Raw genomic sequence first — 55971 nt, forward strand, 5'->3', positions numbered from 1 at the left:
TGCCAACACCGGTCCGTCACCGGTCGACCGCAGGAAGACGGGCAGCAAACACCACCTGATCTGCGACGGACACGGCACCCCGCTCAAGGTCATCACCACCGCCGCCAACGTCAACGACGTCACCCAGACACTCGCCCTGATCGACGGCATCCCGCCCGTCGCCGGCTGCCCCGGACGTCCCCGCCGCCGCCCCCAAGCCCTGCTCGGCGACAAGGGCTACGACTCCAATCCCAACCGCGCAGAGCTACGCAAGCGGCGGATCCTGCCGGTCCTCTCCCGCAAGGGCGCCCCGGACATCAAGGACCTGGGCAAGCTCCGGTACGTCGTGGAACAGACCTTCGCCCTCCTCCACCAGTTCAAGCGCCTCGCGGTCCGCTGGGAACGCCGAACCGAACTCCACGACGCCTTCCTCTCTCTGACCCGCAGCCTCATCTGCTGGAGACGCCTCAAGAAGGCCCAACCATGATCGTGTTACAAGCTCATAGGCTGCTCGTACCGCCGCACCTCACCACCCCCGTCGGTACCGGACCGCCGGTCACCTTCCTGGTGTGGCCGCCCATTGCCGCGATCCGTGCAACGGGTTGGAAGCGCAGGCGTCGAGCACGCCCGGCTACGCCCAAGCAACCCACGAAAACCGCAGGTCAGATCCCCGTTGCATTAAGCTCCAGAATCGCCACGCACTCCTCATGAGGCGCCCTCGCCTCGTCGAACGTCAGGAAACGGGGAACCAGGTCGCGAGGCGCTTGGCGATCGCCGGTACATCGACGCTGTCCTGCGCGACTGCCTCGACGAACGGGCCGGCCACGGAAACGGGCGGCGGGACGGTACTCGCGCTGACGCCGTTGAACCGCAGGAAGACACGCATGGCGAGCCAGGCGGTGCGCTCGTTGCCGTCGATCAGCGCGTGGTTGCGGGCGACAGAGTGCAGCAGCGCCGCAGCCTTCTCGTGCAGCGTGGGATACAGCTCGGCTCCGAACACGTTCGTCCGGGGTCGCTCGATCGCCGACACCAGAAGGCCCATTTCACGCACGCTGTGCTCCGTACCGTTGACCGTTCGGGCGATGGCCAGGATTTCGTCGAGCTGGATGTGGCGCACGTCGGTCACTTCAGGTAGTCCAGGATCTCCGCATCGCTCTCCATGAGCTCGGCCAGGACGTCATCGACCTTCAGCTCGGCCCGGTCCTGGGCGTCACGGATGGCCTCAATGGCAAGTTCCTGCTTGCTGCGCCCCTCCCGACGAGCCCGCTCAGTGAGCTTCGCGTCAAGGTCGTCGGGAAGTCGAAGTGTCATCGCCATACAGAGATGATACCTGGCAGGTATCAAGGGGCGGTCGGGCCGCGCTCGGCTCCGGAGAGCGTGGGACCAGGCGGCCAGGACTTCCTTTTTGAGCGTCATCCGAGCGTCAAGAATCCCGCAGGAGCCACTGGAGGCCGTCGCCGTTGCAAGCTCCTCGTTCACGAATTCGCAGGTCAGAGAGCTGTCAAAGAGCCATCCGTCCGCTCGAACCGCTACACGGAGGGAAACAGGTCGAAACTCTCCAGAGGAGCAAAAACGCAGGTCAGGCACCCTTCGGGACCGGCTCAAGGATCGCCACGCACTCCACGTGATGCGTCATCGGAAAGAGGTCGAAGGCCTGCATCCAGCGCGGCCGGTAGCCGCCCTCGCGGAAGTAGGCGAGGTCGCGGGCGAGTGCGGCCGGGTCGCAGGCCACGTAGGCGATCCGGCGGGCGCCTAGCGCGGCGAGGTGGCCGACGGTGCGCCGGCCCGCACCCGACCGGGGCGGGTCCAGCACGATCAGGTTCGCCTCGTCGATGCCGGTGCGGGGCAGCACCTGCTCGACCTTGCCGTGCTCGATCCGTACCCGGTCCAGGTCCTGGAGGTTGTGCCGGGCGTCCTCGGCGGCCCGCTTCGATGACTCGACGCCGAGCACCGCACCGCGCTCCCCCACCCGCTCGGCGAGCGCCCCCGCGAAGAGTCCGGCGCCGCAGTAGAGGTCGAGGGCCATCTCTCCCTTGCGCGGTGTCAGCCCCCGCATCACCGTCTCGACCAGCAGGTCGGCGGCCCGGTGGTGCACCTGCCAGAAGCCGCCGGCGCTGATCCGCCAGGTGCGGTCGGCCGCCCGTTCCCGGACGAAGGGCCGCCCGTGGACCCGGTGCACGCCACCGGTCTTCTCGTCCACCCGGGCCACCGAGACCGGCTTGTCCAGCTCGACGATCGGCAGCCGCCCGCCGGGCTTCGGGGTGAGGATCACCTGGCGGTCGTGGGAGCCGGTGGCGGCGATCGCCTCGACGGCCGCGATCTGCGGCCACTCGCGCTTCTCCACGCCGAGTTCGCTGACGCCGGGCGCGGCGATGAGACAGAAGTCGATCGGTTCCACTTCGTGCGAACGGTGCCGGCGCAGCCCCGCGCGCCCCTCGGCGTCCACGGCGTACTGCACCCGTGTGCGCCAGGCCGGGACCTCGCCCTTGGCCACCTTGTCGCCCGGGGCCGGTATCACCGTCCCGTCCCAGCCGGCCTCCTCGGGGGTGAGCCCGGCCAGGTGGGCGAGTTGTTCGGTGATGACGGAGACCTTCAGCCGCCGCTGCCGACCGGGGGTGGCGTGCTGCCAGTCGCAGCCGCCGCACCTGCCGGGCCCGGCGTAGGGACAGGGGGCCGGGATGCGGTCCGGGGACGCCTCTAGCACGCGCACCGCGTCCGCTCGCAGGAACCGGGAGTCCTCGGTTCCCTCGGTGACCTTGGCGATCACCCGCTCCCCCGGAAGGGTGTGCCGTACGAAGAGGACCTGGCCGGCCGCGGTGCGGGCGATGCAGTGCCCACCGTGTGCCACCGGCCCGACTTCGACCTCGTGTTCCTCGCCGACGACGGACGGGCTGGGTTCCTGGGACGTCATGGCGGGGGTGCTCCTGGGCTGGTGGAGGGGTTCTGCTGCGATTTCGGACCGAGGTGTTTCCGGTGCCGGGTGCGCCGCACCGGCCGGGGCGGACGGTGTACGCACGGCCGCCGAGTCTACGTCCTGTCGCTCCGCACTACCGCCGCCCGCCCGGCCGCTGCTTCTCGGCCGGCGGCGGACCCACCGGTCCGCGGCGCACGCTGCCCGGCGCATGCCATTCGGCGCGCCGCCGCGCCCGCAGCCGGGCGGCCTCGGAGGACTCCAGCTGGTAGGGCACGGAGGTCACCATCACCCCGGGGGTGAAGAGCAACCGTCCCTTGAGGCGCAGGGCGCTCTGGTTGTGCAGCAGCTGCTCGTACCAGTGTCCGACCACGTACTCGGGGATGTAGACGCTGACCACGTCCCGCGGGCTGTCCCGTCGCAGGCCCTTGACGTACTCGATGACCGGCCGGGTGATCTCCCTGTAAGGGGAGTCCAGGATCTTCAGCGGTACGTCGATCCCGCGCTCGGCCCACTCCTCCTGGAGCGCCCGGGTCTCCTCCGGGTCGACGTTGACGCTGAGCGCCTCTAGGGCGCCCGAACGCATGAGTTTGGCGTAGGCGAGGGCGCGCAGTGCGGGGCGGTGGATCTTCGAGACCAGGACGATTGAGTGCACCCGGGAGGGGCGTCCGGTGTCGTCGCCGGGTTCCTCGGGGGCGGCGATCTCCTCGGACACGCGGTCGTAGTGGCGGCGGATCGCACTCATGGTGACGAAGAAGATCACCATGCCGAGCAGGGCGACCCAGGCACCGTGGACGAACTTGGTGATCAGGACGACGACGAGGACCAGTCCGGTGAGGAAGGCCCCGAAGGTGTTGATGATCCGGGAGCGGATCATGTGGCGGCGGCGGGAGGGGACGTCCTCGGTCCGCAGGTGGCGGTTCCAGTGCCGGACCATGCCGATCTGGCTGAGGGTGAAGGCGACGAAGACGCCGACGATGTAGAGCTGGATGAGGCGGGTGGAGTCGGCCCCGTAGGCGTAGACGAGCACCGCGGCGGCGCCGGCCAGCAGCACGATGCCGTTGGAGTAGGCGAGTCGGTCGCCCCGGGTGTGGAGTTGCCGGGGCAGGTAGCGGTCCTGGGCCAGGATGGCGCCGAGCAGCGGGAAGCCGTTGTAGGCGGTGTTGGCGGCGAGGAAGAGCACCAGGGCGGTGGCGGCGGCCAGCAGGACGAACAGGACGGTGTCGGGGCCGAAGACGGCGGCGGCGGTCTGGGTGATCACCGGGTGCTGGAAGTAGTCCGGCCCGACCGGGGTGCCGTCGCGGAGCAGGTTGACGGCCGGGTTCTCGGCCATCTTGACGTCGGTGGCCATCGCGAGCGCGATGATGCCGCCGAACATGGCGATGGCCAGCCCGCCCATCATGGCGAGCGTGGTGGCGGCGTTCCTGCTCTTGGGCTTCCGGAACCCGGGAACGCCGTTGCTGATGGCCTCCACGCCGGTGAGCGCCGCGCAGCCCGAGGAGAAGGCCCGCAGCAGCAGGAAGACCAGGGCGAAGCCGGCCAGTCCCTGCTGTTCGACCCGGACCTCGAAGCCGGCGGTGGGTGCGCTCATGTGCTCGCCGAGGACGAGTCCGCGGACGGCGCCCCAGAAGATCATCACGAAGACGCCGGTGACGAAGATGTAGGTGGGGATGGCGAAGAGCTTGCCGGACTCCTTGACGCCGCGCAGGTTCATCAGGGTCAGCAGGACGATGACGGCGATGGCGGAGCCGGTCTTGTGGTCGGCGATGAAGGGCACGGCCGAGCCGAGGTTCTCGATGCCGGAGGAGATCGACACGGCGACGGTCAGCACGTAGTCGACGAGGAGCGCGCTGGCCACGGTGAGGCCGGCCCGGCGTCCGATGTTGGTGTTGGCCACCTCGTAGTCGCCGCCCCCACTGGGGTAGGCGTGCACGTTCTGCCGGTAGGAGGCGACCACGGTGAACATCAGGACACCGACCGCCGCGGCGATCCAGGGGCTGAAGCGGAAGGCTGACACCCCTGCCACGGAGAGCACCAGCAGCACTTCGCCCGGTGCGTAGGCGACGGACGACAGGGGGTCGGAGGCGAAGACGGGAAGCGCGATGCGCTTCGGCAGAAGCGTCTCCCCCAGTCGGTCGCTGCGCAGGGCCCGTCCGATGAGAATCCGTTTGGACAGGTCGGTCAGTTTGGACACGCAGTGGATGGTAGGCGCTCCGGGGGCACGAGGGCCGCCCGCAGGTGGTCCGGCAGGAGTCCTTGACGGAACCCGAACGCGGTGCGCCGCCCGCTCCACCGGGGCGGCTTCCCGCCGCGGAGGCGGTGGTGGGGCCACACCGCGGCACCGGGATGACCTTCGCGGGGCCCATGCCGGGTAGCGTTACCGGCGAGCACGCGCGTGGACAGTCGCCCCGATCCGGGGCCGGAAGGATGATGGCCGGTGTTTGTGCAGGTCACAACGGTTGCGGAAGGTTCGAGGTAAGAGAGACCTCATGCACATCGTGATCATGGGCTGCGGCCGGGTGGGCTCCGCTCTCGCCCAGACCCTCGAACAACAGGGGCACACGGTCGCCGTCATCGACCGGGACCCCACGGCCTTCCGCCGGCTCGGCTCCGGCTTCGGCGGCCGCCGGGTGACCGGTGTCGGTTTCGACCAGGACACCCTGCGGGAAGCCGGCATCGAGGAGGCCGGCGCGTTCGCCGCAGTGAGCAGCGGCGACAACTCCAACATCATCGCTGCGCGGGTGGCCCGGGAGATGTTCGACGTGGAGAACGTCGCCGCCCGTATCTACGACCCGCGCCGCGCCGAGGTCTACCAGCGGTTGGGCATTCCGACGGTCGCCACCGTCCGCTGGACTGCGGACCAGATGCTGCGCCGTCTACTGCCGTCGGGCGCGGAGGCGCTGTGGCGGGACCCGAGCGGCGCGGTGCAGCTCGCCGAGGTGTACACCTCGGAGGCCTGGGTCGGTCACAGGGTGAGCGTGCTCCAGGAGGAGACGGGCGTGCGGGTCGGGTTCATCACCCGGCTGGGGGAGGCCATACTGCCCACCGCGCAGACCGTCCTCCAGGAGGGCGACCTGGTCCATGTGATCATGCGCTGCGACGACATCGAGAAGGTCGAGGCGGCGTTCGCCGAGGGGCCTGAGGAGGGGCAGCGATGAGGGTCGCGATCGCCGGTGCCGGTGCCGTCGGCTGTTCCATCGCGGGCGAGTTGCTGGAGAACGGTCACGAGATCCTGCTGATCGACAAGGCGCCCACCGCGATCTCCGTGGAGCGGGTGCCGCAGGCGGAGTGGTTGCTGGCCGACGCCTGTGAGATCACCTCGTTGGACGAGGCGGCCCTGCAACGCTGCCATGTGGTCATCGCGGCGACCGGTGACGACAAGGTGAACCTCGTCGTCTCGCTGCTGGCCAAGACGGAGTACGGGGTGCCGCGGGTGGTGGCGCGGGTGAACAATCCGCGGAACGAGTGGCTGTTCAGCGAGGCGTGGGGGGTCGATGTGGCGGTGTCCACCCCGCGGCTGATGTCGGCCCTGGTGGAGGAGGCGGTGAGCGTCGGTGATCTGGTGCGGCTGCTCCGCTTCAGCCAGGGGGACGCGAACCTCGTCGAGTTGACGCTGCCGCCGGAGGCGGCGCTGGCCGGCACCCGGGTCGGGGACGTCGACTGGCCCGAGGACACCTCGCTGGTGACGATCATCCGCGGGGCCAGGGTGCTGGCGCCCAATCCGGACGACGCCCTGGAGGCCGGCGACGAGTTGCTGTTCGTGGCCTCGCAGGCCCGGGAGGAGCAGTTGGGCGAGCTGCTGTCGGTCCGCCGGGAGGACTCGCGGTGACGTCCTGAGACGGCGCGCCCCGTTCCTCTACGGCTGCGGTGCGGAGCGCTCGCCGGTCCGGAGGCCTGGCGTCAGCGTCTCTTCCCGGTGGATTCAGGAGGTCTTTCCGGTGCGCCGCTGAGGTTCCCTCCGGGCGAGGCCGCCGGAGACCGGCGCGGTGTCGAGGTCGGCTTCCCCGTCCCGGTGGCGCAGCACCCAGTCGTCGAGGTCGAGGGCCGTCTCCAGCGGTTCCCTGATCATGTGGCCCCGCAGACTGCTCGCCTCCCCTCCGGCTGCGCCCGAACCGCTCACCGCGGCGGAGGGCAGCTCTCGCCGGAAGGCGGCCTCGGACATCGTGAAGCGCACCCGGGCGGTGCGGGGAGGCACCCCCAGTACGTCGCCGATGAGCTGCCAGTCGGCGCCGCTCACCCGCTCGAACACGGCGGCGGCTTCGAAGAACCGCTGTGCGGCGGCGAGCACTCGGGCGGCGTCGGCCAGCACGGCGCCGGGCGTGCGGGTGGTGCCGTCGGGGTTGAGCTCCTGCTCGCCGATCGGGACGTTGGCGCGCGCGAGGTCGGCCAGTTCGCACGCTTCATAGGCCATCAGCAGCCTCGCCCGCGCCGCGTCCGTGTACGGCGCGGCGGCTCCCGTGCCACTTCCGGTCATGTGGGTCTGCCTCCGCTTCCGAGGATGAGGGTGATCACTGCGCCGCCCGGGTGCTCAGCCGCGCAGGAAGTACAGGACGGTCATGACCACGGCCGTGGTGAGGATGACGCGCCGGAGCAGCCGGGCGGGGAGGCGGCGGGCCAGGTGGGCGCCGGCGAAGCCCCCGGCAGCGGCGCCGACCAGCATGGCGGTGAGCAGGAGCGGGGCGCTCAGGGTGTCCGAGGCGATGAGGAACAGGGCGGTGGCGCTGAGGTACACGGCCGCGAGTTGGGCGATCCGCATGGGGTTGCTGACCGCGGTGTCGAGACCGAGACCGATGTTCCACAGGGCCAGCATCATGATGCCTACGGCGCCGCCGAAGTATCCGCCGTAGACGGCTAGGAGGAACTGCCCGATGAGAACTGCTCGTGAACTCATGCCGACCGAGCGGCCCAGGGCCGTGTTCAGGGCCGTGGAAAGGTGGCGGCCGAAGGCGAGGACGACTGTGGCGAAGGCGAGCAGCCACGGCGCCGCGCTGTCGAACGAGGACGCGGGCAGCACCAGCAGCAGACCGGCACCGGCCGCACCGCCCATCAGACTGGTCGCTGTCAGCGCCTTCGTGGACGTGGGCCCGACCGGGGCGAGGTCGTGCCGGTAGACCCAGGCGCTGGCCACCGCGCCGGGTACGAGGGCGACCCGCGACACCGCGTTCGCCGTCACCGGTGGCAGGCCCAGGGCGACGAGTGCGGGCAGCGCCACGAACGTTCCGCCACCGCCCATGGCGTTCAGGACTCCGGCGGCGACACCGGCCAGCAGGACAAGCGAGAACTCGAACACCTGTCGAGCATCGCCGTGTGAGGAGCTGATCCACAATGCGTTATCGGCATAGCCAGCCTAAGGCTGAGCCTTAGGCTGGATCGGTGCGCTATGACCTGGATGACCTACGGCTCTTCCTCCAGATCGTCACGGAGGGATCGATCACGGCGGGCGCCCACCAGATGCACCTGAGCCTGCCCTCGGCCAGCGCCAGGGTGCGCTCGCTGGAACACCACGCCGGCGTGGCACTGCTGGTCCGCGGCCGGCGGGGCGTGCGGCCCACCCCGGCGGGGACGACGCTGGCCCGCCACGCACGCGACGTACTCGCCCAGACCGCGCGACTCGACAGCGCGGTCGCGAGCTACACCAGGTCGCCGACCGCTCCGCTGACCCTGCTGGCTGGCGGCTCCGCGATGCACCGGCTGGTGCCGCAGGCGCTGATCTCGTTCCTCCGCGCCCACCCGGACATCGACGTGACGGTCTCCGAGAGCAGGACCCCGAGGACGGTGCGGATGCTCGCCGACGGCGAAGCGGACCTGGGCGTCATCGTCAACGACGAGGCCCGCGACCACGGCCTGCGCGTGGAGCACCTCGGGGACGACTCCCTCGTCGTGGTCGGCCAGACCGGGGGCGTCCTCGCCGGGCGGACCGCGCTGACCTACAGCGAGGTCGCCGAACACCCGCTGGTCGGCCTCGACGCCGACTCCTCGCTGCGCCGCTGGATCGAGAAGCACCTCGGGCCCCACGCACCGGCGGTGCGCCACCGCACCACCGTCGCCGACCTGGGCGTCCTCGTCTCCCTCGCCGCCTCGGGCGTCGGGCTCGCCGTCGTACCGCGTCGCGCCATCGACCCGCGACTGCCGCTCGACGTGTGTGAACTTCGGGAGCCCTGGGCCCGCCGCCACCACCTGCTGGCCCGGGGCGTCAAGGACCGGGGCCCGTCGACGGCGACCGCGGCGCTCGCCGAACACCTGTGCGGCGCGGCCGCGGCCCTGTCCGAGCCTTCCTCCCTCGGCGCCCGCGGAGACCGGGCGGCCGGCGCAGCCTCTACGAGGGCTGACTGAACACCGCACACGGGCGGCGGCCCGGCTAGGGCTTCTCCTCCGATGCCGGGGCGACGCCCCGCTCCCGCTCCGCGGCCTCCTCCGCCTCCAGCTCGGCGATCACATCGATCGGCGGCGGCGCCTTCGCCAGGAAGATCCAGGTCAGGTAGACGCAGAGCAGGAACGGCGGGATCCCGAGGGCGACCTTCACCCAGCCCAGCTGGGTGGCGTCGCCCCACCAGTAGAGCGGGAAGAGGATCGCCGACTTGCCCAGCAGGATGAGTCCCCAGGCCCAGGTGGCCTTGGTGTAGGCCTCGAACCGGCCGGGGTTCCTGGTCCGCCAGGAGAGGTTCTCCCGCAGGATCGGCCCCAGCAGCACTCCGATCAGCGGGAAGCGGAAGATCGCGGAGAGGATGTAGAGGAGGGCCAGGCCCAGCCCGTACAGCATCCCCGGTAGGTAGAAGTTCTTCGCGTCCCCGGTCATCATCGCGAAGACCGCGCCGATGGCCACCCCGAAGACCCCGCTGAAGGCGTGCTTGAGGGTCTCCCGCCGGATGAGCCGGGCCACGGCGAGCACCAGGCTCAGGCCGAGCGCGGCGATCGCCGCCAGATGCAGATCCCGCTTGATGGTGAAGATCAGCACGAACACCAGGCCCGGCACGGTTGTGTCCACCATGCCCCGTACACCGCCGAAGGCCTCCAGCAGCGCGGTGTCCGCGGCCGCTCTCCGCTCGGCACCGCCCTCGCCTGGGGTTGGGGTCGGGGTCGGCTTGTCGACAGACGCCACCGGCTACTCCTGTCCGAGCGGTCGCAGTTCGTATTTCGGGTTGAAGAGCACCAGACGGCCGTGGTTCCGGGAGACCCGGCCTGTTGCGATGAGGCGGCGCCCCGGCTCGATGCCGACGATCGCGCGTCGACCGAGCCAGACCATGTCCAGCGTCGCCGAGCCGTCGAACAGCTCGGCTTCCAGGGCCGGCACGCCGGCCCTGGGCCGGAGGGTCACGGTGCGCAGGGTGCCGGTCACGGTGACGATCTCCCGGTCCTCGCAGTCGGAGATCCGGGTACAGCCCGTCTGCTCGGCGTCCTGCCGCAGCTCGTCGGCGTCCAGCTCCTCCTGGGAGGAGGCGAGCCGGTCGAGCATCCTGCGGAAGCGTCCGGCCCGTTTCTCCGCCTCGGGGCGAGGTGCAGCGCTCATGGGGGCAGCCTACCGGGGTGGGGGGTGATGGGTGGATCACCGCTCGAAGCGGTAGCCCATCCCCGGTTCGGTGATGAAGTGCCGGGGGTGGGAGGGGTCCACCTCCAGCTTACGGCGGAGCTGGGCCATGTAGACCCGCAGGTAGTTGGTCTCGGTGCCGTAGGAGGGCCCCCACACCTCGCGGAGCAGCTGCTTCTGCCCGACCAGCCGGCCGGGGTTGCGCACCAGTACCTCCAGCAGGTGCCACTCGGTGGGGGTGAGGCGTATGTCCCGACCGTCGCGGTTGACCTTCTTGGCCGACAGGTCGACGGTGAAGCTGTCGGTGGCCACGACCCGCTCCTCCGCGGCGGGCGGGATGGGCTCGGCCCGGCGGACCGCGGCGCGCAGCCGGGCGAGTAGTTCGTCCATGCCGAAGGGCTTGGTGACGTAGTCGTCGGCGCCGGCGTCCAGCGCCGTGACCTTCTCGTCGGAGGTCTGCCGGGCGGAGAGCACCAGGACCGGGGTGCGCGTCCAGCCGCGCAGCTTCCGGATCACGTCCACGCCGTCCATGTCGGGGAGTCCGAGGTCGAGGACGATGACGTCGGGCTGGAAGACGGCAGCCTTCCGGAGCGCGGTGGCCCCGTCGGCGGCCGAGTCGACCTCGTAGTGGCGCGCCTTGAGGTTGATGACCAGGGCCCGGACGATCTGCGGCTCGTCCTCCACCACGAGCACCCGCCGGGGCGCGGGATCGGTCTCAGCCGCTGACTGGGACATGGCGGAAGCCTCTCTGTCGGGCGGATCCTGCTGGGGAGTCGACGTGCCGCGGCCGGCGCCGGTCGGCCTGCGGTGGTCAGCCGCGGCGGTGCGGGAGGGCGTCATGGTCCGGCTCCGGCGGATAGGTCGACGGCGGACGGGTCGACGCGGGCCGGTGCCGTGGTGGGCCGCTCCACCGCCCGCAGCGTGAGCACCATGGTCAGCCCGCCGCCCGGGGTGTCCTCGGCGGCGAGCGTGCCGCCCATCGCCTCGGCGAAGCCGCGGGCCACCGCGAGCCCCAAGCCGACACCGGCGCCGCGCGGGGCGTCCCCGTGGCGCTGGAAGGGCTCGAAGATGCGGTCCCGGTCGGCCTCCGGTACGCCGGGGCCGCGGTCGACCACCCGGAGCTCCACCCGCCGCCCCAGGGCGCTCGCGGCGACCAGTACCGCGGTCCCCTCCGGACCGTGCTTGACGGCGTTCTCGACGATGTTGGCGACGCTGCGCTCCAGCAGCCCCGGGTCGACCGCCACCATCGGCAGCGCCTCGGGGATGTCCAGCACCACACTGCGTTCCGGGACCCCGCCGAGCGCCATCGGCACCACCTCGTCCAGGTCGACCTCCCGGATCAGCGGGGTGACGGTGCCGGTGTGCAGCCGGGACATGTCCAGGAGGTTGCCGACCAACTGGTGGAGCCGGTCCGCGCCCTGCTCGATGCCGGCGAGCAGCTCGGCCTCGTCCTCCTCGGACCAGGCCACGTCCTCGGCGCGGAGCGAGGTGACCGAGGCCTTGATCCCGGCGATCGGGGTGCGCAGGTCGTGGGAGACGGCCGCCAGCAGGGCGGTGCGTATCCGGTTTCCCTCGTCGAGTTCCCGGGCCCGGGCCGCCTCGTCGACCAGTCGTTGCCGGTCCAGCACCACCACCGCCTGGGCGGCGAAGGCGGCGAGCACCCGGCGGTCCTCGGCCGGGAGGACCCGGCCGCTGAGGGCCAGCGCGGCGTGGTCGCCGACCGGCACGTCCACGTCGGCGTCCTCCGGTCGCAGCAGCGGCAACGGGCCGACGCTGCCGGCGCAGGTCCACGGATCCACGTCGCTCTCCCGCTCCAGCAGGGCGACGGAGTCCATGCCGAAGGTCTCCCGAACACGCTCCAGCAGCGCCTCCAGACTGGTCTCGCCGCGCAGCACGCTGCCGGCGAGGAAGGAGAGGATGCCGGATTCGGCGCGCAGCCGGGCGGCCTGCCCCGTACGGCGGGCGGCGAGGTCGACCACCGAGGCGACGGAGAGGGCGACGGCGAAGAAGACCACGATGGCGACGAGGTTGCTCGGGTCGGAGATGGTCCAGGTGCCGGTCGGCGGGGTGAAGAAGTAGTTGAGCAGCAGCGAGCCGACGGAGGCGGAGGCCAGCGCCGGCAGCAGTCCACCGAGCAGCGCCGCCAGCACGGTGAGGCAGAGGAAGAGCAGCACGTCGTTGGTGAGGCCGGGTCCGGGGTCGAGCCGGGCCAGCACCACCGAGAGCAGCATCGGTCCCACCACCCCGGTCAGCCAGCCGGCGATGATGCGGGAGCGGCCGAGCCGCGCCCCGCGGGCGACGGGCAGCCCGCGGCCCTTGGCGACCTCGTCGTGGGTGACGATGTGCACGTCCAGGTCCGGCCCCGACTCGCGGGCCACGGTCATGCCCACGCCGGGTCCGAAGACGTACTGCCAGCTCTTGCGGCGGCTGGAGCCGAGCACGATCTGGGTGGCGTTGACCCCGCGGGCGAACTCCAGCAGGGCGGTCGGCACCTCGTCGCCGATGACGTGGTGGTAGGTGCCGCCCAGGTCCTCCACGAGCGTCCGTTGCACCGCCAGTTCCTTGGGCGAGGCGGAGGTCAGCCCGTCGCTGCGGGCCACGTAGACGGCGAGGATCTCGCTGCCGGAGCCCTTGGCGGCCATCCGGGCCGCGCGGCGGATGAGGGTGCGGCCCTCGGGTCCGCCGGTGAGACCGACGACGATCCGCTCCCGGGCCCGCCAGGGGGAGCGGATCCGGTGTTCGCTGCGGTAGCGCTGGAGGTACTCGTCGACCCGGTCGGCGGTCCACAGCAGTGCCAGTTCGCGCAGCGCGGTGAGGTTGCCCGGCCGGAAGTAGTTGGACAGCGCCGCGTCGACCTTGTCCGGCGCGTAGATGTTGCCGTGCGCCATGCGTCGGCGCAGCGCCTCGGGCGACATGTCGACGAGTTCGATCTGGTCCGCGCGGCGCACCACCTCGTCCGGCAGGGTCTCCCTCGGCCGAACTCCGGTTATGGACTCCACGACGTCGCCGAGCGACTCCAGGTGCTGGATGTTGACGGTGGAGACCACGTCGACGCCGGCCTGGAGGAGTTCCTCGACGTCCTGCCAGCGTTTGGCGTTCCGGGAGCCGGGGGCGTTGGTGTGCGCCAGTTCGTCGACGAGGGCGACGGCGGGGCGGCGCTCCAGTACTGCGTCCACGTCCATCTCGGTGAGGATTCGCCCCTGGTGGCTGAGCCGGCGGCGGGCGACCTGCTCCAGGCCTCTCACCAGCTCGGCGGTGCGGGGCCGGCCGTGGTCCTCGACGAAGGCGATCACGGCGTCGGTGCCGCGCTCGACGCGGCGGCACGCCTCGGAGAGCATCGCGTACGTCTTGCCGACGCCGGGTGCCGCCCCGACGTAGATCCGCAGTCTGCCACGACCTGACATGGCTCCATTCTGCCCCTCGCCGCCGGTGGGCCGGACGGCCCGGGGAGCGGGACCTCCGGAGGGGCAGTGGGCCGGACGCCATCGGGGCCGGGGTGCGCGTCGAGGCCCGGACGCCGCGGGTCCTCGGTACGCGTCGGGGCCCGGGGCGGTTGTTCACTCGCCCTCGGGCCCCTCGGTGTCGGTGGGCTCAGCGCACCTCGGTGATCTCCGGGCCGCGGGAGAGCCGGTCGACGCCGCCGGCGAAGCGGGAGCCGCCCTCGCTCTCCTCCTGCTGTACGTCCTCGGCCAGCATCTGCGCGTCGTCCGGCAGCTTCAGGACGATCGGGTCGCGCGGGGCCATCGGCGAGTCACCGCGCACCACGACGGTGTCGCGGAAGACCTGCTCCAGCAGACCGGCGGTCTGCGGCTGCACCGCCCCCTGGCCGGAGATCACGCCGCGCAGGAACCAGCGGGGGCCGTCCACCCCGATGAAGCGCACCAGCTGGACCCCGTGGGCGCCGTCGGGGAGCCGCACCGGGACCTGGGCGCGCAGCTCCCAGCCAAGCGGCCCCTCGACCTCGTCGACCACTCCGCCCTGCTGGGTGATCCCGGAGGCGATCTCGTCGCGTACCTCGCCCCAGATACCCTCCCGCTTGGGAGCGGCGAACGCCTGGAGTTGCACGGCGCTGTCCTGGAGGACCACGGTCGCGGCGACGATGGACTCGCCCGCCACCTCGACCCGCAGCTCCATGCCCTCCACGCCCGGAACGAGGATTCCGCCCAGGTCGACCCGGCCTTCGCCGGGCTCCCGGACCTCGGAGACGTCCCAGGGTCCGTCGGGGCGGGGGGCCGGCGGCAGGCTCACCCGCTGCTCCTCGGCGTCGGCCGCCCCGTCCGCCGCCGGCTGGTCCTCCGGGACGTCCTCGTCCGAGTCGGCGCCGTCGACCGGCGTCTCGACCGCGTCCGCGGCTTCTGCAGAGTCTGCGTGTCGCTTGCGACGACGTCCGAACACGTCACTGTCCTTCCCGGTCGGCTACGACCGAAGCGTAATGGTCTACGTCAGTGGAACCGCCGGCCGCGGCGTGACCGCCGGTGGACCCGAAGCCCCCCTCGGCCCGCGCCGAGCCGGGAAGCTCCGCCACCTCGTGGAAGCGCACCTTCTCGACCTGCTGGACGACCAGCTGGGCGATCCGGTCGAACCGCTCGAACCGCACGCTCCGGCGTGGATCCAGGTTGACCACGATCACCTTGATCTCCCCACGGTACCCGGCGTCGATCGTCCCCGGAGCGTTCACCAGGGCGACGCCGCAGCGGGCCGCCAGGCCGGACCTGGGGTGCACGAAGCCCGCGTACCCGTCGGGAAGCGCGATCGACACACCCGTCGGGAACACGCTCCGCTCCCCCGGCGCGAGCACGGCGGCCTCGGTGGTCACCAGGTCGACCCCCGCGTCCCCGGGGTGGCTGTAGGCCGGGATGGGCACCTCGGGGTCCACCCGCCGGATCAGGACGTCCACGGGCCCGCGCATCAGGGGTTCACCCCGAAGGCCCGGGTGATGCGCTTCTGGTCGGGGTCGTCGAGGACCGCCCGGATCTCCTCGGCGGATCCGTGCTCCACGAAGTGCTCGGCCTTCACCTCGACGAACAGGGCTCGGGCACGGACCGCGACCGGGCCGTCGGCGCCGCCTATCCGGCCGACCGCCTCGGCGTAGATCTTCCGGCCCGCGACCGCGGTGGCCTCGGCCTCCAGCCGGAGCACACTTCCCACCGGCACGGGTCGCACGTAGTCGGTCTCCAGCCGGGCGGTGACCGAGGCCGCGCGGAGGAGCCAGTTGAGCGCGCCGAGCGTCTCGTCCAGGGCCGCGGCGAGCACACCGCCGTGGGCCAGTCCGGGAGCACCCTGGTGGGCGGCGTGGACGGTGAACTCCGCCGTGACGGCCACCCCCTCCGCCGCGCGGGCGGCCAGCCGCAGCCCGTTGGCCTGGCTGTCACCGCAGCCGAAACAGTGTTCGTAGTGGGCCCCGAGCAGCTCCCCGGGAGCGGGGGCCTCGGGGTGCCGGGTCGGTGGCAGAGCGTCAGCCGGTGGCGTCAGCGAAGAAGTCGGTGCACTCACGAGGGGAGACCCTACCCGCGCGCAGCCAAGCGGAACGCAGCCGTGCCAAGCTTGGCAGCATGCAGTCCTACGACGAACGCCTGACCGCGCCCCGCTCCTGGTGGGCGGTGGCGGTCCTGCCCGGTGCGAGCCTCGGTCTGATCCTGCTGCCGTTCGGTCCGCTGCCGCTGCTGGCCGGGCTCATCGGCGGGACGGCGCTGGCGATGGCCGCGGTCAGCGCCTACGGCTCGGCCCGGATCCGGGTGGTCGCCGACTCGCTGGTCGCCGGCGAGGCCAGGATCCCGGTGAGCCACCTGGGGGCCGCGGAGGTGCTGGAGGCGGAGGAGGCCGTCGCCTGGCGGACCTACAAGGCCGATCCGCGGGCGTTCCTGCTGCTGCGCAGCTACATCCCGACGGCGCTGCGGGTGGAGGTCGACGACCCCGCCGATCCCACGCCGTACGTCTACCTCTCCACTCGGAACCCGAAGGCTCTCGCCGAGGCGCTCGCGACGTCGCGAGGCTGAGCCGTTCTCGGCGGGCCTGCTCCGCCGGCGGTCACTGGAGGGACTTGGGGCTGCCCGGTTCCTGCGGGGCCCCTTCCAGGAGGTCCCAGCGGATCTGCCGGACGCGTAGATCGGACCGGACCTTCTCGGCGAGGGCGCTGGTCCGCCGTACGTTGAGCACCGCGCCGACCACCGCCCCCAGCAGGAAGGGCGTGAGATTGGGGAGGGTGCGCAACGAGCGCTTCATGACCTGGCGGCGGAGTTCTCGCCGCACCTGGCCCCCGAGCGCCGCGTCGAGGGAGCTGAGCTGGCTGACGTCGATACCGCGCTCCCGGGACCACGCGCCGAGGTACGCGGTGGAGCGCTGGCCGAGGTTTCCCGGGGGTCTGACCCCGTAGACCTCGTGTAGTTCGGCGATGAGTTTGAACTCGATCGAGGCGACGCCGATCACCTCGGCCGCCAGTTCCGCGGGCATCGCCGGCGGGACCGGCAGCATCGCGGCTGCGCCCACGCCCGCGCCGACCGCCGCCGAGCCCTTGGTGGCCCCGGCGACCAGCCTGTCGGCGAGTTGCTCGGGCCCCACTCCGGGGTGGTGGACGCGGAGGGCAGCCAGGTCCCGCACCGGGATCCTCGGGGCGACCTCGACGATGCGTTCGGCGATACCGGTCAGGCTCACTCGGGTGCCGCGCCAGCTCCGGCTGAGCCCACTGCCGACACCCCGTCCGGCCGTTGCTGCGAGCGAGGCCGTACGGCCTCGCTCGTCGCGGTTGTCGACGGTGGAGGCGGTCGGCCCCTGTTCGGTGCTGTCCGCCTGTTCCGTCGGGTGGGCGGTCTGGTCCACGGGCGCCGGAGCGCCCGGTACCGGGCCGACGCCGCCCTCGGGTACTTCCTGATGAGCCCCCCTCCGCCGGAAGGGGTTCTTCCGGGAGGCCCCGGAGCCTGCCACGGGCCGGCCGGTCAGGCCGCGCAGTCGCGGCAGATCGGCTGGCCGTTCTTCTCTGCGGCCAGTTGGCTCCGGTGGTGCACGAGGAAGCAGCTCATGCAGGTGAACTCGTCCGCCTGCCGGGGCAGCACCCGGACGGACAGCTCCTCGTTGGAGAGGTCCGCACCGGGCAGTTCGAGGCCCTCGGCCTGCTCGAACTCGTCCACGTCGACGCTCGAGGTCGACTTGTCGTTACGACGCGCCTTCAGCTCTTCGAGGCTGTCCTCGTTGAGTTCGTCGTCGGTCTTGCGTGGGGTGTCGTAGTCCGTGGCCATGTAGCTCTCCCCCTCTGGGTGTATCGGTGTCTCAGCGCACGTAACGCGTGAGGGGCCGGACTTGTGCCCGACCCAAGGCGGAGATTTTGCCTCACATCAAGCTCTGTTACTCAATCGACACCCAACCGCGCCCCCGTGGAGGCGATCGCGGTGGATGCGGTGGGGACCGTACACGGTCCGGTATCGCCCGTCACAAGCACCGTCCCCAGGTACTTCCCGTGGCACCGGCCCCCGGAAACCCGGATTTTCCGGGCTTTCCGGTGAGCGCTACGGAACTCGGAGCACCTGATCGGTGACTCGTCTCTGTGATCGATTACACACAGTCCTTACGGGAACGGCCCCCCGAATTCCGCTCAAAGCGAACCCGTCCCGGGCAAGCATCTCAGACCGGAAGGGTGACTCGCATCACGAGCCCGCCACCCTCCCGCGGATCGGCGGTGATCCGCCCGCCGTGCGCCCGCGCCACCGAGCGGGCGATCGACAAACCGAGGCCGACCCCCTTGTCGCTGCCGGTGCGCTCGGTGCGCAGCCGCCGGAACGGCTCGAAGATGTCGTCCAGCTCGTAGGCGGGGACGACCGGCCCGGTGTTCGCGACCACCAGCGTCGCCTGGCCGGCCTGGGCGGCCGTACTGACCTCCACCCAGCCGTCCGGCGTGTTGTAGCGGACGGCGTTCTGCACGAGGTTCAGCGCGATCCGCTCCAGCAGCACGCCGTTGCCCGACACCACGGCCCGGGAGCGTTCCCCGTGCAGCCGCACACCGCTCGCCTCGGCCTCGGCACGGACCTGCTCCACGGCCTGCGAGGCCACCTCGGCGAGGTCCACCGGCTTGCGGTCGACGATCTCGTTGTCGCTCCGGGCCAGCAGCAGGAGCCCCTCGACCAGCTGTTCGCTCCGCTCGTTCGTGGCCAGCAGCGTCCTGCCGAGCTGGACCAGCTCCGGGGGCGCCTGCGGGTCGGCGAGCTGCACCTCCAGCAGCGTCCGGTTGATCGCCAGGGGGGTGCGCAGCTCGTGGGAGGCGTTGGCCACGAAACGGCGCTGTGCGTCGAAGGCCCGGTCCAGCCGGTCGAGCATCTCGTCGAAGGTGTCCGCGAGCTCCTTGAGCTCGTCGTCCGGACCGTCGAGCTCGATCCTCCGGGACAGGTCGGAACCGGCCACCATCCGCGCGGTGCGGGTGATCCGGCCCAGCGGGGAGAGGACCCGGCCCGCCATGGCGTAGCCGAAGGCGAAGGCGAGCACGCTCAGGCCCAGCAGCGCCAGCAGGGAGCGGCGCAGCAGCCCGTCCAGGGCCAGCTGCCGCTGGCTGTCCATGCAGACGTCCAACGCGGCGTTGAACTGGTCGACGTTCTCGGTGGAGGTGAGCTGCGGGCAGGTGCTGCTGGTGTTCCGGACGCTGCCGCCGAGCAGTTTGAAGGGCAGGTCGTTGCCCTGCCGCAGCGCCTGGGCGGCCAGCAGGTAGATGATCGCCAGCAGCAGGATGCCGGCGATGAGGAACATCCCGCCGTAGAGCAGGGTGAGCCGTATCCGGATGGTGGGGCGCAGCCAGGGGAACTGGCGGCCCGGACCGGCGGGGTTCCAGGTCGGTTTCGGCGGGGCCGGTGGAGGTGCGGGAAGCGGGGTGTGGGCCATCTGGGATCAGATCCGGTAGCCGGAGCCGGGGACGGTGATGATCACCGGCGGCTCGCCGAGCTTGCGGCGGAGGGTCATCACGGTGACACGGACGACGTTGGTGAACGGGTCGGTGTTCTCGTCCCAGGCCTTCTCCAGCAGTTGCTCGGCCGAGACGACGGCGCCGGCGCTGCGCAGCAGCACTTCCAGCACCGCGAACTCCTTGGGCGCCAGCTGCACCAGCCGGCCGTCCCGGTGGACCTCGCGCCGATTGGGGTCCAGCCGGATGCCGGCCCGTTCCAGCACGGGCGGCAGCGCGGCGGTGGTGCGCCGCCCCAGGGCGCGTACCCGGGCGGTCAGCTCGCTGAAGGCGAAAGGCTTGGGCAGGTAGTCGTCGGCTCCGATCTCCAGCCCCTCGACCCGGTCGCTGACGTCGCCGGCGGCGGTGAGCATGAGCACCCGGGTGGGCGACCCCAGCTCGATGATCCGACGGCAGACGTCGTCCCCGTGGACGAGCGGCAGGTCCCGGTCGAGGACGACGACGTCGTAGTCGTTGACCTCGATGCGCTCGGTCGCGGCGGCGCCGTCGTACACCACGTCCACGGCCATGGCCTCCCGACGCAGGCCGGTGGCCACCGCGTCGGCCAGCAGCTGCTCGTCCTCGACGACGAGTACGCGCACGGCGCCTTCCCTCCCGGAAACGCCTGTGATCAGGCGTGATGGTTCTTCCTCTTACGCCTTCCATCCTGCCTCCACCGGTCGTAAACCGGGAGTAAGGGAGGAACGCCGAGGGGTGGGGGAATCCCAGTCCGCCCGGCTCCGGAGGTTTCCCGGCGGCAGCGTGTGGGGATGACCAGTTCCATCCGAGATCACGCCCTGTGTGCGGCATGCCATGAGTTGCCGCCCCCGCCCAGGTGGCGCGTGATCACCACCGTCGGCACACCCCCGTGCCAACCGATCCACCGACGAGGGGGCGCAACATGGACGCGTTCACCGCAGGACTTCTGCAGCGCATAAAGAGCACCGAGTCCGACCTCATCCGCGCTCGTGAGTCGGGCGACGAGTTCCTCGCCGAGGTCGAGCAGGCGGAGCTGGACGACCTGCACCGGCTCGCGGCCGAGCACGGCGTGGAGGTCGGCTCCCTGCGATCCTGACCCGCCACGGTCGACGGGGGACGCCCCGGTGCCAGGAAGGTACCGGGGCGTCCCCCGTCCGCTGCGGCCCCCTGGGCCGTCCGGTCAGTCGTGCCAGGCCCCCAGCTCCTCCAGCAGCCCCTGGAGCGGCTCGAAGACCCCCGGCGGCGCCGCCACGGCGAGATCGTCGGAGAGCGGCGCCCCGGGACGCCCGCCGGTGAGCGCACCCGCCTCCCGGGCGATGAGCGCGCCGGCCGCGTAGTCCCAGTGGTTGATACCTCGCTCGTAGTAGCCGTCGAGCCGGCCGGCCGCCACATCGCACAGGTCGACCGCGGCCGCGCCGCCGCGCCGGATGTCCCGCACCCGCGGCAGCAGGGAGCGGAGCACCTCGGCCTGGGCGGCGCGGCGGTCGGCGAGGTAGCCGAAACCGGTGCCGATCAGCGCCTGCTCCAGGGCGGGCGACGGCCGGCCCGCCAGGCGGCGCTCCCCCAGGTACGCCCCCCGGCCGCGGACCGCGCGGAAGGTCTCGGAGCGCATCGGTACGGCCACCACTCCGACCACGGCCTCGCCCTGGACCTCAGCCGCGATGCTGACCGCCCAGGAGGGCAGGTCGTAGAGGTAGTTGACCGTCCCGTCGATCGGGTCGATCACCCAGCGGACCCCGCTGCTCCCCTCGGAGCTGGCCCCCTCCTCGCCGAGGAAGCCGTCCTCCGGCCGCCGCTCCGAGAGGTAGCCGGTGATCAGCTTCTCGGAGGCCAGGTCCATCTCGGTGACCACGTCGATGGAGCTGCTCTTGGTGGCCGCCACGCCGAGGTCGGCCGGCCGGCCCTCGACCAGCAGGGCGCCGGCCCGCCGGGCCGCCTCCAGGGCGAGGGTGAGCAGCTCGTCCTCAAGCGCCTCATCCGTACCGGTCGTCGTCCGGTGCACGCCGTTCATCTCCGCCCTGCTCACCGGGTGCCCCCGCTCACGAACGGGTCGTCGGCGCCGGCGGCGGCCGGTCGGGCGACGCGGGCCGGGCAGCAGCCCACCGGGCAGACGTCGTGGTCCGGGCCGAGCGCCCCCAGGGCGCACCGCTGCTCGACGGCTCCACGCTCCGTCGTGGCCCGCTCCAGCAGCAGTTCCCGGACGGCGGCGGCGAACCTCGGATCCGCGCCGACCGTGCCCGCCCTGGTCACCGGCAGCCCCAGTTTCTCCGCCACCCCCATGGCCTCGGTGTCGAGGTCGTAGCGGACCTCCATGTGGTCGGAGACGAAACCGATCGGGACCATCACCGCGGCGGGCGCTCCCGAGCGGTGCAGCTCCTCCAGGTGGTCGCAGATGTCCGGCTCCAGCCAGGGGATGTGCGGGGCGCCGCTGCGCGACTGGTAGACCAGCCGCCAGGGGTGTTCCACCCCGCCCTCCTCGGCCACCGCCTCCGCGATCAGCCGCGCGACCTCGAGGTGCTGCGCGACGTACGCGCCGCCCCCGCCGTGCTCCTCAACCGGTCCCGAGGTGTCGGCCGCGGCGGTCGGGATGGAGTGGGTGGCGAAGGCCAGGTGGGCTCCGGCACGGACCTCCGCCGGCAGCCGGTCGAGCGCCGCCAGCGTGGCGTCCACCATGGGCCGCACGAATCCCGGGTGGTTGAAGTAGTGCCGGAGCTTGTCCACCCGCGGCACCGGCAGCCCCTCGGCCTCCAGCGCGGCGAGCGAGTCGGCGAGGTTCTCCCGGTACTGCCGGCAGCCGGAGTAGGAGGCGTAGGCGCTGGTGACGAAGGTGAGGATGCGGCGGTGCCCGGCCTGGACCATCTCGCGCAGGGTGTCCGTGAGGTACGGCGCCCAGTTGCGGTTGCCCCAGTAGACCGGCAGCCCGAGGCCGTGCTCCGCGAAGTCCCGACGGAGGGCGGCCAGCAGTTCGCGGTTCTGCTCGTTGATGGGGCTGACTCCGCCGAAGAGGAAGTAGTGCTCGCCCACTTCCTCTAGCCGCTCGCGCGGGATGCCGCGGCCTCGGGTGACGTTCTCCAGGAAGGGGATCACGTCGTCAGGGCCCTCTGGGCCGCCGAAGGACAGCAGCAGTAGGGCGTCGTAGGGAGCGGAGAGTGACTGATCGGACATGCCTCGATCCTGCCACCCGGCCCACGTGGGGGAAAACCGGTGACTCGTCCGCCGGGCCTCCCGCCGCGGCGGCCGGCCCGTCGTCCGCGGTGGTCCGGCGCGCGGCGTCTCCGCGAGGCCGGGAGACCCCCGGTACTGGGGTCCCGGATGTTCCGAACGCCGAGGTGCTGTGGCTGCAGAAGTTCGGCCGCCGGGGATGACGGCGCCCCCGTAGAGTGGGGCGGAGGCGGGCGGCCCTTGGCCGAGGGGGGTACCGGTTCGGCTCTTGCCGCCCAGCCGGATCGACCAGCAGGTCACAGCCTCGGAGCCGCTTTGCCCAGTCCCTACCGCGCCATCTTCGCCCGCCCGGGCACCCGGGGGTTCTCCACGTCCGGCCTGGTGGGCCGGATGCCGATCGCGATGCTCGGCATCGGCGTCATCACCATGGTCTCCGAGCTCACCGGACGGTACGCGCTCGCCGGTGCCCTGGCCGCGACGCTCGCACTGTCGACCGCCACCTTCGGACCGCAGATCGCCCGGCTCGTGGACCGCCACGGCCAGCGCCGGGTGCTGCGCCCCGCCGTACTGGTCGCGCTCGCCTCGCTGACGGTCCTGCTGGTCTGCGTGCGGCTGCGGCTGCCGGACTGGATGCTCTTCGCCGCGGCCATGGGCAGCGGCTGCATGCCGAGTCTGGGGGCGATGGTCAGATCCCGGTGGGCGGCGATCCTCGAGGACGCGCCCCGCGAGCTCCACACCGCGTACTCGTTCGAGTCGATCGTCGACGAGCTCTGCTTCATCCTCGGACCGATCATCTCGATCGGGCTGTGCACCGTCTGGTTCCCCGAGGCGGGCCCCCTGCTGGCCGGAGTCCTCCTCGCCATAGGGGTCTTCACGCTCACCGCGCAGCGCGCCACCGAACCGGCGCCGCACCCGCGCGAGCAGCACGGCGGCGGCTCGGCGCTGCGCTCCCCGGGGCTGCGGGTGCTGGTGGCGGCCTTCGTCGCGGTGGGCGTCATCTTCAGCTCCGTCGACGTGGTGACCGTCGCCTTCGCCGAGGAGGCTGGCCGCAAGAGTGCGGCGAGCCTGGTGCTGGCGGTGTTCGCGCTGGGCTCCTGCCTCGCCGCGCTGGTCTTCGGCCTGCTGCACCTCCGCGGGCCGGCGGCCCGCCGATGGCTGCTGGGGGTGAACGTGCTCGCCGTGAGCATGATCCCGCTCCGGCTGGTCGACGGTCTCCCGCTGCTGACCTGCGCGCTCTTCCTGGCGGGGATGTCCGTCGCCCCGACGCTGGTGACCAGCATGGGCCTGGTGGCCGAGCACGTGCCCCGGTCGAAGCTCACGGAGGGCATGGGCTGGACGAGCACCGGCATCGCGGTCGGCGTGTCGATCGGTGCGGCGGTCAGCGGCTGGGTCGTCGACAACGCCGGGGCGCGTGCCGCGTACTCGGTGCCTGTCGTGGCCGGAGTGCTCGCGGCCGGGGTGGCGTTCCTGGGTTACCGGAAGCTGCTGCGGCCGCCGCACCGCACCGAAGGGTTCGGCGTGCAACGCGACTCGGGTACCCCTGACGGGCCTTCGACGACCTCGCTGGGCAGGACCGGCGGAGGCTGAGGCGACCGGCCGTGTGGTCCGGGGCTGGCGCGACCGCCCTCGATTGCGGAGGTTCGGTGAAACTCCCTTGACCGCGCCCGAATTTCACCCGTTCGACGGGGATCGCCGGAGGAGCTTCGGCGGCGCGGCGGGTCCACCGATGTGGGCCGTATGGAGTACTGTGGCGAGCCCGGACTCCGGTAGCCGTTCAACCTGCCCGAACTGCCCGGAGAGGGGCCTGAGGTGACACTCCGACCGGCGGAGCCTCGGCGGATCGGGTACGGAACGGGACGACGGGGTATGGTCACTCAGAGTTGTTGCGAAGTACCGCACCAACACGGCGCATCGAGTCCCAGACCCGACACGCCGGACGACTCGGGAATGCTGTGGCAGGCTGCACCCGGGCAGGCCACACTCGTCTAGCGGAAGCAGCGACGCACGTGACGTCGGCAGGCACCACCCGGGAGGTCCCCATGCCCGAACTGCGTGTCGTGGCCGTCAGCAACGACGGCACACGGCTGGTGTTGAAGGCTGCGGACAGCACCGAGTACACCCTTCCGATCGATGAGCGGCTACGGGCCGCGGTCCGTAACGACCGGGCCAGACTCGGGCAGATCGAGATCGAGGTCGAGAGCCATCTCCGGCCCCGCGACATCCAGGCCCGGATACGAGCCGGCGCCTCCGCGGAGGAGGTCGCCCAGGCTGCCGGGATCGCGGTCGAGCGGGTGCGGCGCTTCGAGGGACCGGTGCTCGCCGAACGTGCCTTCATGGCGGAGCGGGCGCGCAAGACCCCGGTGCGGCGCCCCGGCGAGAGCACCGGACCGCAGCTCGGTGAGGCCGTGGCGGAGCGGCTGATCCTCCGTGGCGCGGAGCGGGAGAGCGTCCGGTGGGACTCCTGGCGCCGGGACGACGGCACCTGGGAGGTGCTGCTGGTCTACCGGGTCGCCGGGGAACCGCACGAGGCGAGCTGGACCTACGATCCGCCGCGGCGTCTGGTACAGGCGGTGGACGACGAGGCACGGGCTCTGATCGGCGAGGCCGACGACACCCCCGAGCCGAGCATGCCGTTCGTACCCCGGATCGCACGGCTGCCGCGCGACCGGCCGCTGGACCGGTCGGAGGCGCCGGAGCGCTCGCGGTCCCCCTCCCCCGAGGCGGGCCCGGAGGAGAACCCGGCCGGCGAGCGGGACTCGCTGACCAGCCTGCTCGAGGCGGTCCCGAGCTTCCGCGGCGACATGGTCGTGCCGGAGCAGACCTCCCCCTCGCGGGTGGACTCCGGCGAGGTGCCGGCTAAGGAGCCCGAGACCCAGGAGCCCGCTGCGGCGGCGGGCGCCGGGTCGGCCTACGCGGACGTGCTGATGCCGCGGTCGGTCTCGGGCCATGCCGACCGGTTGAAGGGCACGACCGACCGCCAGGCGGAGGCCGACGGCGTCCGCCCAGGGCGCCGGGCGGCGGTTCCCAGCTGGGACGAGATCGTCTTCGGCACCCGCCGCAAGAAGCAGGACTGACCGGTTCCGCGGGCCGGGCCCGCGGAACCGCTTCATGCTCGCCGTCAGCCGCCCCCTCAGGGCCGGGATTCCCGCGGTTCAGCGTGCGGCCGGACCGCCGGGTCTCATCCGGGCTCGGCGCCGGTCGCCACCGGCCGATCGGGGTCGGCCGACCACTCGCTCCACGAGCCCACGTACAGGTCGGCCGGGATCCCCGCCACTTCGAGTGCGAGCACCTGGTGCGCCGCCGAGACCCCGGACCCGCAGTAGACGCCCACGGCGGTGCCCGGGCGCGCCCCCAGTTCCCGGAAGCGGTCGGCGAGTTCGGGGGCGGGACGCAGCCGACCGTCCGCTGACACGTTCTCGGTGGTGGGGGCCGAGACCGCGCCGGGGATGTGCCCGGCGGCCCGGTCGAGCGGCTCGGTCTCACCGCGGTAGCGCTCTGCCGCCCTGGCGTCCAGGAGCAGTCCGCCGCGGGCTCGTTCGGCCGCCTCCTCGGCGGTGAGCAGGCCCCGGCCCGGTGCGGGGACGAAGTCCCCGGGTGGCGGTGCCGGCGGTTCGGTGGACAGCCGTCCTCCTGCCGCGGTCCAGGCCGGCAGGCCACCGTCGAGCACCCTGGCCGCGCGGTGGCCGCTCCACCGCAGCAGCCACCAGGCGCGCGCCGCACCCCAGCCCTGGCCGCCGTCGTAGACGACGACTTCGCGGTCCGCCGAGACCCCGGCCCGGCGCATGGCGGCTCCGAAGGTCTCCAGGTCCGGGAGCGGGTGTCGGCCGGACGGCCCGGGCGGCCCGGCGAGTTCCGTGTCGAGGTCGACGTAGACCGCGCCGGGGATGTGTCCCCGCAGATAGGCGGGGCGACCGGCGGTACCGGCCAACTGCCAGCGGACGTCGAGCAGGGCCCGGTCGGCGGGCTCGGCCAGGAGGTCGGCCGCGGTGATGATGGCGTTCATGACGCCATCCTCGCGCAGTGGCGTGTCCGGGAGGCGTGGACAGGACGGCGAGAACCGAAATCCGGACAGTCGAACGATGAGTATCGGACTGTCATACTGGTTGAGCGGATGAGGCGCAGCTTTCCGGGCATCCTCCGCGGAAGCCCGGGCAACTCGGGCGCGGTCCGTGTGTGTTGGACTACAGATGGTGACAACATCTGGTCGGGGCGGCCAAGGCCTGAGAGCGTCGATGGCCCCCGACACATGAGGAGAGTTGACGAATGACGGAGGTAGCGCCCCGGCGTACACCGGGAACACCCTGCTGGGTCAGCCTGATGACGCACCGCCTGGCGTCGAGCGAGGAGTTCTACAACGGCTTGTTCGGCTGGACCTTCAGCCCCGGTCCCTACGTCAGCGCGTTGCTCGACGGCTGCGAGGTCGCCGGTATGGGCGAGTTCCCCGACGAGAGGCGGCTTCCGGCCGCGTGGACCACGTATCTCGCCACAGACGACGCCGACGTGACCGCCGAACAGGTCCGCGCGTGCGGCGGCACGGTGGCGGTCGGCCCGCTGGACGTCGGAGAGGCCGGCCGCGTGGCCATCGCCGCGGACCCGCTCGGCGCCGTGTTCGGCGTCTGGCAGGAGGGACGGCGGGGAACGCGATCCGGCGGCGGGCCTGGCACCCCGGTGTGGAACTCGCTGACCACCCTGGAGACCACCGGGGTGGGCAAGTTCTACGCCGTGGTCTTCGGCCTGGAGGCGGTCGCCAGCGGGCCTGAGCAACTGACCCTGCGGGTGGACGGCCGCGCGGTGGCCGAGGTCAACGGTGTCGGCGGCGAACTGCCCCCGGACCGGGGGCCGCACTGGATGACCCACTTCGAGGTGGCGGATGTGGCGGCCACCCTGCGCCGGGCGACCGAACTCGGCGGCCGGGTGGTCGAGCAGCCCCGGGAGGCTCCGGCCGGAATCTCGGCCACCGTAGCCGATCGCGAGGGCGCGGTCTTCACGGTGCTCCAGCCCGCGGACTGACGGTCCCGGCGGGCGGGGTCGGGGACGCAGCGCTTCCGCTGTGACCGGAAGGGTGTGCCGGGAGGCCCTTCCGGTCACAGCGCCAGCGGCACGCGGCAGCACACGCCAGGGATCCGGGCTCGTCGACGCTGAACATGATGGCCCCTCAACGCCCCTGGCTGAATCAGGGTTGGCGGGTGGCGTAGACGGTGACCCGTGACAGGTTGACATGCTGGGGCTGGGCGACAGCGAACGCCACGACCTGGGCGACGTCCTCCGCCTGGAGTACCTTGACACTGCTGAACGGCTGCGTCATGTACTGGTCGTACATCGGGGCGTTGGCCTGCTTGAGCAGGTCCGTCTCGACCACGGCCGGCTCCACCGCCGTGACGCGCACCCCCTTGGGGCCCAGCTCGGCACGGAGGTTGGCCGACAGATGACTGGTCGCCGCCTTCGAAGCCCCGTAGGCGGCCATGAGCGGATTGACCACGTCGGCGGAGATCGAGGAGACCACGACCAGGTCGGAGGGCTTACCGGCGGAGCCTGCCAGCAGCAGGTCGGGCAGGAAGGCGTCAATGCTCCTGATGACCCCGTTGACGTTGACATCGATCAGTTCCTCCCACCGGGCGAAGTCGCCTCCTTCGGCCATCTCGACCACCAGCGTCCCCGCGCTGTTCACCAGCAGGTCCGTCGGCCCGAGGGTCTGACGGACCTGGTCGCTCGCAGCAGAGAGGGCATCCGGATCGGTGACGTCCGTGACCACCGGCAGGGCTTCCCCACCGGACGCCTTGATCTGCCGCGCCATGTCGTCGAGCCGGTCCGCACGGCGCGCGAGCAGCGCCACCTTCGCCCCTTGGTCCGCCAGTAGCCTGGCGACCGCTGCTCCGATCCCTCCGGAGGCACCGGTCACCGCGGCGACTCGGCCGGCTAAGGGTTGTCCCGTAATCCCTGGTGGGCGCACGACGACAGCTACGGCACCTCGCCGCGTTGTCGGAACATCCTGATACGCCCAGTATCGGGACGTCCCTCCGCCTTGCGATGTACCGCATCTGCCGTCGTGCGCTGATCCACCGGGGATTACGGGACAACCCTTAGGGGGCGAAGTGCATGAGCGTTCACTGTTCACTCCTGTGGATTGCCGAACTCTTTCCCCAGGAAGCCTTGAGGAGTGTCGGGCATTCAGCCAGGACCGGGTTGAACCTCTGACCTGCTTGCCTGGGTTCGGCAGAACCAGGATCGACTTCCACCGGCCGTGCGACACTGCGGGGCATGACCGGAACCGTCTCCGAGCTGACGGACTTCCTGCGCTCACGGGGGCGAGGATCCGCCCGGAGGACACAGCACTACCGATGACCGGCACCGGCCGGCGTCGGGTGCCGGGGCTCCGGCGCGAGGAACTGGCACAGCTCGCGGGGATCAGCGCCGACTACTACACACGCCTCGAACAGGGGCGTCTACGGAACGTGTCAGAGGGGGTACTGGTCGCTGTCGCCCGGGCTCTGCGACTGGACGAGACCGAACGAACCTACCTGTACCACCTGGCCAAGCCGTCCCGGAGACCACGGCGGGCCACCGCCGGACACCGGGTCCGCCCGAGCGTGAACTGGCTGCTGGGCTCTCTCACCGACACCCCGGCGTACGTACTGGGGCAGCGCACGGACATCGTTGCCTGGAACGATCTGGCCAGCGCCCTGCTCATGATCGACCTCGACGAACTCCCGCCCGAACGGCGGAACATGGCACGGTTGCTCTTCCTCGATGACACGGCACGCGATCTGTGGCATCCATGGGAGAAGAAGGCGCGGGATGTGGTGGGCGGGCTCCGCGCGCACGCCGGCATGTACGGGGACGATCCGGAACTCGCCCGCCTGGTCAGTGAGCTGTCCCAGCACTGCCGCGAGTTCGACGAGATATGGGCGGAGCACCAGGTCTGGGCCAGTCCACATGGAGGCATGACTCTCCAGCACCCCGTGGCGGGGCGGTTGGACCTGGTCTTCGAAGCGTTCGGTGTGCCCGACTCGAGCGACCAGTCGCTGGTGGTCTACACCGCCGAGCCCGGTTCCCCCGCGGACACCGGCTTGCGTCGGCTCGCCGAGTGGTGGAGGTCAGAGGACCGTGCCGGCCGGACCCGTCCGTTGGCACGCGGGCAGTCCGACGCGGCCGAGGTTCTCTCCCGGTTCCGTGGCTGACGGCCCTCCGTTGACGCGGTCGGCGCGTTCCCGTACCGACTCCCACTCACGGAGCGAAGGAACGGATCAGGACCGTCGGGGCGACGCCGCGGGCGGGCGACCCCGTGATGGCGAAGCGCGCCGGTCGACTCACATGCGTGCGGGTTCCCGGGCAGTCAGGCGAGACAGAACTCGTTGCCCTCGATGTCCTGCATCACGAGACACGACTCGTTCTCCTCATCGGCGGTCAGGAGTCGCACGCGTACCGCGCCGAGCGCGACCAGCCGGGTGCATTCGGCCTCGAGTGCGGTCAACCGTTCCTCACCGACGAGCCCGGTGCCGACCCGTACGTCGAGGTGCACCCGGTTCTTGACGACCTTCCCTTCGGGGACGCGCTGGAAGTACAGGCGCGGGCCCGCCCCCGAGGGGTCGACGCAGGCGAACGCTGCCCCCTGCCGCTCGGGTGGCAGCGCGCGATCGACGTCGTCCCAGGTGGCGAACCCCTCCGGTGGCGGGGGTACGACGTAGCCCAACGCCTCGCACCAGAAGCGAGCGACGCGCTCAGGTTCCGCGCAGTCGAAGGTGACCTGGACCTGTCTGATCGATTTCATCGGGCCATCGTAGAAGCACCTGGCCCTCAGTCTCCACGGTGGGGTCCCTCGTCGGGGCCTGAACACGTCCGGCCAACTCCCGGGTCGCGCCTTGCCGTTGAGCCGTGGGGTGACGAGTACGAGCCTCCTCGGCCGGTGCCGGGGCCTGGCTGCGCGGCGGGCCGCTGGGCCGGCTCGGGTACCGGGGAGCACGGCCGACGGGGGGCGGCGGCGCGTCGTGCGGGAAGGGGCCCGGTCCCGGCGCCCGGCGGTCGGGCACTATGGAGGAGTCCGCCAGGGGCCGGTCTCGCGGGAGCGGCCGAGCCGCGGCACCGCGTCCACCGGCACCTGGGCGACCCCCGACCGACCGCCGCCCGGCCTCGCCAGAAGGCCGCCACACGGAACGTAATAACCGCAGGTCATCGGGGGGTAATGGGGCCCCCTCGCTCCGGCCTACGTCACTTGTCCCGGGACGGCCGCGACGGTCGCCAAGGTCAGGTCCGGTCATCCGCGTGATCCCGGGTGAAGCGCGGCCTCCTAGCGTCTTAGCAGGTCCGGAGTCGATGTTGGGAGAGCCGTTCCAACCCGCACCCCGGATGCCCGACACAGCAGGACGCACGGAAGGGTTCGTACACGATCATGGCTTCGGAGTGCCCGGTGGCCACGGCCCGCACCAGGTGCCTGGTCGACGTGCCGGGCGGCGTCGCTGCGGCGCGGGCCCGAGCGCTCACCGCTTCTCCGGAGACCACCGGTCGGCTTCCCCGAGCCGGAACTCCGGCCTCGGCGCGTATGAGGACCGGCGCAGGGCCGATCACCCCGCCCCGGGTGCGCTGCGGGGCGCCCCCGGAGGACGGCTCTCAGGACATCCTGCCGACCGTCGCCCCCGCCCCTCATGTCAAGTTCGCCCGCACCCATCAACGGAGCAAGTGATGACGTCGGTGAGAAACGCCCAGGAATCCACCCCCCGTACCGGGAGCCGCTCGTCCGCCCGGCCGGCGAGGGCAGCGGTGGCGGACGCGCTGCGCAACGCCACGTACGAGATCCTGCCGTTCAAGAGCGCCGAGGAGAAGGTGCTGGCACACGTCCCCACGGACGTCGCGCTGACGGTGACCACGACCGAGGCCAAGGGACTGGAACCGACCCTCGAACTGGCGAGCCGGCTGGGTGAACAGGGATACCGTGCGGCCCCGCACGTCGCGGCGCGCCTGGTTCGCGACGAGGCACACCTCACCGACATCGTCTCGCGGCTGCGGGAGTCCGGCGTCGACCGGATCTTCGTGATCGGCGGAGACGCCGCCGAGCCGGCGGGGGCCTTCCCGGACGCCCTGAGCCTGCTCGAAAGCCTCCAGAAGGTGGGGCACCCCTTCGTCTCCGTGGGGATCGGCGGCTACCCCGAGGGCCACGGGAAGATCAGCGACGACCTGATCGAGAAGGCGCTGGAGGACAAGGCCCCGCATGCCGGCCACGTCATCACGCAGCTGTGTTTCGACGCCGACACCACGATCCGCTGGGCCCGGGCGGTGCGGGCACGCGGTGTCGATCTGCCGATACGCGTGGGCATCCCGGGCGCGATAAGCCGGCAGAAGCTGATCCGTGTCTCGGCCGGCCTCGGTTTGGGGCAGTCGGCCCGGTTCCTCAAGAAGCAGCAGAACATGCTCTGGCGGTTCTTCCTCCCTGGCGGCTACAGCCCCAACAAGCTGATCGAGCGGCTCACCCCCGCCTTCGGCGCGGCCGACAACAACCTGCACGGCTTTCACGTGTTCACGTTCAACGACCTGGACAGCACGGAGGCCTGGCGGCAGTCCTGGCTCGCCCGCCTGTCCTGACCGCCGTGCCACCCGCGCCGGGGTCCGGCGCACAGTGCTCCCACGGGCCGGCCGCGGCGTCTCTCCGGTCTGCCCGTGGGTATCCAGTGGAGGAGTTGCAGAACCGATGAGTGCCCAGGTGATCGACGGCCGCGCGTGCGCCCGCTCCCTCAAGGAGGGCCTGGCCCGCGACGTGGCACGCCTGGCGGCGGACGGGATCGGGGTCGGCCTGGCCACGGTGGTGGTGGGCGAGGAGTACGCCTCGGCCGCGTACGAGCGGCGCCTGCGGCGTCTCGCGGACGAATTGGGCGTCGTCTACCGGCCGCGGGCCCTGCCCGAGGGGGCCGGCGAGTGCGAACTGATCGATGTGATCACCGAGCTCAACGACGATCCGCGGGTGTCGGGGATCCTCGTACTGCGTCCGCTCCCCCGGCACATCGACGAGGCGTCCGCCTTCCGCGCCATCGACCCGCGCAAGGACATCGAGGCGGTGCATCCGGAGAACGCCGGACTCCTCGCCCTTGGGGTCCCCCGCTACGTCCCCTCCACCGCGGCTTCGGTGTTCCATCTGCTGGACGGCTGGCTGGACTCGGTGGGCGAGGACCGCGCCGACTTCTACCACCGGTCCCGGATCGTCGTCGTGGGCCGCTCCAACAACGTGGGCAAACCGGCCGTCTCCCTGGGCTACCAGCGCCAGGCCACCGTCGAGTCCGTCGACGAGTGGGCGGACCGGACCAACGGACTCGGCCGGCACACCCGCCAGGCCGACGTGCTGATCGTCGCCGCCGGCAAGGCGGGGCTGATCAGGGCTGAGCACGTCCGCAGGGAGGCCGTCGTCATCGATGTCGGGATCAACCCCGGCAGGGACGCGGAAGGCAACGTCCGCATGGTCGGTGACGTCGATCACGACTCGGTCGCCCCGCGGGTGCGGGCGATCACCCCGGTGCCCGGCGGGGTGGGTCCGGTGACCGACGTCTGGTTGTTCCACAACGCCGTGCTCGCCGCCCGACTCCTCGCCGGTCGGCCGCCGCTCTCCGGTGCGCTCTCCGGCCCCGGCTCCACCGAACCCCTCTTGGAGGCGTCATGACCTCGCCCGCTGCCGCCCAGCGCGGCGTCCTGCTGCTGTCCTGCCCCGACACACCCGGCATCGTGCACGCCGTCACCGAGGTGCTCGCCGGGGAGAAGTGCACCATCGTGCAGAGCCAGCAGTTCGGCAGCTCCACGAGTGACATCTTCTACATGCGGGTTGAGTTCGCGCACGCCGACGGCTCGCCCCTCGACCTCGACGCCCTGCGCCGCGAGCTGAAGCCCGTCGCCAAGACGTTCGGCATGACGTGGCAGCTGACCGACGCGGCGCGGCGCCCGCGCGCGGTCATCATGGTGAGCAGGTTCGCTCACTGCCTCAACGACCTGCTGTTCCGCAATTCGATCGGCGAGCTCAACCTCGACATCGTCGCCGTCGTGTCGAACCACCCGGACCTGGGACGGATCGCGGACAACTACGAGGTGCCGTTCCGGCACCTCCCGGTCACCCCGGAGACCAAGCCGCAGGCCGAGGCGGCGCTGCTGGAACTGGTCCGGGAGGAGCGGGTCGACCTCGTCGTGCTCGCCCGCTACATGCAGATCCTCTCCGACGGGCTCTGCCAGCGGTTGGAGGGCCGGGCGATCAACATCCACCACTCGATGCTGCCGAGCTTCAAGGGAGCCCGGCCGTACCACCAGGCCCACGCCCGCGGGGTCAAGTACATCGGCGCCACCGCGCACTACGTGACCGCGGACCTGGACGAGGGGCCGATCATCGAGCAGGAGCTCATCCGCGTCGACCACTCGCTGGACCCGGCTCAGCTGGCGGCCCGCGGCCGGGAGGCCGAGACCCGCGCGCTGGCCCGCGCGGTGCGCTGGCACAGTGAAAACCGGGTGGTCGTCAGCGGTAATCGGACCGTCGTCTTCCAGTGACCGGTGGTTCGGGGACCGCGCCTCGGGCGGGCGAACGCGGGGGTGCGGCGTGAACACGCGGCGCGGAGTGGTGGCTGGGGCGCCGCGGGGCGGCGGAGCGAGCGCGGAGCGCGCCCACGCCCGCAGGCGGGTGGTCGACGCCGTGCGCGAAGCCGCCTCCAGCGGTGAACTCGCCCCCCGCCAGTGGCTGGTCGAGGCCGAGCTCTCCGAGCGGTACGGCGTCAGCCGGGCCTGTGCCCGGGAGGCCCTGCTGGAGCTGGCCGCCGAGGGCCTCGTGGAACGGGTGCCGCACCGCGGCGCGCGCATCCGCGTGGTGGGTTCCCGAGAGGCGGTAGAGATCACCGAGGTCCGCAGGGCGTTGGAGGAGCTGAGTGTCGCCCGGGCGGTGCAGCGGCTGCGGGACGAGGAGTCCGACCGGCTCGGCACCATGGCCACCCGGATGTGCCAGGTGCTGGACGCCGGGAACCTGACCGGCTACGCCCGGCTCAGCACCGACCTCCACGCCCGAATCCGCGTCCTCGGTGGCCAGGAGACGGCCCGCGCCGTGGTGGACCGCCTGGAGGGCCGCACTGCCCGGCACCAGTTCCGGCTGCTGCTGCGCCCGGGCCGCCCGGCGGCCTCCCTCCGGGAACACCTGCGGATCATCGACGCCGTCCGGGAGCGCGACCCCGAGCGGGCCGTGCACGCCGTCCGTGCCCACCTGACGAGGGTCGCCACGCTCCTGGCTGTCGGTGGCGAGGCGGAGAGCCGCCGGTAGGGCGGCGCCCCGGCGGCCGTTTCCGCGGTTCCGGCGGAATGGGGGACAATCGACTTAGCTGCGTGTTCGGGACGAAGCCGGACGTTGTGCGGGGTGACGTGGGCGTCCCCGACGGGCATGCTGTGACGACACTGCTGACGCCGGCGGGGACCCGCCGCGTCGAGGGCTTGGGAGGAGGCGGTATGCCCAGCCGAGGCCGAGAGGTCGTGGAAACTCAGCGAGGGGCCGAGGACGGCGCGGGGGCAGACGCCGCCGGGGCCCCGATGGCGTGGGCCGAACTCGTGGACCACGCGCCGGACGGACTCGCCGTGATCGACGAGGACGGCCGTTTCGTACAGCTCAACGCCGCCGCCGTCGCCCTCTGCGCCCGCCCGGCCGAAGCCCTGATCGGCAGGCCGGCGCCGTTCGACGTCGCCCGGGGTTCCTCGTCCGACGCGCTCGGCCTGCTCGACGACGGTGGGGCCGAGCAGGTGTGCACCTGGGCCCCCGCGGCCGGGGTCGGCCGCAAGTTCGCCTACCGGACGCGGACCCTGCCGGGAGATCCCGCCCGCGCTGTCGTGGCGTTCCGCGACGTCAGCGGGGAGCACCACCGGCAGCGCCGGGTCGCGGCCATCGCCCGGACCGCGGCCAAACTGGCCTCGGACGGCTCGATCGCCACCCTCCTGGACGCGCTCGCCCAGGAGGTGCTCCGCACCGACATGCTCGCCGGGGTGCAGATCCTCATCCTCGACGAGTCCGGCGAAAGCCTGCAGATCATGGGGTCGGCCGGGTTCCCCCACCGGCCCGACTTCTTCGACCTGCTCATGGAGTGCCGGGCCCGCGGGGCGCACCTGCGGATGCTCGACGCCTTCGAGCAGCGGGAGCCGGTCGTCATCCCGGACCGGGGTGAGGTCATCCAGGCGGACCCCGACTGGGAGCCTCTCCGCGAGCACATGGGCGCGCTGCGCTGGGACTGGTTCGCGAGCGTCCCACTGCTGATCCGCGGCCGGGCGACGGGCATCATGAACGCCTACTTCGCCCCGGGGCAGGTGGTGGGCCAGCGCACCTTGGAGTTCCTCCAGGCCATGGCCCACCAGGCCGCCGTGGCGGTGGACTACGTGGCGCTGCTGCGCAACGAGCGGGAGCTGGCCCGGCGCGAGGAGCGTCAACGGCTCGCCCGCGACCTGCACGACTCGATCGTGCAGCAGGTGTTCTCCATCGCGATGCAGGCCAAGGTCATGGGGGTGCTCGGTGCCCGCACCGAGACCGTTCCCGCGGACAGCGTGCGGCGGATCGCCGAGGAGGTGGGGGCGCTGTCGAAGACCGTCCTCACCGACCTGCGGGCGATGGTGCACGAACTCCGGCCCTCGGTCTCCACCCAGCTCGGACTGGAGGAGGCCGTGCGGTCGCTGGCGGAGAGCACGACCAACCGCACCGGGCTCCGCTTCGACCTCGTCGTCGGCGCGGGGCTGGAGCGGGTCGGGCCGGAGACGGCGGAGGACGTCTACCGGATCGTCGCCGAGGCCATCCACAACGTCGTCAAACACGCCGAGGCCCGGTGTGTGACGCTCCGGATGGGAGTGCGGGAGCACAGCCTGGTGGTGATGGTGGCGGACGACGGCAGGGGCATGCCCCCGGCGGAGGAACCGGAACCCTCGACGACCGACGGCTACGGGCTGACCAGCATGCGGGAGCGGGCCGAGCGATGGGGCGGCACGGTGCGGGTCGGCCCCGGGGCGGAGACCGGCACATCGGTCCGCCTGGCCGTCCCGCTCCCGGTCTCGGTGCCCCGCACCACACCTCCCCGGCCGGAGGACCGGGCGGACGACCCATTGGACTCGAAGGAGGGCGCGACGCCGTGAACACCCCCACCCCGTCGGCCGCGGAGCCGACGAAGGAACCGACGGCCCAGATCCGCGTGATGATCGTGGACGACCACGCGGTGGTCCGCCGCGGCATCCGTGCCTACCTGGAGGTGCTGGACGATCTCCAGGTCGCCGCGGAGGCCGCCAACGGGCAGGAGGCCCTCGACCGGCTGCAGGAGATGTCCGTCCGCGGCGAGCTGCCGGACGTCGTCCTCATCGATCTGCTGATGCCCAAGATGGACGGGGTGGCGGCGACCGCCCACATCACCCGGAACCATCCGGGCGTCAAGGTCGTGGTGCTGACCAGCTTCGGGGAGATGGAGCGCGTGCACGCGGCCCTGGCCAACGGCGCGTCGGGCTACCTGCTCAAGGACGCCGAACCGCACGAGGTCGTCGCCGCGCTGCGGGCGGCGACGCGCGGGGACGTCTTCCTGCATCCCTCGGTGGCCCGCCGGCTGACCCAGGAGATCGTCTCCCCGCCCACCGGGCTGAGCACTCTGACCAACCGCGAGCGGGACGTCCTCACCCTGGTCGCCCAGGGCTGCTCCAACCAGGAGATCGCGGACGAGTTGGTGATCAGCGAGCGGACCGCCCGGACACATGTCAGCAACGTGCTGCGCAAGCTCCAGCTGACCTCCCGGACGCAGGCCGCCCTCGTAGCCGTCCACGAGGGTCTCGTGCCGCAGCAGCAGTAGCGGGGCGGATCGGCGGTCACGGGTGAGGGCGGCCGGCGTCGACACGCCGGCCGCCCTCACCTTGGACGGTCCCCGCCTCCGGCGGCAGGGGTTCGCGGGTACGCCGCGCGGGCCCCGCCGCCCGGAGTGTCAGGCGGTGCCGGCCGTGCGCCAGCCGGGCTGGTAGCTGTCGCGGGCCATGGCGGTGTAAGGCGTCGGGCTCACTATCGCCCGCACCTCGAACTGCTCGTGCGGCTGCACCGTCGTCTTCTTCGAGCCGCCGTCCGGCTCACCCCAGACGACCTTGACCTCGGCGCCCAGCGGCACCTCCGGGTTGACGGTGGCCAGCGACAGCGCCTTGCGCTCGTTGGCGCTGTAGCCGGTGAACAGCGAGAGGCCGACGGTGTTGCCGTCCGCGTCCTGCACCGCGTCGTAGTTCGACGAGCCGTAGTTGGCGTTCGGCAGGTCGAAGAACTGGTAGCCGGGGCCCTCCTGGACCGGGGAGGCCAGCAGCTTGGAGACGTCCTCGGTGTTCCACTCCAGGGTGACCTTGCGGCGCTGGGTCGCGGGGTCGATGGCCTCCAGGGCGCTGCGGCCCACGAAGTCGTGGTCGAACTTCACGAAGCTGCCGTAGCCGAGCTCCCAGGGGTTGAGGTAGTAGTCCTCGATGTTCTCGGAGACGAAGCTGCCGGCGAGGGCGTTGACCGCCTCGTAGCTGTCCGCACCCAGCCACTCGCGGTACGGACGCAGTTCCTCGCTGGAGTAGACGGCGGGCAGCGGCGAGGGGATCCAGCCCGACTCCAGGGTGTTGCAGGAGTAGGCGCGGCAGCCGGCCGGCTCCAGCCCGAACTCCCGACCGGCCTCCAGGATCGCGTCCCGGACCTTGTCGTAGCTCTCGTACGGGCCCCAGATCTCCAGGCCCGGAGCTCCGGCCATACCGTGGCGGAGGGTGCGGATCCGCTCACCGGCGATGTTCATGTAGCCCATCCGGAAGAACTTCACCTTGTCGACCGGACCGCCGTTGACCTTCTCGATGACGTCCCAGGCCAGCGGGCCCTGGATCTGGAAGCGCCAGACGTCCCGGGTCACCTGCTTGCCGTACGGGCGGGAGGGCGAGCGGTCGTCCTGGCGGATGTCGACGTTGTACCCGCGGCCGCCCTTGTACGTCAGCCAGTTGGCGACGGGTGCTCGGCCGACGAAGACGAACTCCTCCTCGGCGAGGCGGAAGAGGATGCCGTCACCGATCACCCCGCCCTCCGGGGAGACCGGGACGAACTGCTTGGCCGAGTCGACGGGGAAGTTGGCCGTGCTGTTGATGCCGGTGTCGGTGAACAGCTTCAGGGCGTCCGGGCCCGAGACCCACAGGTTGACCATGTGGTGGGACTGGTCGAACAGCACCGCGGTCTTCTGCCAGGCGGTGACCTCGCGGCGGAAGTTGGTGAACTCGGCCGGTACAACCGGATAGATGTACGCCCCGAGCTGGGAGTTGCGCAGGAGTTCCACCGTGTTGCCCGACCGGTCCAACACGTCCTGCAGGTTCTTGGCGCTCATGTGCTATCCGTCCTCACTCACGGTTCCAGGCCACCCGGCCCCAGGCAGGAGCGGCCGTTCCTCGGCTATGTACTGCGATGTCGTTCAGCGATCTCTCCGCTCGGCGGAGCAGCGCGCTGCTTGCGCGGGCCCGCCGACGGGGCCGGCAGCCATGTGGCTCACGCTAGGGATGTCGGCTGCCGAGCGGCACAGAGGAATGGCTGGTCCCGGGCGACCGGGCCCGGCCATAGGGGGCGAGTCATATGACGTAGCGGCGGCCGGGTACGTCATATGTCCCGCGGCGGCCTCGACAGGAAGCCCGTGCGGTCGCGACGTGTGCGCGATGGCCCGGTGCCGACCGCGCTCTACGGTCGGAAGCGATCGCTGCCGGCCGTGCCCTCGTGCCGAGCCTCGAGCCAGGGAGCCACCCATGACAAGCCAGAACCGGCTGGACCCACCGGGAACCTACGTCTTCGACGGCCCCACCAGCCGCCGCGGGCACCGCATGAACAAGCTGTTCATGTCGCTGCGGGAGGAGGCCGCGCGCCAGGACTTCCTGGGCGACGAGGCCGCCTACTGCCGTCGATTCGAATTGTCGCGGGAGCAGACGGACGCCGTCCTCCGGCGCGACTGGCAGGCGATGCTCGACCTCGGCGGCAGCATCTTCTACATCTACAAGCTCGCGATGATGGACGGGCTGTCCATGCAGTACCTCGGCGGTGTCTTCACCGGCATGTCCGAGGCGGATTTCAAGGCAGCGATGCTGGCGGGAGGACGGACCGATGTCTGAGGTGATCTGGGGGCTGGCCACATCGCACGTCCCCTCCATCGGGGCGGCCATGGACCGCGGCATGACGGCGGACCCGGTCTGGGCCCCGCTGTTCGAGGGTTACCGGCCCGCCCGCGAGTGGCTGGCGCGGAACAAGCCCGATGTCGCCATCCTGGTCTACAACGACCACGCCAACGGTGTCGACATGGACGTGGTGCCCACCTTCGCCATCGGCACGGCCGAGGAGTACCGGGTCGCCGACGAGGGCTTCGGCCGCCGTCCGGTGCCCGACATCAAGGGCGATCCCGAGTTCTCCTTCCATCTGCTCCAGCAGCTGATGGACGAGGGCTTCGACATGACCGTCTTCCAGGAGCTGGACGTCGACCACGGCTTCACCGTCCCGCTGTCGGTCTGGACTCCGGAACCGGGCGACGCCTGGCCCTGCCCGGTCATCCCCATCATGGTCAACGTCATCCAGTACCCGCAGCCGACGGCCGCGCGCTGCTACGCCCTCGGCAAGGCGCTGGGGCGGGCGATCTCCTCCTACGCGGGGGCCGGGACCGTGGGCGTCCTCGGTACCGGCGGAATGTCGCACCAGCTGGCGGGCGCACGCGCCGGGTTCATCAACCCCGAGTTCGACCACATGTTCCTCGAGGCCATCGAGAAGGACCCGGAGAAGCTCGCCGCGCTCAGCCGCGAGGACTACATCCGCGAGGCCGGCGCCGAGGGCATCGAACTGATCATGTGGCTCGTGATGCGGGGCGCGATGAACGAGCAGGTGCGCAAGGTCCACTCGGCCTACCACGTGCCGGCCTCGAACACGGCTGCCGGACTGGCCCTGTTCGACAACCGCACGGACTGACCGGCGCGGTACCGACCCGCACGCCAGCACGAGGAGTGGCAGCGATGTCCGTCCAGACGACCGCCCCGGCAGCCTCCGGTGCACGCACCGGGTGCGCCGGGCAGTGCGTGGTGATGGGTGTCCTCAACGTCACCCCCGACTCGTTCTCGGACGGGGGCCGGTACGCCACCACCGCGTCCGCGGTGGAGCACGGTCTGGCGCTGCGGGCGGCCGGCGCCGACTACGTGGACGTGGGCGGCGAGTCCACCCGGCCCGGCGCCGAACGGGTCGACGTGGCCACCGAGACCCGGCGGATACTCCCGGTCGTCGCCGAGCTGGCGGCGGCCGGGGTGGCGATCAGCGTCGACACCACCCGTGCCTCCGTGGCCGAGGCCGCGATCGACGCGGGTGCGGTGCTGGTCAACGATGTGAGCGGCGGCCTCGCCGACCCGCTGATGGCCCGGCTGGTCGCACGGACCGGGGTGGACTGGGTGCTCAACCACTCGCGCGGTACCAGCCGGGACATGTACGCCGCAGCCGTGTACGAGGACGTCGTCGGCGAGGTCTGCGCCGAACTCCTGGAGCGGGTGGACGCCGCGGTGGCGGCCGGCGTGGATCCCGGGCAGCTGATCCTCGACCCGGGGCTGGGTTTCGCCAAACGGGCCGAGCACAACTGGGAACTCCTGGCCCGCCTCGACGCCCTGCGGACGCTCGGCCTCCCCGTGCTGGTGGGGGCCTCCCGCAAGCGGTTCCTCGCCTCGGTGCTGACCGGGGACGAGGGAGCGCGGGCCGCCGACCGGCGGGACGCGGCGACCCTGGCGACCACCGTCATGGCGGCCCAGGCCGGTGCCTGGGGCGTCCGGGTGCACGATGTCGCCTCGTCGGCCGACGCCGTCCGCGTGGTGTCGACCGTGGGGCAGACCGCTCGCCGCCGTCATGCGGTTCGCCGGTTGACCGGCCCGGCTCGTTGAGGGACCGCTGCCCTGGACGAACCGGAACACGGTCGCCGATGTCGAGCGCGCACCGTACTCGGTCCTTCGAGCACGCACCATGCCGGTGGCCCCGCCCGGACGCCGTCCAGCCCCAGCGTGCCGCGGGGGGACGCTGGAGCTCGACGCCCGGGGCCGGACTTCAGTGCAGCAGCCCGCCGCCGTCGCAGACGATCGACTGGCCGGTGATCAGACGCCCGTCCGGAGAGGCGAGGAAGGCGACGAGACCGGCGAAGTCCTCGCCGGTCACGAACTCCTGGATCGCCTGGCGCGCCATGGTCCGGGCGAAGACCTCGTCGTCGGAGTGCGCGCGGGTTCCGGGCGTGGCCACCTGCGCGGGCAGCACGGCGTTGACGGCGATGCCGTGCTCGCCGAGCTCGCGCGCCATCACCCGGACCATGCCGATCAGGGCACCCTTGCTGGCGATGTAGGCGATACGTCCGGGTTCTCCGGTGAAGAAGGTCCGGGAGGCGACGTTCACCACCCGCCCCCGGTGCGGGCTGTCCCGCAGGTGGGGAAAGCATGCCTGCACCATCAGTAGAGGGCCCACGGCGTTGACGTCGAAGTAGCGGTGCAGTTCCGCCGGTTCGGCGTCCAGCAGACTGCTCCTCCCGGAGAGCAGTCCGGCGTTGTTCACCAGGACGTCCGGACCGCCGAGCCGTTCGGCCACCTCCCGAACCGTGGTCCGGACGGCGTCGGCGTCGGTGACGTCGCAGGTCCAGGGCGTGATGGAGCCGCTCAGGCCGGTGTCGACCGGCTCGCCGGCCTCCGCGATGTCGAGTGCGGCGACCGCCGCACCCTCGGCGGCGAGGCGGTGCGCGATCGCCCGCCCCAGCCCGCCGGCGGCTCCAGTCACCACGGCGACCCTGCCGGTGAGACGGGCGGTGGCCGTCCCCTCGCGCCGGGATGCCGTGTCCATCACTTCTCCTGCGGGTGGGTGGCGAGCGCTTCCACGGTGACGTCCATCCACTTCCACATGGGGAGCGAGGTCAGCGCCTCGTGCAGTGCGGCCGGGTCATCGGCCTCGTAGAGGCCGACGGTCGCGTTGCGGCCCGGGACCCGCCACAGCCGCTTCAGGATGCCGGCCTCGCGCAGCTCCATCGCGCGCTCCCGCTCGCCCCGGCGCAGGTCTTCGCGGACCTCCACCGGGGTGTCGTTCGGCAACAGGTTCTCGGTACGGACGAGGAACTCCACGTCGTTGTCCTCCTTGCTTCCGCGGCGCACGGCCGCGCTCGCCGGTGTCCGCGGCGCCGGGCCGCGGTCGTGCTGGGCCCGCGGCCGCAGCCACGGGCGGTCCTCCGGTCGCGGGCGCTCAGGCCGCGGCGACGTCGAGCAGCAGCCCGGCCAGTTCCCCGGGTGCGGTGACCATGGCCTCGTGCCCGGTGGCGATCTCGTGGACCGGCCATCCCCGGGCGGCGGCACGCTCGGCTTGCGGGGTGAACACCCGCATCCAGTCCACGCATTCGATGAAGACGGCCGGCACCTGCTCCGCACCCCCGGTGAGCCGCAGCGGCTCGGTGTAGGTCAGCCAGGGGTGCGGGGTCAGCCGGGGCGTGAGCCAGTCGAGGTCGGCCTGTTCGGTCACCCCGAGCTTCTCGAGCGGCCGTACCGGCACCAGCCAGCCGAACCCCGGCCCGGAGACGGCCTCCCGGTAGTGCCCGGCCACCGTCTCGGGGAGCAGGTCGATCGCGGCGTCGCCGTCATCTCCCACGAAGGCGTCGAGGTGGATCCGTTTGGCCAGCCGGCCCGGCACGCGGTCGGCGACGCCGGTGACGACCTGGCCCGCGTAACTGTGCCCGACCAGGACGACGTCCCGGGCGTCGTGCGCCTCCAGCAGCGCGACCACGTCCTGGATGTGCGTCTCCAGCCCCACCTGGGGGTTCAGCAGGTGGGCCCGGTCGCTGAGACCGGTGAAGGTGGGGGTGTGCACCTCGTGCCCGGCGGCGCGCAGCGCCGGGACGACGCGCTGCCAGGCCCACCCGCCGTGCCAGGCGCCGTGAAGGAGGACGAACGTACTCATGGAAGGACCTTTCGGTGGCTGCGGTCGCGGCGGCTGCGGTCCGGTTGGGCTCTTGTCGTGGGGGCCGGGCCGGAGCGGGCCGCGTCTGGTGTCGGGAAGGTGGCCACCCCCTCGGCGAGAGCGGGGTGGCCACCTGCGGGCAGGGGCCGCCGTCGTTACGGGCGGTCACCCGCGGGTCACCGAAGTTCGTCACCCACGGTGGGGAAGACCCGCTGGTACGCCTCGGCCTGCACGATCGACTTGTCACCGCCGTTCCGCACGGCCTGGACACCGCGGCGCAGCCCGAGGTCGGTGTAGTAGCGCAGGAGGTGCGACTGGGCGCTCATGCACTCCATCGCCTTCTGCTTGCGGTCGAAGACCGAGGTGATGTCGAGCAGCAGGTTCGGCCGGAAGCCGCACTGCTCGGACTGGTGCGGCTCGAACTGCATGACCTGCGGGGCGCCGATCGGGCTGGTGGTCCGATCGTGCCCCGCGGCCTGCGCCACCTGCCGGGCGAGCAGCGTCGCCTCGTGCGCGGCGTTGTGGTCCCGGTTGTAGGGGTCGTTGGCCACGTGGGTCAGCAGGACCTCCGGCTGCGCGTCGCGCATCTCGCCGACGATGCGCTCCAGCGCGGCTTCGTCGATGCGCAGCGGGTAGTCGCCCAGGTCGAAGAAGGTGATACTCGCACCGAGCGCCTCGGCCGCGGCCTCTGCCTCCGCCCTGCGGCCCGCCTTGGCCTTCTCCAGGGTCATGCCCTCCTGCCTCCACAGGCCCTGGGACTCGCCGCGCTCGCCGTAGCTCAGGCAGACGATCCGCACGTCGTAGCCGCGTTCGGCGTACAGGGCCAGCGCGCCGCCCGCTCGCCACACGAAGTCGCCGGAGTGGGCGCTGATCGTCAGGACGGTGGGACGCTTGTCGTCGGTGTTGCTCAAGGCGTGGCCTTTCTCGGCGGTGCTGCCGCCGGGCAAGAAGAGGACATGGCCGTCTCCCGGTTCGGGAACCGGGCAGCCGGTGCGGACCGGAGCCCGAGCGCCCGGTTCACTCAGGGGGTGTGCCGCGACCGGCTCTGCCGGCCCCCAGGCCGGCAACGGTTGCTTCCGCGAGGTGCGCCACCGGGTACCGAGGGGCGGGGCGCCTGCGTTACCGACGCTATGAAGCGGCGGAAGATCTGGTAACTCGCGAATGACCGGACCCGCGCGGAGCCTTGTCCCGCCGGATCTACGTCATCCGTCGTGCAGCGGGCGCGGCTGGGCGGGGCAGGAGTGGGAGCCCGCGTGAACTGGGACCGTGGGCCGGGTCGTGGGGTGTCGACCCGGGCGTTCCGCCTCATCGGTCCGATGAGGCGTCCTCGCCGTCGCGGCGAGGCGCGGTCCGTCCTGCCCCGGCCGCGCGCCGGTCACCGTGGGATCGGTGTCCGGGCCGGTCGGCGCCGTTCCGTCAGCCCTTGCCGCCGCTCCCCGCGGCCACCGCGGGCGCGGGCAGGTCCGCGGCGTCGGTCGGCGCCTTCGGGACGCGGAGTCCGAGGATCGCCACGAGGCTGATCAGCGAAAGGGCGGACACGTAGCAGGCGATCACCGTGGAGGACTTGGAGGCGTCGAACAGCGCGGTCAGTGCGATCGGGGTGATGGCACCGCCGATGACACCACCCATCTGGTAGGCGATCGAGATTCCGCTGTAGCGGACCGCGACGTCGAAGATCTCCGTGAACAGACCTCCCTGCGCGCCGGCCATGATGCCCTGCACGACGGCCGCCACCATGAAGGCGACCAGGGCCAGCCCGACGCTCTTGGTGTTGACCATGGCGAACATCGGGATGGGCCACAGCACCGCGGTGAGCGTGCCGATGGTGTAGATCCTCTTCGACCCGAAGCGGTCGGAGGCGAGGGCGGACACCGCGATGGCGAGGACCCAGACCAGGGTCGACAACAGGATCAGCGTGAGCAGGGTGTTCCGCTCGAAACCGACTTCCTTGGTGCCGTAGGTGAGCATGTAGACGATCACCGTGTAGCCCACCGCGGGCGGCGCGATGGAGGCGAGGCTGCCCAGCACCAGGTTGCGCGGCTGCTTCCGGAACAGCTCGGCCACCGGGACCTTGCTGACTTCCTGCTTCTGCTTGATCTGCTCGAACTCGGGGGCGTCCTGCAGCCGGGAGCGGACCATGAAGCCGATCACGACCATGAGCGCGCTGACCAGGAACGGGATGCGCCAGCCGTACGACCGGAAAGCGTCGTCGCCCAGCTGGGACACCAGGAGGAAGGCGAGGTTGGAGGTCAGCACTCCGATCGGGAGACCGAACTGCGCGAAGCTGCCGTAGAGGGCGCGGCGGCGCGGGGAGGCGTGTTCGGTGGCGATCAGGATGGCGCCGCCCCACTCGCCGCCCACACCGAAGCCCTGGATGAGGCGGAGGGTGACGAGCAGCAGCGGTGCTCCGATCCCGATGGCCGCGTAGGTGGGCAGCAGGCCGATGGCGAAGGTCGATCCGCCGGTCATGATCAGGGTGAGGACGAGCATCGACTTGCGACCGATCCGGTCGCCGTAGTGGCCGATGACCGCCGCACCGAGCGGTCGGGCGACGAAGCCGACGGCGAAGGTGGCGAAGGCCGCCAGGGTGCCCGCCACCGGGGAGAACCCGGGGAAGAACAGATCACCGAAGATCAGCGCCGCGGCGGTGCCGAAGATGTAGTAGTCGTACCACTCGATCGACGTGCCGACGAAACTCGCGGCGAATATGCCTTTTCTGGAAGGCGCTGTGCTGCTTGGTGCAGAGGACACGGTGGGTACTCCTCGAAACGCCGAAATGACAGGTGGGGTGAGACCTCCGGGGAGGTGGCAAGGCCTCACAGGGCTCTGGACGAGTGAGTCCAAGCCCTGGTCAGTGGCCGTGGCGACCAGGACCTCCGACCAGGACGCGGGCGGGTGTGGCTGCCGCAACGCCCTGGCCGGGACCGGTGGGCGAGGCGAATCGCGGCACCCACGCGGAATCCGAAAGTCGGGACTCCGACTCGCTCGTCCAGGAATGTAAGTGAGTCTGGCCGCCACGTCGTGGGTCTTCTGTGGCCAGCCGCCTACGTCATGTGTCGCGCTCCGTATGACCGGAGGAACCCGTCAGCCGAGTTTGCGCGTCTCAGCCGTGATCGGGAGCTCCAGGAGTCGGGGGCCCCGGTCCGGGGCCACGGCGGCCAGTTCCGCGGCGAGTTCCGCACCGTCGGTGATCCGCCGCGACGGCAGGCCGTACCCCTCGGCCAGCCGCCCCGCGTCGATGTCGGGCAGGTCGAGCCCGGGCGCGCCGCTGACACCGAGCTGGTCGACGAAGCTGCGCAGCGCGCCGTAGGAACCGTTGCGCATCACCAGGAAGGTGATCGGCAGGTTCCACTGCACCGCGCTCCACAGTCCGACCACGCCGTACTGGACGGCGCCGTCGCCCAGCACCGCCACCACCGGGCGGGTGGGGTCGGCCAGCGCGGCCCCGACGGCCGCCGGCAGCCCGAAGCCGAGCCCTCCCGCGGCGGGGAAGAACAGCCCGCGCGGCCGGGAGAGATCCAGGTGCTCCCAGAACTGCGCGGTGTTCGAGGTCGACTCGTTGACCAGCCGTACCCCGGCCGGCAGCGTGCGCGCCATCAGCGCGAACACCCCGTCCGCGGTGAACGGCGCATCGGCCGGGTCCGGAGCGAGCGCGGGGCGCCGTACGGGCGCGGGCGTCGGCCGCACCGGCGTGGCGGGGAGCGCGTCCAGTAGCTGGGCGGCGACGGAGGCGACATCGGCCACCAGCGCGTCGCCGAAGGCGGCGCGCGCCGCGGAGGACGGGTCGGCGCTCACCGCGACCAGTTCGGTGCCCTCGGGCAACCAGGGCCCCGGCCGGTAGGCGTGGTAGCGGAAGACCGGCGCACCGAGCACCAGCACCAGGTCGTGTCCGGCCAGGTGTTCGCTGACGCCCGCGATGCTCGGCGGCAGCACGCCCTGCCACAGCGGGTGCCGGGTCGGGAACGGGCACCGCGGGGGCGTGGGCGCCGTCCACACCGGTACCGCCAGCCGCTCGGCCAGCGCCACGACCAGCTCGAAGGCGCGCTCGTCGTCGGCCTCGGGCCCAACCACCAGCACGGGGGCCTGGGCGCGGCTCAGCCGACCGGCCAGTTCCTCGACCACCTCGGGGACGGCGGCCCCCGCTGAGCGCACCCGCCGGGTGGCCAGATGGGCCACCTCGTCAACGTCCACCTCCTGGGCCCAGTCGTCCAGCGGCAGCGACACGAACACCGGGCCGGCCGGGGGCAGGGTGGCCAGGTGGAACGCCTCCGAGAGCGCACGCGGTACGTCCTGTGCCCGGGCCGGCTCGAAGGACCACTTGACCTGCGGCTCCGGCACCCGGGTCATCGCGGGTTCGGCGAGCACCGACCCCAGCCCGATCATCGCTCGGGCCTGCTGTCCCGCGGTCACCACCAGCGGTGTCTGGGAGGCCCTGGCGTTGGCGAGGTTGCCCATCGCGTTCCCGAGCCCGGCCGCCGAGTGGAGATTGACCAGCGCCGGGCGGCCGGTGGCCTGGGCATAGCCGTCGGCCATCGCCAGCACCGCTCCCTCGTGGAGCCCCAACACGTACCGGAAGTCCGACGGGAAACCGTCGAGGAAGGGCAGTTCGTTCGAGCCGGGGTTACCGAACACGGTCGTCAGTCCCCAGGCGCGCAGAAGGTGGTAGGTGGTCTCGCGAACTGTTGGCATGGAGTCCTCCACGAGGATCGAGAGAAAGGCTCCGGGGGCGAGTGGCTCCCGGAGCCCGCGCACCCTACTAGCCGTTCCGGCCGACGGCCGAGCCGCCGACCTGCGGCTACGTCGGATGTCTCGGCCCTGCTCGCCCGAACGCCCCGGACAGATCGGGTCCTCTGCCCCGGGGAGCCGCGTCACGCCTGCGGTTACGGTGGCCCTGAGCCGGCAGGGAGGCGGCACTCCCCCGCCCGCCTTCCCCGTGCGACGATCCGGAGGTACGCCGATGACACCGCTGAACCAGCCCGACCAGCTGCCCGAGATCAGGACCGGGCTCTACCTCGACGGCGAGACGCACGAGGCCGGCGACACCCTGCGGGTGGTCGATCCGGCCGACGGTCAGTCGCTGGTCGGCTACGCCGCGGCGGCCTCGGCCAAGCAGGCCGAGGCCGCCGTCGGCGCGGCCCACCGGGCGTTCCCCGGCTGGGCGGCCCGCAGCGCCCAGGAACGCGCCGCCCTGCTGACCGCCGCACTGGCGCCGCTGGAGGCGGACCGGCCGGCGACGGCCGAGGTGCTCACCAGGGAGAACGGCAAGATCCGGATGGAGTCCGTCATCGACTCCGTGGTGTTCGAGCACCGTTTCCGGCTGGCCGCTGGACTGGCCGGGGAGGTCGAGCGGGTCACGACCCTGCCGGCTCCGCCGTACCGCACCGAGATCTCCTACCTGCCGCTCGGTGTCGTGACGATCATCGTGCCGTTCAACTGGCCGCTGGCGATTCTGGCGGCCGCACTGCCGCAGGCGCTGCTCGCCGGCAACACCGTCGTGGTCAAGCCGCCGCCCACCGCGCCGCTGGCCACCACCCGCACCGTGCAGTTGGTGGCGCAGGCGCTGCCGCCGGGTGTGCTCAACGTCGTGACCGGCACCGACGCCGAGGTCGGACCGACACTGATCCAGGACGACAGGGTGAAGAAGGTCTGCTTCACCGGCAGTTCCCACGGCGGCAAGCGGATCATGTCCATGGCTTCGGAGTCGCTGACCCGCGTGGCGCTGGAGCTGGGCGGCAACGACCCGGCGATCGTCCTGGAGGACGCGGACCTGGGTCCGGAGGCGATGCAGCGGCTGTTCAGCGGCACCTTCGACTCCACGGGCCAAATCTGCATGGCGACGAAGCGGCTGTACGTGCACCGCTCCCGCTACGACGAGGTCGTGGAGGGGCTGTCCGAGCTGCTCGGCGCCGTCCGGCTGGGCCACGGTCTGGCCGAGGGCGTCACCATGGGGCCGCTGCACAGCCCCCGACAGCGGGACTACGTGCGCGAACTGTTGGCCGAAGCGCGCGCGTCCGGTACCGAGGTCCGGGAGTTGGGCGAGGCGGCTGAGGGCCAGGACGTCTCCCGCGGTAACTTCCTCCGGCCGTCGCTGGTGCTCGATCCCGCCGACGACGCCCGGGTGGTGGTGGAGGAGCAGTTCGGCCCGACCCTGCCGATCCTGCCGTTCGACGGCGAGGACGACGCGATCGCCCGCGCCAACGACACCTGGGCGGGGCTCTGCTCCTCGGTCTGGACCGAGGATCTCGACCGTGCCGCGGCGGTCGCGGCCCGACTGCGCACCGGCTACACGTTCGTGAACGCCCACGGTGCCGCGCACCTGGACGAACGGGCGCCGTTCGGTGGTTTCGACCACAGCGGCATGGGCCGTGAGATGGGCATCGAGGGGGTCCGGGAGTTCATGGACACCCACTCGGTCAGCTTCCCGGCCTGAGTCACTCCCCCCTGCCGGCCGTGGTCCCTCGGGCATGGTCCCGAGGGACCACGGCCGGGTCCTACGGAGGGCCGGGTTCCCGTGGCGTTCCGCCCCCGGTACAGGGGAGACGCCGCAACGGCCCGCGGCGACCGGTGCGCCGGGGCTACCGTGCGGGCATGAGTGGATGCGATGAGGGCGCGGACGGTCGCCGGGGAGCCCGCATGAGACAGCGGATCCGATCGGCGGCGCCGCTGGCGGCTCTGGCCCTGCTGACCGGGTGCGGGGGTTCCCCGAGCAGCCATGAATGCACCCTGCGGGACGCACCCGCCGGGATCAGTGTCGAGGTCCGCTCCGAACTGGCGCACACGGTCGCCGAGGCGACCCTCACGGCCTGCTGGGACGGCGCCTGTCGGAAGCGCTCGCTGCACCTGCGGGAGCCCGGGCCGGAAGAGGCACTGCCCCCCGGGGACCCGGCACTGACCACGCAGTCCGCGACCGCCCCGGAGAGCCCCGGGATGAGGACCCCTCCTCCCCGCACCACCGAGCCCTTCGTCCTGCCCGGTTTCGCGCTCGTACCCGACCTTCCGGAGAAGCCGATACGCGTCACGCTGGTGCTCAGGAACCAGCAGGGCGCCACCGTCCTCGACCAGCGGGTCAGCGTCACCCCGGAGCCCACCTACCCCAACGGCCGATCCTGCTCGCCGGGTAGTCCGCAGGCACGTCTGGCGGTCACGGAAGGGGGCGCGCTGATCACCCGCTGACCGCGGGACCCGGCGCCGACGGCACCGGTTCCGGACCACCGCGGAGTGGGCCGGCCGGGTCCGGCCGGCGAATCAGGCGGGGGCGACCGGCAGGACTTCCGGCGACAGCGCGCCCGCCCGGGCCGAAGCCGCGGTCATCCGGCGCAGGTGGTGGCGGCGGCAGAGCACCTCGTAACCGATCTGCCCCGCCGGTCGGTTCACGTCGCCGACGACCACCTGGGCGCCTTCGACCACCATCTCCCCGTCCAGGGTGCGGGCGTTGTGCGTCGCCCGGGCACCGCACCAACACAGCGCCTCCACCTGGAGGGCCTCGATCCGGTCGGCCAGTTCGATCAGCCGCTGTGATCCGGGGAAGAGCCGGGTGCGGAAGTCGGTGGTGATGCCGAAGGCGAAGACGTCGAGTTCGAGGTCGTCCACGACCCGCGCCAACTGGTCCACCTGGTGCGGCGCGAGGAACTGCGCCTCGTCGACGATCACGTAGTCGACCTTGCCGCCCTTGGACAACTGGTCGACCAGGTATCCGTACATGTCCAGTCCGTCCGCGGCCTCCACCGCCTCGGTGACCAGACCCAGTCGGGAGGAGAGCTTCCCCTCCCCCGCCCGGTCGTCCCGGGTGAAGATCACCCCGCGCAGCCCTCGGGCCGAGCGGTTGTGTCCGATCTGAAGTGCCAGGGTGCTCTTGCCGCAGTCCATGGTTCCGGCAAAGAAGACCAGCTCGGGCATGGTGGGTGGACGGCCTTTCGGTCGCGGGGAGCAGGTCAGGTACGTACTTCGAGGAGCGGGACGAGCTGTTCCGCGGCTGTCATCGAGCCGTGCAGCCCGACCATCGACGACTCGTTGGGCTCGGTCTGCGAGGCGATGACGGCGATGTCGTCGCGGGCCGCGGCGACCACGTCGCCGATCCGGCCGCGCACCCGGCTCTCGACCGGGCCGAACCAGCCGGCCGCGATCGCCTCGTCGCGACCGGCGATCCACATCCGGTCGCCGAGCACCTCGCGCCAGACGGCGGCCACGTCGGCGGCGGCACCCGGCAGAGCGTAGATATGCCGGGCGCGGCCCTCACCGCCCAGCAGCCGGACGCCGGCCCGCAGCTCCCAGTCCTCATCGAAGTCGATCCGGGAGTCGGGATCGAAGGGGACGTCGATCATCCCGTGGTCGGCGGTGACGTAGAGCACCGCGCGCGGCGGCAGTTGCTCGGCGAGCCGCTGGGCCAAGCGGTCGACGTACGACAGTTGGTCGCGCCAGGCGTCGGAGTCCACACCGAAGCGGTGGCCCTTGCCGTCCACGTCGCTGTAGTAGGTGTAGACCAGCGAGCGGCCGGCCGCGGCGAGCCGGTCGGCGGCGAAGTCCATCCGTTCCTCGCCGGTGAGTCGGCCGTGGAAGGTGCCGCCGCTCAGCGCGACCTCGGTCAGCGGGGTCTTCTCGAACTCCGGGGCCGTGACCTGGCAGGTGGCGACCCCGGCAGCCGACGCCAGCTGGAAGACCGTCGGATACGGCTGCCAGCGGTGCGGATCGGTCCACGGCCTCCAGCGCAGCTGGTTCATCAGCACACCGGTGTCCGGGTCCTGGACGGTGTAGCCGGCCAGCCCGTGGGACCCGGGCGGCAGACCGGTGCCGACCGAGGCGAGCGAGGTGGCGGTGGTCGAGGGGAAGCCGACGGTTATCGGCTCACCCCTGCCCCCGTGGGAACTCGGCAGCAGCGAGGTCAGGAAGGGCGCCTGCTCGGGGTGGGCTCGCAGCAGCTCCCAGCCCAGACCGTCGACCAGGAAGACGCAGACCCGGTCGGCGGGCTCCAGCCCGAGACCGCTGCTCAGGCCGGGGACCCCCTGGCCGGTGGCGACATCCGGCAGCAGGTCGGCGAGGGAGCCCTTGCCGTAGGCGGGCAGGGGCGCCGAGCGGGGGTCGAGCGGAGGGGGATCCGCCGGCCAGCCGGTGGCGGGATGTGCCATCAGCGGTTCTTGGCGGCGACGACGGTCGCCTCGGACAGCGCCTGCGCGAAGGCGAGGGTCTGGCGCACGGAGTCCGGCCCGTCGCCCGCCTCGCTCACCCGGAGGCTGAGGTCGTCGGCGGTGGCCGAGCCGGTGTAGCCGTGGTCGGCCTCGCAGTTGGGGTCCCCGCAGGCGGCCGGTTCGAGGTCGATGCGGTTGACCGCGCCCCAGCCGATGGTGAGCACCACTTCGCGGGGCTGGGTGCCCCGGGTGTAGGCCTCGGGGTTGGCCACCACCCTGCTGAGCACGACCGAGGAGATCCGCTCCAGTCGGACGGACTCGGTGGAGGTCGTGGCGTACGGCGAGGGGGAGGTCCCGTCGGCCGCCTGCTCGTCGGTGTGGCTGACGATGAAGCGGGTGGCGGTCAGGGCGAGGACGGTGACGTGCCGACGCACCTCGTTGGAGTCGAAGGTGGTCTCCTGGTGCACCAAGTACGAAGCCACGGGCTCACCGCCCACGGCGGCCTCCACGGCCTCGGCCACGAGGGCCGGATAGTAGCCGCTGCGCTCGATCGCCGCGCGCAGCCCCTGGGTCGTCGTACCGGTCTTCGCCATGCGGTCCATCCTAAGGGCTGTCCGCCGCTCCCCGGCCGGTGGACGACGACAGCCGTGGCAGCTCGCCGCGTCCGCCGGGACACCCCGGTACGACCCTGTATGGGCGATGGCCGACGCTTTGCCACCGTCCCGGTCCTCCCCGGCGGCCACTGGCGGAGAACCTCCGACGCGGCCCACGGCCCCGGGACGCCGTCAGTAACGGGGGAGCCGACGCGGCGCGAGGTCCGGGCTGGCCGGAGCCGGGGCCAGCTGGACAGCGGCTCCGAGCACGGTCAGCCCCCGGGCGGCGACCACCACCGGCTCCAGGTCGACGGCCACCACCTCGGGATGGTCGTCGACCAGCCGGGAGAGCCGCTGAAGCAGTTCCTCCAGAGCGGCGGTGTCCACCGGCCGGGTGCCGCGCCAGCCGAAGAGCAGCGGCGCGGCCTGGATCGAGCGCACGAGTTCGGCGGCGTCGCGGTCGGTCACCGGAACCAGCCGGTGCGCGGTGTCACCGAGCAGTTCGGAGGGGACCCCGGCGAGACCGAAGGAGACCACGGCCCCGGCGGCCGGATCGATCACGGCCCGTACCACGGTGTCCACCCCGCGCGGCGCCATGGCCTGGACGACGAGCCCGAGCTCCGCCGCGCTGCCGAGTGACCGGGTCAGTTCCCGGTGTGCCCGGCGCAGCTCGCTCTCGGTCGGCAGGTCGAGTCGGACGCCTCCGAGGTCGGGCCGGTGGCGCAGGTGCGGCGCGGTGGTCTTCAACGCCACCGGAAAGCCGAGCTCGGCGGCGGCGGCCACCGCGGTCTCCGGATCGGAGGCGGGGCGTACCGCGCTGACCTCGATGCCGTAGCGGGCGAGTAGCGCGTGGCCGTCCTCGCTCCGGAGGGGAAGGCCGGTCGCCCCGCCACCGACCGGTCGGGACCCCAGCAGGGCTTCGATGTCGGCCCCGGCCCCCGCCTCGTCGATGTCCTCGAACTCCGGAACCCGGCCCGGTTCGGCGCTCTGCCGTCGCCAGTTCGCGTAGCGCACGGCCTCGCCCAGCGCCCTTACGGCCCGCTCGGCGGCCGGATAGGCGGGGATGCCGGGGCCACATGGTTCCTCGGGCGGCTCGGAGCCCTCCCCGGCGGACGGTGCGTCGCCCTCCGCACCGGCTGGCGGTTGCGAATGGGCCGGGTGCCGCGGCTCCGTCTCCGCGGCGAGACTGCCCAGGGCAGCCGCCAGCCCCTCGATCTCCAGGTGCACCACCGCGACGGGCTTGGTCCTTCCGCTCCGGGATACCGCCGCCTGGAGCGCCGCGGCCAGGACCGGGCCGTCGCCGCCCCCGGGGCCTTGTTCGGTGTGGTAGTCGCCGTTCGCACCGACACCGGGGATGGCCGTGACGATGACCGCGTCGCAGAGGTCGTCGGCGAGCGCGGCCGCGAGGGCGTCCCGGAAGTCCGCCGGAGTGGCCGAGGTGGTGAGGTCGCGCGGCGGCAGCGGCTCCAGCCGCTCGGTGAGGCAGGCGTCGTAGGCGAGCAGGCCGAGGGAGTCGCTGTTGCCGAGGATCGCCACCCGGGGGCCGGCCGGCAGTGGCTGGCCGGCCAGCAGCAGACCGGTGTCGACGAGTTCGGTGACGGTGTCCACCCGGACCACGCCGGCCTGCTGGAACAGCGCGGACACGGTGGCCTCCGGAATCCTGGTGGTGGGCACGGCGTGGCCGGTGGGCGCCGCACCGCTGTGCCGGGCCCCCTTGACCACCACGACGGGTTTCCGGGCGGCCGTGCGCCGGGCGAGCCGGGTGAACTTCCGGGGGTTGCCGATGGACTCCAGGTACATGAGGGCCACATCCGTGTCCGGATCGTCGTGCCAGTACTGCAGCAGGTCGTTGCCGGAGACGTCCGCGCGGTTGCCCGCGGAGACGAAGGTGGAGACGCCGATGCGACCGCTGCCTCGCCGGTGCAGTCCGGAGAGCAGCGCGATGCCGATGGCACCCGACTGGGTGAACAGCCCGATCCGCCCGGCGCGCGGCAACTGGGGCGCCAGCGAGGCGTTGAGCCGTACCTCGGGCGAGGTGTTGAGGACGCCGAAGGCGTTCGGTCCGATGATCCGCATGCCGTGGGAGCGGGCCTGGCGGACGAGTTCACGTTGCCGCCGCCGGCCGTCGTCGCCGCTCTCGCCGTAGCCGGCCGAGAGCACCACCAGGCCCTGGACCCCCTGCTCACCGCAGCCGTCGACCACCTCGGGCACGGCCGCCGCGGGCACCGCGACGACGGCGAGATCGACGGGCTCCCCGATGTCGCGCACCGACCGGTAGGCGGGGACGCCTTCCGGCTCCAGGAGCGTCATCCCCTCCGGGAAGGCGTGGTTGACGGCGAACAACCGCCCGGGGAAGCCGCCTTCCACCAGCGCGCGGAGGGCGCTGCGGCCCACCCCGCCGGGCTGGCGGCCGGCGCCGACGACCGCGACCGATCCCGGGGCCAGCAGCCGCTGGACGGAGCGCGCCTCGGCGCGGTGCTCCCGGGCCCGCTGGACGGCGAGGGAGCGCTCGGTGGGCTCCAGGTCGAGTTCCAGCCGGACCACGCCGTCGGTGAAGCTGCGCTTCTGGGTGTAGCCGGCATCGGTGAAGACCTTGATCATCTTGCTGTTGGCCGGCAGCACCTCAGCGGCGAACCGCCGGATGCCGCGCTCGCGCGCTACCGCGGCGATGTGCTCCATCAGCGCGGAGGCGACCCCCCGCCCCTGGTGGGCGTCCTGCACCAGGAAGGCGACCTCCGCCTCCTCGGCGGCGCCGCGGGCCGGGCGGCCCTCCGGGTCGATCCGGTCGTAGCGGACGGTGGCGATGAACTCTCCGCCGATCGTCGCGGCCAGCCCGACCCGGTCGACGTAG

General features: G+C 71.9%; 54 protein-coding genes (1 of these 54 only partly in view). 21 read left to right on the forward strand and 33 right to left on the reverse strand.

Features of this window, described 5'->3' with window-relative positions:
- On the forward strand, positions 1 to 466 hold a 466-nt coding region (locus tag BGP73_RS20500), incomplete at its 5' end, for an IS5 family transposase (RefSeq protein WP_107474102.1).
- A gap of 246 nt (positions 467 to 712) precedes the next feature.
- Here the strand turns inward: BGP73_RS20500 and BGP73_RS20505 are convergent.
- From BGP73_RS20505 to BGP73_RS20520, 4 genes are all read right to left on the reverse strand, one after another.
- Positions 713 to 1105, reverse strand: coding sequence for a type II toxin-antitoxin system death-on-curing family toxin (locus BGP73_RS20505; RefSeq protein WP_069817106.1), 393 nt, complete (start codon positions 1103 to 1105; stop codon positions 713 to 715).
- Complete coding sequence (locus BGP73_RS20510) at positions 1102 to 1296, reverse strand: ribbon-helix-helix protein, CopG family (protein WP_031080575.1); 195 nt, start codon at positions 1294 to 1296, stop codon at positions 1102 to 1104. The genes BGP73_RS20505 and BGP73_RS20510 overlap by 4 nt, the downstream gene beginning before the upstream one ends.
- A gap of 262 nt (positions 1297 to 1558) precedes the next feature.
- A complete protein-coding gene (locus tag BGP73_RS20515; RefSeq protein ID WP_069817108.1) occupies positions 1559 to 2890 on the reverse strand; it encodes a class I SAM-dependent RNA methyltransferase in 1332 nt (443 codons plus the stop codon).
- A gap of 136 nt (positions 2891 to 3026) precedes the next feature.
- Positions 3027 to 5084: an APC family permease gene (locus BGP73_RS20520; protein WP_069817110.1), complete on the reverse strand. Its 2058-nt coding sequence runs from the start codon at positions 5082 to 5084 to the stop codon at positions 3027 to 3029.
- A 295-nt stretch (positions 5085 to 5379) separates the two neighbouring features.
- Here BGP73_RS20520 and BGP73_RS20525 point away from each other — a divergent pair, with 295 nt between their 5' ends.
- On the forward strand, positions 5380 to 6048 hold the full coding sequence (locus tag BGP73_RS20525) for a potassium channel family protein (RefSeq protein ID WP_069817112.1): 669 nt from the start codon (positions 5380 to 5382) through the stop codon (positions 6046 to 6048).
- Entirely contained in the window at positions 6045 to 6719 is a 675-nt protein-coding gene (locus BGP73_RS20530; protein ID WP_069817114.1) for a potassium channel family protein, read from the forward strand. Before BGP73_RS20525 ends, BGP73_RS20530 begins: the two co-directional genes overlap by 4 nt.
- Before the next feature lie 93 nt (positions 6720 to 6812).
- Here BGP73_RS20530 and BGP73_RS20535 read toward each other — a convergent pair whose 3' ends face one another.
- Both BGP73_RS20535 and BGP73_RS20540 read right to left on the reverse strand, forming a co-directional pair.
- Positions 6813 to 7364, reverse strand: coding sequence for a hypothetical protein (locus tag BGP73_RS20535; protein WP_069817119.1), 552 nt, complete (start codon positions 7362 to 7364; stop codon positions 6813 to 6815).
- Between the two features lie 54 nt (positions 7365 to 7418).
- Positions 7419 to 8180 (reverse strand): sulfite exporter TauE/SafE family protein, encoded by a 762-nt coding sequence (locus BGP73_RS20540; protein ID WP_069817121.1) that lies wholly within the window; start codon positions 8178 to 8180, stop codon positions 7419 to 7421.
- Between the two features lie 83 nt (positions 8181 to 8263).
- Between BGP73_RS20540 and BGP73_RS20545 the strand changes: the two genes are divergently transcribed.
- Positions 8264 to 9223: a LysR family transcriptional regulator gene (locus BGP73_RS20545; RefSeq protein WP_069817123.1), complete on the forward strand. Its 960-nt coding sequence runs from the start codon at positions 8264 to 8266 to the stop codon at positions 9221 to 9223.
- A gap of 25 nt (positions 9224 to 9248) precedes the next feature.
- Here BGP73_RS20545 and BGP73_RS20550 read toward each other — a convergent pair whose 3' ends face one another.
- From BGP73_RS20550 to BGP73_RS20580, 7 genes are all read right to left on the reverse strand, one after another.
- Positions 9249 to 9989, reverse strand: coding sequence for a DUF3159 domain-containing protein (locus tag BGP73_RS20550; RefSeq protein ID WP_069817125.1), 741 nt, complete (start codon positions 9987 to 9989; stop codon positions 9249 to 9251).
- Positions 9990 to 9992: 3 nt separating this feature from the next.
- On the reverse strand, positions 9993 to 10397 hold the full coding sequence (locus BGP73_RS20555; protein WP_079127721.1) for an OB-fold nucleic acid binding domain-containing protein: 405 nt from the start codon (positions 10395 to 10397) through the stop codon (positions 9993 to 9995).
- A 36-nt stretch (positions 10398 to 10433) separates the two neighbouring features.
- Positions 10434 to 11150, reverse strand: coding sequence for a response regulator (locus tag BGP73_RS20560; protein ID WP_069817273.1), 717 nt, complete (start codon positions 11148 to 11150; stop codon positions 10434 to 10436).
- Between the two features lie 101 nt (positions 11151 to 11251).
- The gene (locus BGP73_RS20565) at positions 11252 to 13819 is read right to left on the reverse strand and encodes a sensor histidine kinase (RefSeq protein ID WP_069817129.1); all 2568 of its coding nucleotides are present in this window, start codon (positions 13817 to 13819) and stop codon (positions 11252 to 11254) included.
- Between the two features lie 187 nt (positions 13820 to 14006).
- Complete coding sequence (locus BGP73_RS20570) at positions 14007 to 14810, reverse strand: DUF3710 domain-containing protein (protein ID WP_069817131.1); 804 nt, start codon at positions 14808 to 14810, stop codon at positions 14007 to 14009.
- A 1-nt stretch (position 14811) separates the two neighbouring features.
- Positions 14812 to 15324, reverse strand: a complete 513-nt coding sequence (gene dut / locus BGP73_RS20575) for a dUTP diphosphatase (protein WP_069817134.1) — start codon at positions 15322 to 15324, stop codon at positions 14812 to 14814.
- The gene (locus tag BGP73_RS20580) at positions 15324 to 15908 is read right to left on the reverse strand and encodes a PaaI family thioesterase (RefSeq protein WP_069817136.1); all 585 of its coding nucleotides are present in this window, start codon (positions 15906 to 15908) and stop codon (positions 15324 to 15326) included. The genes dut and BGP73_RS20580 overlap by 1 nt, the downstream gene beginning before the upstream one ends.
- Positions 15909 to 15967: 59 nt before the next feature.
- Here BGP73_RS20580 and BGP73_RS20585 point away from each other — a divergent pair, with 59 nt between their 5' ends.
- Entirely contained in the window at positions 15968 to 16411 is a 444-nt protein-coding gene (locus BGP73_RS20585) for a DUF3093 domain-containing protein (RefSeq protein WP_069817138.1), read from the forward strand.
- Between the two features lie 31 nt (positions 16412 to 16442).
- On the opposite strand, the gene BGP73_RS20590 is transcribed toward BGP73_RS20585, so the two are convergent.
- The 4 genes from BGP73_RS20590 to BGP73_RS20605 form a co-directional block, all read right to left on the reverse strand.
- Positions 16443 to 17336: a hypothetical protein gene (locus tag BGP73_RS20590; RefSeq protein ID WP_079127722.1), complete on the reverse strand. Its 894-nt coding sequence runs from the start codon at positions 17334 to 17336 to the stop codon at positions 16443 to 16445.
- Between the two features lie 11 nt (positions 17337 to 17347).
- Positions 17348 to 17647, reverse strand: coding sequence for a DUF4193 domain-containing protein (locus BGP73_RS20595; protein WP_069817140.1), 300 nt, complete (start codon positions 17645 to 17647; stop codon positions 17348 to 17350).
- 382 nt (positions 17648 to 18029) lie between these two features.
- The gene (locus BGP73_RS20600) at positions 18030 to 19274 is read right to left on the reverse strand and encodes a sensor histidine kinase (protein WP_069817141.1); all 1245 of its coding nucleotides are present in this window, start codon (positions 19272 to 19274) and stop codon (positions 18030 to 18032) included.
- A gap of 6 nt (positions 19275 to 19280) precedes the next feature.
- The gene (locus BGP73_RS20605) at positions 19281 to 19934 is read right to left on the reverse strand and encodes a response regulator transcription factor (RefSeq protein ID WP_069817143.1); all 654 of its coding nucleotides are present in this window, start codon (positions 19932 to 19934) and stop codon (positions 19281 to 19283) included.
- A gap of 299 nt (positions 19935 to 20233) precedes the next feature.
- Here BGP73_RS20605 and BGP73_RS23225 point away from each other — a divergent pair, with 299 nt between their 5' ends.
- Positions 20234 to 20407, forward strand: a complete 174-nt coding sequence (locus tag BGP73_RS23225) for a hypothetical protein (RefSeq protein ID WP_170837902.1) — start codon at positions 20234 to 20236, stop codon at positions 20405 to 20407.
- Between the two features lie 84 nt (positions 20408 to 20491).
- On the opposite strand, the gene BGP73_RS20610 is transcribed toward BGP73_RS23225, so the two are convergent.
- Together BGP73_RS20610 and BGP73_RS20615 are read right to left on the reverse strand one after the other, a co-directional pair.
- A complete protein-coding gene (locus tag BGP73_RS20610) occupies positions 20492 to 21322 on the reverse strand; it encodes an inositol monophosphatase family protein (protein ID WP_069817145.1) in 831 nt (276 codons plus the stop codon).
- A gap of 11 nt (positions 21323 to 21333) precedes the next feature.
- The gene (locus BGP73_RS20615; RefSeq protein ID WP_069817147.1) at positions 21334 to 22476 is read right to left on the reverse strand and encodes a ferrochelatase; all 1143 of its coding nucleotides are present in this window, start codon (positions 22474 to 22476) and stop codon (positions 21334 to 21336) included.
- Between the two features lie 312 nt (positions 22477 to 22788).
- Here BGP73_RS20615 and BGP73_RS20620 point away from each other — a divergent pair, with 312 nt between their 5' ends.
- Together BGP73_RS20620 and sepH are read left to right on the forward strand one after the other, a co-directional pair.
- Positions 22789 to 24060, forward strand: coding sequence for an MFS transporter (locus BGP73_RS20620; protein WP_069817149.1), 1272 nt, complete (start codon positions 22789 to 22791; stop codon positions 24058 to 24060).
- A 419-nt stretch (positions 24061 to 24479) separates the two neighbouring features.
- The gene (gene sepH / locus BGP73_RS20625) at positions 24480 to 25547 is read left to right on the forward strand and encodes a septation protein SepH (protein ID WP_079127723.1); all 1068 of its coding nucleotides are present in this window, start codon (positions 24480 to 24482) and stop codon (positions 25545 to 25547) included.
- Positions 25548 to 25651: 104 nt separating this feature from the next.
- Here the strand turns inward: sepH and BGP73_RS20630 are convergent, their stop codons facing one another.
- A complete protein-coding gene (locus BGP73_RS20630; protein ID WP_069817153.1) occupies positions 25652 to 26476 on the reverse strand; it encodes a sulfurtransferase in 825 nt (274 codons plus the stop codon).
- 260 nt (positions 26477 to 26736) lie between these two features.
- Here BGP73_RS20630 and BGP73_RS20635 point away from each other — a divergent pair, with 260 nt between their 5' ends.
- Positions 26737 to 27483 (forward strand): VOC family protein, encoded by a 747-nt coding sequence (locus BGP73_RS20635; protein ID WP_069817155.1) that lies wholly within the window; start codon positions 26737 to 26739, stop codon positions 27481 to 27483.
- A gap of 163 nt (positions 27484 to 27646) precedes the next feature.
- Here BGP73_RS20635 and BGP73_RS23230 read toward each other — a convergent pair whose 3' ends face one another.
- The gene (locus tag BGP73_RS23230; protein ID WP_170837903.1) at positions 27647 to 28372 is read right to left on the reverse strand and encodes an SDR family oxidoreductase; all 726 of its coding nucleotides are present in this window, start codon (positions 28370 to 28372) and stop codon (positions 27647 to 27649) included.
- A gap of 439 nt (positions 28373 to 28811) precedes the next feature.
- On the opposite strand from BGP73_RS23230, the gene BGP73_RS20645 reads away from it, so the two are divergent.
- Positions 28812 to 29651 (forward strand): helix-turn-helix domain-containing protein, encoded by an 840-nt coding sequence (locus tag BGP73_RS20645; protein WP_244501295.1) that lies wholly within the window; start codon positions 28812 to 28814, stop codon positions 29649 to 29651.
- A 155-nt stretch (positions 29652 to 29806) separates the two neighbouring features.
- Here the strand turns inward: BGP73_RS20645 and BGP73_RS20650 are convergent, their stop codons facing one another.
- The gene (locus BGP73_RS20650) at positions 29807 to 30241 is read right to left on the reverse strand and encodes a VOC family protein (protein ID WP_069817157.1); all 435 of its coding nucleotides are present in this window, start codon (positions 30239 to 30241) and stop codon (positions 29807 to 29809) included.
- Positions 30242 to 31149: 908 nt separating this feature from the next.
- On the opposite strand from BGP73_RS20650, the gene BGP73_RS20655 reads away from it, so the two are divergent.
- The 6 genes from BGP73_RS20655 to BGP73_RS20680 all read left to right on the forward strand — a co-directional run bounded on the left by BGP73_RS20655 (position 31150) and on the right by BGP73_RS20680 (position 37277).
- The gene (locus tag BGP73_RS20655) at positions 31150 to 32046 is read left to right on the forward strand and encodes a methylenetetrahydrofolate reductase (protein WP_079127724.1); all 897 of its coding nucleotides are present in this window, start codon (positions 31150 to 31152) and stop codon (positions 32044 to 32046) included.
- A 106-nt stretch (positions 32047 to 32152) separates the two neighbouring features.
- The gene (locus tag BGP73_RS20660) at positions 32153 to 33112 is read left to right on the forward strand and encodes a bifunctional 5,10-methylenetetrahydrofolate dehydrogenase/5,10-methenyltetrahydrofolate cyclohydrolase (RefSeq protein ID WP_069817161.1); all 960 of its coding nucleotides are present in this window, start codon (positions 32153 to 32155) and stop codon (positions 33110 to 33112) included.
- Positions 33109 to 33981 carry a formyltetrahydrofolate deformylase gene (purU, locus tag BGP73_RS20665; protein WP_069817163.1) on the forward strand — a complete coding sequence of 291 codons (873 nt, stop codon included), beginning with the start codon at positions 33109 to 33111 and terminating at the stop codon, positions 33979 to 33981. The genes BGP73_RS20660 and purU overlap by 4 nt, the downstream gene beginning before the upstream one ends.
- Before the next feature lie 49 nt (positions 33982 to 34030).
- A complete protein-coding gene (locus tag BGP73_RS20670) occupies positions 34031 to 34738 on the forward strand; it encodes a GntR family transcriptional regulator (RefSeq protein WP_244501296.1) in 708 nt (235 codons plus the stop codon).
- Between the two features lie 182 nt (positions 34739 to 34920).
- Positions 34921 to 36579 carry a sensor histidine kinase gene (locus tag BGP73_RS20675; protein ID WP_244501297.1) on the forward strand — a complete coding sequence of 553 codons (1659 nt, stop codon included), beginning with the start codon at positions 34921 to 34923 and terminating at the stop codon, positions 36577 to 36579.
- 59 nt (positions 36580 to 36638) lie between these two features.
- The gene (locus BGP73_RS20680; protein ID WP_069817277.1) at positions 36639 to 37277 is read left to right on the forward strand and encodes a response regulator; all 639 of its coding nucleotides are present in this window, start codon (positions 36639 to 36641) and stop codon (positions 37275 to 37277) included.
- Positions 37278 to 37406: 129 nt separating this feature from the next.
- Here BGP73_RS20680 and ligM read toward each other — a convergent pair whose 3' ends face one another.
- Complete coding sequence (ligM, locus tag BGP73_RS20685) at positions 37407 to 38807, reverse strand: vanillate/3-O-methylgallate O-demethylase (RefSeq protein ID WP_069817169.1); 1401 nt, start codon at positions 38805 to 38807, stop codon at positions 37407 to 37409.
- A gap of 409 nt (positions 38808 to 39216) precedes the next feature.
- On the opposite strand from ligM, the gene BGP73_RS20690 reads away from it, so the two are divergent.
- Genes BGP73_RS20690 through folP form a run of 3 tightly spaced genes read left to right on the forward strand, consistent with a single transcriptional unit; the run spans position 39217 to position 41367 of the window.
- Positions 39217 to 39576 carry a protocatechuate 3,4-dioxygenase gene (locus BGP73_RS20690; RefSeq protein ID WP_069817171.1) on the forward strand — a complete coding sequence of 120 codons (360 nt, stop codon included), beginning with the start codon at positions 39217 to 39219 and terminating at the stop codon, positions 39574 to 39576.
- Positions 39569 to 40417, forward strand: a complete 849-nt coding sequence (locus BGP73_RS20695) for a class III extradiol dioxygenase subunit beta (RefSeq protein ID WP_069817173.1) — start codon at positions 39569 to 39571, stop codon at positions 40415 to 40417. Before BGP73_RS20690 ends, BGP73_RS20695 begins: the two co-directional genes overlap by 8 nt.
- A gap of 44 nt (positions 40418 to 40461) precedes the next feature.
- Positions 40462 to 41367, forward strand: coding sequence for a dihydropteroate synthase (gene folP / locus BGP73_RS20700; protein ID WP_441350757.1), 906 nt, complete (start codon positions 40462 to 40464; stop codon positions 41365 to 41367).
- A 160-nt stretch (positions 41368 to 41527) separates the two neighbouring features.
- On the opposite strand, the gene BGP73_RS20705 is transcribed toward folP, so the two are convergent.
- The 6 genes from BGP73_RS20705 to mdlC form a co-directional block, all read right to left on the reverse strand.
- Positions 41528 to 42304 (reverse strand): SDR family NAD(P)-dependent oxidoreductase, encoded by a 777-nt coding sequence (locus tag BGP73_RS20705; RefSeq protein ID WP_069817175.1) that lies wholly within the window; start codon positions 42302 to 42304, stop codon positions 41528 to 41530.
- Complete coding sequence (locus tag BGP73_RS20710) at positions 42304 to 42609, reverse strand: muconolactone Delta-isomerase family protein (RefSeq protein ID WP_244501298.1); 306 nt, start codon at positions 42607 to 42609, stop codon at positions 42304 to 42306. The genes BGP73_RS20705 and BGP73_RS20710 overlap by 1 nt, the downstream gene beginning before the upstream one ends.
- 88 nt (positions 42610 to 42697) lie before the next feature.
- Positions 42698 to 43405, reverse strand: a complete 708-nt coding sequence (locus BGP73_RS20715) for an alpha/beta fold hydrolase (RefSeq protein WP_069817177.1) — start codon at positions 43403 to 43405, stop codon at positions 42698 to 42700.
- A 176-nt stretch (positions 43406 to 43581) separates the two neighbouring features.
- The gene (locus tag BGP73_RS20720; RefSeq protein ID WP_069817283.1) at positions 43582 to 44316 is read right to left on the reverse strand and encodes a PIG-L deacetylase family protein; all 735 of its coding nucleotides are present in this window, start codon (positions 44314 to 44316) and stop codon (positions 43582 to 43584) included.
- Positions 44317 to 44821: 505 nt separating this feature from the next.
- A complete protein-coding gene (locus tag BGP73_RS20725; protein ID WP_069817179.1) occupies positions 44822 to 46156 on the reverse strand; it encodes an MFS transporter in 1335 nt (444 codons plus the stop codon).
- Between the two features lie 333 nt (positions 46157 to 46489).
- Entirely contained in the window at positions 46490 to 48094 is a 1605-nt protein-coding gene (mdlC, locus tag BGP73_RS20730) for a benzoylformate decarboxylase (protein ID WP_069817285.1), read from the reverse strand.
- A 268-nt stretch (positions 48095 to 48362) separates the two neighbouring features.
- Between mdlC and BGP73_RS20735 the strand changes: the two genes are divergently transcribed.
- Both BGP73_RS20735 and BGP73_RS20740 read left to right on the forward strand, forming a co-directional pair.
- Positions 48363 to 49835 carry an aldehyde dehydrogenase family protein gene (locus BGP73_RS20735; protein WP_069817181.1) on the forward strand — a complete coding sequence of 491 codons (1473 nt, stop codon included), beginning with the start codon at positions 48363 to 48365 and terminating at the stop codon, positions 49833 to 49835.
- A gap of 203 nt (positions 49836 to 50038) precedes the next feature.
- Positions 50039 to 50578 (forward strand): hypothetical protein, encoded by a 540-nt coding sequence (locus BGP73_RS20740; RefSeq protein ID WP_069817183.1) that lies wholly within the window; start codon positions 50039 to 50041, stop codon positions 50576 to 50578.
- 72 nt (positions 50579 to 50650) lie between these two features.
- On the opposite strand, the gene BGP73_RS20745 is transcribed toward BGP73_RS20740, so the two are convergent.
- From BGP73_RS20745 to BGP73_RS20760, 4 genes are all read right to left on the reverse strand, one after another.
- Complete coding sequence (locus tag BGP73_RS20745) at positions 50651 to 51301, reverse strand: thymidine kinase (protein WP_069817185.1); 651 nt, start codon at positions 51299 to 51301, stop codon at positions 50651 to 50653.
- Positions 51302 to 51336: 35 nt separating this feature from the next.
- Positions 51337 to 52527, reverse strand: a complete 1191-nt coding sequence (locus BGP73_RS20750; protein WP_069817187.1) for an alkaline phosphatase family protein — start codon at positions 52525 to 52527, stop codon at positions 51337 to 51339.
- A complete protein-coding gene (locus tag BGP73_RS20755) occupies positions 52527 to 53120 on the reverse strand; it encodes a DUF5998 family protein (protein ID WP_069817287.1) in 594 nt (197 codons plus the stop codon). Before BGP73_RS20755 ends, BGP73_RS20750 begins: the two co-directional genes overlap by 1 nt.
- Before the next feature lie 192 nt (positions 53121 to 53312).
- On the reverse strand, positions 53313 to 55971 hold the 3' portion of the coding sequence (locus BGP73_RS20760) for a bifunctional acetate--CoA ligase family protein/GNAT family N-acetyltransferase (protein WP_069817189.1). 218 nt of this gene lie beyond the right edge of the window; 2659 of the gene's 2877 nt are visible here — the last part of the coding sequence; its start codon lies off the right edge, out of view; its stop codon occupies positions 53313 to 53315.

The organism is Streptomyces sp. TP-A0874 (genome assembly GCF_001748085.1).
In the GTDB taxonomy this organism is placed as follows: Bacteria; Actinomycetota; Actinomycetes; order Streptomycetales; family Streptomycetaceae; genus Streptomyces.

Coding starts and splice junctions, on each gene's coding strand:
- BGP73_RS20510 (WP_031080575.1), bottom strand. CDS start 1,296: ATGGCGATGACACTTCGACTTCCCGACGACCTTGACGCGAAGCTCACT.
- BGP73_RS20515 (WP_069817108.1), bottom strand. CDS start 2,890: ATGACGTCCCAGGAACCCAGCCCGTCCGTCGTCGGCGAGGAACACGAG.
- BGP73_RS20525 (WP_069817112.1), top strand. CDS start 5,380: ATGCACATCGTGATCATGGGCTGCGGCCGGGTGGGCTCCGCTCTCGCC.
- BGP73_RS20530 (WP_069817114.1), top strand. CDS start 6,045: ATGAGGGTCGCGATCGCCGGTGCCGGTGCCGTCGGCTGTTCCATCGCG.
- BGP73_RS20535 (WP_069817119.1), bottom strand. CDS start 7,364: ATGACCGGAAGTGGCACGGGAGCCGCCGCGCCGTACACGGACGCGGCG.
- BGP73_RS20555 (WP_079127721.1), bottom strand. CDS start 10,397: ATGAGCGCTGCACCTCGCCCCGAGGCGGAGAAACGGGCCGGACGCTTC.
- BGP73_RS20560 (WP_069817273.1), bottom strand. CDS start 11,150: ATGTCCCAGTCAGCGGCTGAGACCGATCCCGCGCCCCGGCGGGTGCTC.
- BGP73_RS20565 (WP_069817129.1), bottom strand. CDS start 13,819: ATGTCAGGTCGTGGCAGACTGCGGATCTACGTCGGGGCGGCACCCGGC.
- dut (WP_069817134.1), bottom strand. CDS start 15,324: ATGCGCGGGCCCGTGGACGTCCTGATCCGGCGGGTGGACCCCGAGGTG.
- BGP73_RS20585 (WP_069817138.1), top strand. CDS start 15,968: ATGCAGTCCTACGACGAACGCCTGACCGCGCCCCGCTCCTGGTGGGCG.
- BGP73_RS20595 (WP_069817140.1), bottom strand. CDS start 17,647: ATGGCCACGGACTACGACACCCCACGCAAGACCGACGACGAACTCAAC.
- BGP73_RS20600 (WP_069817141.1), bottom strand. CDS start 19,274: ATGGCCCACACCCCGCTTCCCGCACCTCCACCGGCCCCGCCGAAACCG.
- BGP73_RS23225 (WP_170837902.1), top strand. CDS start 20,234: ATGGACGCGTTCACCGCAGGACTTCTGCAGCGCATAAAGAGCACCGAG.
- BGP73_RS20610 (WP_069817145.1), bottom strand. CDS start 21,322: ATGAACGGCGTGCACCGGACGACGACCGGTACGGATGAGGCGCTTGAG.
- BGP73_RS20615 (WP_069817147.1), bottom strand. CDS start 22,476: ATGTCCGATCAGTCACTCTCCGCTCCCTACGACGCCCTACTGCTGCTG.
- BGP73_RS20630 (WP_069817153.1), bottom strand. CDS start 26,476: ATGAACGCCATCATCACCGCGGCCGACCTCCTGGCCGAGCCCGCCGAC.
- BGP73_RS20635 (WP_069817155.1), top strand. CDS start 26,737: ATGACGGAGGTAGCGCCCCGGCGTACACCGGGAACACCCTGCTGGGTC.
- BGP73_RS20645 (WP_244501295.1), top strand. CDS start 28,812: ATGACCGGCACCGGCCGGCGTCGGGTGCCGGGGCTCCGGCGCGAGGAA.
- BGP73_RS20650 (WP_069817157.1), bottom strand. CDS start 30,241: ATGAAATCGATCAGACAGGTCCAGGTCACCTTCGACTGCGCGGAACCT.
- BGP73_RS20655 (WP_079127724.1), top strand. CDS start 31,150: ATGACGTCGGTGAGAAACGCCCAGGAATCCACCCCCCGTACCGGGAGC.
- BGP73_RS20660 (WP_069817161.1), top strand. CDS start 32,153: ATGAGTGCCCAGGTGATCGACGGCCGCGCGTGCGCCCGCTCCCTCAAG.
- purU (WP_069817163.1), top strand. CDS start 33,109: ATGACCTCGCCCGCTGCCGCCCAGCGCGGCGTCCTGCTGCTGTCCTGC.
- BGP73_RS20675 (WP_244501297.1), top strand. CDS start 34,921: ATGCCCAGCCGAGGCCGAGAGGTCGTGGAAACTCAGCGAGGGGCCGAG.
- BGP73_RS20680 (WP_069817277.1), top strand. CDS start 36,639: ATGATCGTGGACGACCACGCGGTGGTCCGCCGCGGCATCCGTGCCTAC.
- ligM (WP_069817169.1), bottom strand. CDS start 38,807: ATGAGCGCCAAGAACCTGCAGGACGTGTTGGACCGGTCGGGCAACACG.
- BGP73_RS20690 (WP_069817171.1), top strand. CDS start 39,217: ATGACAAGCCAGAACCGGCTGGACCCACCGGGAACCTACGTCTTCGAC.
- BGP73_RS20695 (WP_069817173.1), top strand. CDS start 39,569: ATGTCTGAGGTGATCTGGGGGCTGGCCACATCGCACGTCCCCTCCATC.
- folP (WP_441350757.1), top strand. CDS start 40,462: ATGTCCGTCCAGACGACCGCCCCGGCAGCCTCCGGTGCACGCACCGGG.
- BGP73_RS20705 (WP_069817175.1), bottom strand. CDS start 42,304: ATGGACACGGCATCCCGGCGCGAGGGGACGGCCACCGCCCGTCTCACC.
- BGP73_RS20715 (WP_069817177.1), bottom strand. CDS start 43,405: ATGAGTACGTTCGTCCTCCTTCACGGCGCCTGGCACGGCGGGTGGGCC.
- mdlC (WP_069817285.1), bottom strand. CDS start 48,094: ATGCCAACAGTTCGCGAGACCACCTACCACCTTCTGCGCGCCTGGGGA.
- BGP73_RS20735 (WP_069817181.1), top strand. CDS start 48,363: ATGACACCGCTGAACCAGCCCGACCAGCTGCCCGAGATCAGGACCGGG.
- BGP73_RS20740 (WP_069817183.1), top strand. CDS start 50,039: ATGAGACAGCGGATCCGATCGGCGGCGCCGCTGGCGGCTCTGGCCCTG.
- BGP73_RS20745 (WP_069817185.1), bottom strand. CDS start 51,301: ATGCCCGAGCTGGTCTTCTTTGCCGGAACCATGGACTGCGGCAAGAGC.
- BGP73_RS20750 (WP_069817187.1), bottom strand. CDS start 52,527: ATGGCACATCCCGCCACCGGCTGGCCGGCGGATCCCCCTCCGCTCGAC.
- BGP73_RS20755 (WP_069817287.1), bottom strand. CDS start 53,120: ATGGCGAAGACCGGTACGACGACCCAGGGGCTGCGCGCGGCGATCGAG.